General features: G+C 66.4%; 53 protein-coding genes, 1 other RNA gene and 2 pseudogenes. 25 read left to right on the top strand and 31 right to left on the bottom strand.

Features of this window, described 5'->3' with window-relative positions:
• Positions 1-56 precede the first annotated feature (56 nt).
• The gene (locus tag ACVCAG_RS09345) at positions 57-986 is read left to right on the top strand and encodes an EamA family transporter (protein ID WP_440087641.1); all 930 of its coding nucleotides are present in this window, start codon (positions 57-59) and stop codon (positions 984-986) included.
• Here ACVCAG_RS09345 and ACVCAG_RS09340 read toward each other — a convergent pair.
• The 5 genes from ACVCAG_RS09340 to ACVCAG_RS09320 all read right to left on the bottom strand — a co-directional run bounded on the left by ACVCAG_RS09340 (position 931) and on the right by ACVCAG_RS09320 (position 6,297).
• Positions 931-1,533 carry a TetR family transcriptional regulator C-terminal domain-containing protein gene (locus tag ACVCAG_RS09340; RefSeq protein WP_440087640.1) on the bottom strand — a complete coding sequence of 201 codons (603 nt, stop codon included), beginning with the start codon at positions 1,531-1,533 and terminating at the stop codon, positions 931-933. The genes ACVCAG_RS09345 and ACVCAG_RS09340 overlap by 56 nt on opposite strands.
• 315 nt (positions 1,534-1,848) lie before the next feature.
• Positions 1,849-2,094, bottom strand: coding sequence for a hypothetical protein (locus tag ACVCAG_RS09335; protein ID WP_447189724.1), 246 nt, complete (start codon positions 2,092-2,094; stop codon positions 1,849-1,851).
• Positions 2,095-2,295: 201 nt separating this feature from the next.
• Complete coding sequence (menC, locus tag ACVCAG_RS09330; protein ID WP_440087638.1) at positions 2,296-3,396, bottom strand: o-succinylbenzoate synthase; 1,101 nt, start codon at positions 3,394-3,396, stop codon at positions 2,296-2,298.
• 226 nt (positions 3,397-3,622) lie between these two features.
• Positions 3,623-4,654, bottom strand: a complete 1,032-nt coding sequence (locus ACVCAG_RS09325) for a membrane dipeptidase (RefSeq protein ID WP_440087637.1) — start codon at positions 4,652-4,654, stop codon at positions 3,623-3,625.
• 203 nt (positions 4,655-4,857) lie between these two features.
• Positions 4,858-6,297 carry a flavin-containing monooxygenase gene (locus ACVCAG_RS09320; RefSeq protein ID WP_447189723.1) on the bottom strand — a complete coding sequence of 480 codons (1,440 nt, stop codon included), beginning with the start codon at positions 6,295-6,297 and terminating at the stop codon, positions 4,858-4,860.
• Between the two features lie 234 nt (positions 6,298-6,531).
• Here ACVCAG_RS09320 and ACVCAG_RS09315 point away from each other — a divergent pair, with 234 nt between their 5' ends.
• The 4 genes from ACVCAG_RS09315 to rnpB all read left to right on the top strand — a co-directional run bounded on the left by ACVCAG_RS09315 (position 6,532) and on the right by rnpB (position 10,215).
• Positions 6,532-7,368 (top strand): Nif3-like dinuclear metal center hexameric protein, encoded by an 837-nt coding sequence (locus tag ACVCAG_RS09315; RefSeq protein ID WP_440087635.1) that lies wholly within the window; start codon positions 6,532-6,534, stop codon positions 7,366-7,368.
• On the top strand, positions 7,365-8,105 hold the full coding sequence (locus ACVCAG_RS09310) for a zinc ribbon domain-containing protein (protein WP_440087634.1): 741 nt from the start codon (positions 7,365-7,367) through the stop codon (positions 8,103-8,105). The genes ACVCAG_RS09315 and ACVCAG_RS09310 overlap by 4 nt, the downstream gene beginning before the upstream one ends.
• Before the next feature lie 14 nt (positions 8,106-8,119).
• Complete coding sequence (locus ACVCAG_RS09305) at positions 8,120-9,532, top strand: bifunctional RNase H/acid phosphatase (RefSeq protein ID WP_440087701.1); 1,413 nt, start codon at positions 8,120-8,122, stop codon at positions 9,530-9,532.
• Positions 9,533-9,819: 287 nt separating this feature from the next.
• Positions 9,820-10,215, top strand: an RNA gene (gene rnpB, locus ACVCAG_RS09300) — RNase P RNA component class A.
• 77 nt (positions 10,216-10,292) lie between these two features.
• Here the strand turns inward: rnpB and ACVCAG_RS09295 are convergent.
• The 7 genes from ACVCAG_RS09295 to ACVCAG_RS09265 all read right to left on the bottom strand — a co-directional run bounded on the left by ACVCAG_RS09295 (position 10,293) and on the right by ACVCAG_RS09265 (position 15,616).
• Positions 10,293-11,444, bottom strand: a complete 1,152-nt coding sequence (locus ACVCAG_RS09295) for a tyrosine-type recombinase/integrase (protein WP_440087633.1) — start codon at positions 11,442-11,444, stop codon at positions 10,293-10,295.
• Positions 11,441-11,617 (bottom strand): helix-turn-helix domain-containing protein, encoded by a 177-nt coding sequence (locus ACVCAG_RS09290; protein ID WP_386207936.1) that lies wholly within the window; start codon positions 11,615-11,617, stop codon positions 11,441-11,443. Before ACVCAG_RS09290 ends, ACVCAG_RS09295 begins: the two co-directional genes overlap by 4 nt.
• On the bottom strand, positions 11,614-12,993 hold the full coding sequence (locus tag ACVCAG_RS09285) for a replication initiator (protein WP_440087632.1): 1,380 nt from the start codon (positions 12,991-12,993) through the stop codon (positions 11,614-11,616). The genes ACVCAG_RS09290 and ACVCAG_RS09285 overlap by 4 nt, the downstream gene beginning before the upstream one ends.
• Before the next feature lie 98 nt (positions 12,994-13,091).
• Complete coding sequence (locus ACVCAG_RS09280) at positions 13,092-13,256, bottom strand: hypothetical protein (protein ID WP_440087631.1); 165 nt, start codon at positions 13,254-13,256, stop codon at positions 13,092-13,094.
• Positions 13,253-13,912 carry a DUF2637 domain-containing protein gene (locus ACVCAG_RS09275; RefSeq protein ID WP_440087630.1) on the bottom strand — a complete coding sequence of 220 codons (660 nt, stop codon included), beginning with the start codon at positions 13,910-13,912 and terminating at the stop codon, positions 13,253-13,255. The genes ACVCAG_RS09280 and ACVCAG_RS09275 overlap by 4 nt, the downstream gene beginning before the upstream one ends.
• Positions 13,913-13,947: 35 nt before the next feature.
• Positions 13,948-15,270: an FtsK/SpoIIIE domain-containing protein gene (locus tag ACVCAG_RS09270; protein WP_440087629.1), complete on the bottom strand. Its 1,323-nt coding sequence runs from the start codon at positions 15,268-15,270 to the stop codon at positions 13,948-13,950.
• On the bottom strand, positions 15,263-15,616 hold the full coding sequence (locus tag ACVCAG_RS09265; protein ID WP_362899569.1) for an SCO3933 family regulatory protein: 354 nt from the start codon (positions 15,614-15,616) through the stop codon (positions 15,263-15,265). The genes ACVCAG_RS09270 and ACVCAG_RS09265 overlap by 8 nt, the downstream gene beginning before the upstream one ends.
• A 162-nt stretch (positions 15,617-15,778) precedes the next feature.
• Here ACVCAG_RS09265 and ACVCAG_RS09260 point away from each other — a divergent pair, with 162 nt between their 5' ends.
• Positions 15,779-16,117: a GntR family transcriptional regulator gene (locus tag ACVCAG_RS09260; RefSeq protein ID WP_440087628.1), complete on the top strand. Its 339-nt coding sequence runs from the start codon at positions 15,779-15,781 to the stop codon at positions 16,115-16,117.
• Positions 16,118-16,125: 8 nt separating this feature from the next.
• Here the strand turns inward: ACVCAG_RS09260 and ACVCAG_RS09255 are convergent, their stop codons facing one another.
• Together ACVCAG_RS09255 and ACVCAG_RS09250 are read right to left on the bottom strand one after the other, a co-directional pair.
• A complete protein-coding gene (locus tag ACVCAG_RS09255; protein ID WP_440087627.1) occupies positions 16,126-16,302 on the bottom strand; it encodes a hypothetical protein in 177 nt (58 codons plus the stop codon).
• Positions 16,299-16,520 (bottom strand): hypothetical protein, encoded by a 222-nt coding sequence (locus ACVCAG_RS09250; RefSeq protein ID WP_440087626.1) that lies wholly within the window; start codon positions 16,518-16,520, stop codon positions 16,299-16,301. Before ACVCAG_RS09250 ends, ACVCAG_RS09255 begins: the two co-directional genes overlap by 4 nt.
• A 153-nt stretch (positions 16,521-16,673) precedes the next feature.
• Here ACVCAG_RS09250 and ACVCAG_RS09245 point away from each other — a divergent pair, with 153 nt between their 5' ends.
• Both ACVCAG_RS09245 and ACVCAG_RS09240 read left to right on the top strand, forming a co-directional pair.
• On the top strand, positions 16,674-17,414 hold the full coding sequence (locus tag ACVCAG_RS09245) for an XRE family transcriptional regulator (RefSeq protein ID WP_440087625.1): 741 nt from the start codon (positions 16,674-16,676) through the stop codon (positions 17,412-17,414).
• Between the two features lie 3 nt (positions 17,415-17,417).
• Positions 17,418-17,894 (top strand): NUDIX domain-containing protein, encoded by a 477-nt coding sequence (locus tag ACVCAG_RS09240; protein WP_440087624.1) that lies wholly within the window; start codon positions 17,418-17,420, stop codon positions 17,892-17,894.
• Here the strand turns inward: ACVCAG_RS09240 and ACVCAG_RS09235 are convergent.
• The 3 genes from ACVCAG_RS09235 to ACVCAG_RS09225 all read right to left on the bottom strand — a co-directional run bounded on the left by ACVCAG_RS09235 (position 17,862) and on the right by ACVCAG_RS09225 (position 19,321).
• Positions 17,862-18,428 (bottom strand): HD domain-containing protein, encoded by a 567-nt coding sequence (locus tag ACVCAG_RS09235; RefSeq protein WP_440087623.1) that lies wholly within the window; start codon positions 18,426-18,428, stop codon positions 17,862-17,864. The genes ACVCAG_RS09240 and ACVCAG_RS09235 overlap by 33 nt on opposite strands.
• Positions 18,429-18,495: 67 nt before the next feature.
• Entirely contained in the window at positions 18,496-18,972 is a 477-nt protein-coding gene (locus ACVCAG_RS09230) for a GntR family transcriptional regulator (protein WP_440087622.1), read from the bottom strand.
• Positions 18,973-18,976: 4 nt separating this feature from the next.
• On the bottom strand, positions 18,977-19,321 hold the full coding sequence (locus ACVCAG_RS09225) for a hypothetical protein (protein WP_440087621.1): 345 nt from the start codon (positions 19,319-19,321) through the stop codon (positions 18,977-18,979).
• A gap of 163 nt (positions 19,322-19,484) precedes the next feature.
• On the opposite strand from ACVCAG_RS09225, the gene ACVCAG_RS09220 reads away from it, so the two are divergent.
• A complete protein-coding gene (locus ACVCAG_RS09220; protein WP_440087620.1) occupies positions 19,485-20,219 on the top strand; it encodes an XRE family transcriptional regulator in 735 nt (244 codons plus the stop codon).
• 101 nt (positions 20,220-20,320) lie between these two features.
• On the opposite strand, the gene ACVCAG_RS09215 is transcribed toward ACVCAG_RS09220, so the two are convergent.
• The gene (locus ACVCAG_RS09215; protein ID WP_440087619.1) at positions 20,321-20,806 is read right to left on the bottom strand and encodes a YxiG-like protein; all 486 of its coding nucleotides are present in this window, start codon (positions 20,804-20,806) and stop codon (positions 20,321-20,323) included.
• A 595-nt stretch (positions 20,807-21,401) separates the two neighbouring features.
• Positions 21,402-22,625 (bottom strand): annotated as a pseudogene (locus tag ACVCAG_RS09210) (IS481 family transposase); the annotation flags it as partial.
• Positions 22,626-23,118: 493 nt separating this feature from the next.
• On the opposite strand from ACVCAG_RS09210, the gene ACVCAG_RS09205 reads away from it, so the two are divergent.
• The 6 genes from ACVCAG_RS09205 to ACVCAG_RS09180 all read left to right on the top strand — a co-directional run bounded on the left by ACVCAG_RS09205 (position 23,119) and on the right by ACVCAG_RS09180 (position 33,330).
• The gene (locus tag ACVCAG_RS09205; protein ID WP_440087618.1) at positions 23,119-23,556 is read left to right on the top strand and encodes a hypothetical protein; all 438 of its coding nucleotides are present in this window, start codon (positions 23,119-23,121) and stop codon (positions 23,554-23,556) included.
• A gap of 1 nt (position 23,557) precedes the next feature.
• Positions 23,558-26,683, top strand: a complete 3,126-nt coding sequence (fxsT, locus tag ACVCAG_RS09200) for an FxSxx-COOH system tetratricopeptide repeat protein (protein WP_440087617.1) — start codon at positions 23,558-23,560, stop codon at positions 26,681-26,683.
• A 99-nt stretch (positions 26,684-26,782) separates the two neighbouring features.
• Positions 26,783-27,439 (top strand): HAD hydrolase-like protein, encoded by a 657-nt coding sequence (locus ACVCAG_RS09195; RefSeq protein WP_440087616.1) that lies wholly within the window; start codon positions 26,783-26,785, stop codon positions 27,437-27,439.
• A gap of 1,387 nt (positions 27,440-28,826) precedes the next feature.
• Entirely contained in the window at positions 28,827-30,383 is a 1,557-nt protein-coding gene (locus ACVCAG_RS09190) for a pentapeptide repeat-containing protein (RefSeq protein ID WP_440087615.1), read from the top strand.
• 639 nt (positions 30,384-31,022) lie between these two features.
• Positions 31,023-32,345, top strand: coding sequence for a hypothetical protein (locus tag ACVCAG_RS09185; RefSeq protein WP_440087614.1), 1,323 nt, complete (start codon positions 31,023-31,025; stop codon positions 32,343-32,345).
• A 334-nt stretch (positions 32,346-32,679) separates the two neighbouring features.
• Positions 32,680-33,330 (top strand): HAD family hydrolase, encoded by a 651-nt coding sequence (locus ACVCAG_RS09180; protein ID WP_447189722.1) that lies wholly within the window; start codon positions 32,680-32,682, stop codon positions 33,328-33,330.
• 279 nt (positions 33,331-33,609) lie between these two features.
• On the opposite strand, the gene ACVCAG_RS09175 is transcribed toward ACVCAG_RS09180, so the two are convergent.
• From ACVCAG_RS09175 to ACVCAG_RS09165, 3 genes are all read right to left on the bottom strand, one after another.
• Positions 33,610-34,424, bottom strand: a protein-coding gene (locus ACVCAG_RS09175) for an IS5 family transposase (RefSeq protein WP_440087612.1) whose coding sequence is annotated in 2 segments (ribosomal slippage) — positions 33,610-34,070 and positions 34,070-34,424 — 816 coding nt in all. Because the reading frame shifts where the segments join, the coding sequence is not laid out codon by codon here.
• A 410-nt stretch (positions 34,425-34,834) separates the two neighbouring features.
• Positions 34,835-35,824 (bottom strand): transposase, encoded by a 990-nt coding sequence (locus tag ACVCAG_RS09170; RefSeq protein WP_440087611.1) that lies wholly within the window; start codon positions 35,822-35,824, stop codon positions 34,835-34,837.
• A 353-nt stretch (positions 35,825-36,177) separates the two neighbouring features.
• Positions 36,178-37,242, bottom strand: a complete 1,065-nt coding sequence (locus tag ACVCAG_RS09165; protein WP_440087610.1) for a patatin-like phospholipase family protein — start codon at positions 37,240-37,242, stop codon at positions 36,178-36,180.
• 261 nt (positions 37,243-37,503) lie between these two features.
• Here ACVCAG_RS09165 and ACVCAG_RS09160 point away from each other — a divergent pair, with 261 nt between their 5' ends.
• Positions 37,504-39,540 carry a DNA/RNA non-specific endonuclease gene (locus ACVCAG_RS09160; protein WP_447189721.1) on the top strand — a complete coding sequence of 679 codons (2,037 nt, stop codon included), beginning with the start codon at positions 37,504-37,506 and terminating at the stop codon, positions 39,538-39,540.
• A 569-nt stretch (positions 39,541-40,109) separates the two neighbouring features.
• On the opposite strand, the gene ACVCAG_RS09155 is transcribed toward ACVCAG_RS09160, so the two are convergent.
• Positions 40,110-41,000, bottom strand: coding sequence for a hypothetical protein (locus tag ACVCAG_RS09155; protein ID WP_440087608.1), 891 nt, complete (start codon positions 40,998-41,000; stop codon positions 40,110-40,112).
• Positions 41,001-41,917: 917 nt separating this feature from the next.
• Here ACVCAG_RS09155 and ACVCAG_RS09150 point away from each other — a divergent pair.
• Positions 41,918-42,283, top strand: coding sequence for a hypothetical protein (locus ACVCAG_RS09150; protein WP_440087607.1), 366 nt, complete (start codon positions 41,918-41,920; stop codon positions 42,281-42,283).
• 10 nt (positions 42,284-42,293) lie between these two features.
• Here the strand turns inward: ACVCAG_RS09150 and ACVCAG_RS09145 are convergent, their stop codons facing one another.
• Both ACVCAG_RS09145 and ACVCAG_RS09140 read right to left on the bottom strand, forming a co-directional pair.
• Positions 42,294-42,614, bottom strand: coding sequence for a transposase (locus ACVCAG_RS09145; protein WP_440087606.1), 321 nt, complete (start codon positions 42,612-42,614; stop codon positions 42,294-42,296).
• A 52-nt stretch (positions 42,615-42,666) separates the two neighbouring features.
• Positions 42,667-42,789 (bottom strand): annotated as a pseudogene (locus tag ACVCAG_RS09140) (IS3 family transposase); the annotation flags it as partial.
• A 436-nt stretch (positions 42,790-43,225) separates the two neighbouring features.
• Here ACVCAG_RS09140 and ACVCAG_RS09135 point away from each other — a divergent pair.
• Positions 43,226-44,017 carry a type I restriction enzyme HsdR N-terminal domain-containing protein gene (locus ACVCAG_RS09135; RefSeq protein ID WP_440087605.1) on the top strand — a complete coding sequence of 264 codons (792 nt, stop codon included), beginning with the start codon at positions 43,226-43,228 and terminating at the stop codon, positions 44,015-44,017.
• Positions 44,018-44,360: 343 nt separating this feature from the next.
• Here ACVCAG_RS09135 and ACVCAG_RS09130 read toward each other — a convergent pair whose 3' ends face one another.
• Entirely contained in the window at positions 44,361-45,326 is a 966-nt protein-coding gene (locus ACVCAG_RS09130; protein WP_440087604.1) for a GIY-YIG nuclease family protein, read from the bottom strand.
• 960 nt (positions 45,327-46,286) lie between these two features.
• On the opposite strand from ACVCAG_RS09130, the gene ACVCAG_RS09125 reads away from it, so the two are divergent.
• The 4 genes from ACVCAG_RS09125 (at position 46,287) to ACVCAG_RS09110 (ending at position 49,633) form a co-directional block, all read left to right on the top strand.
• A complete protein-coding gene (locus ACVCAG_RS09125) occupies positions 46,287-47,435 on the top strand; it encodes an IS701 family transposase (RefSeq protein ID WP_440087700.1) in 1,149 nt (382 codons plus the stop codon).
• A 444-nt stretch (positions 47,436-47,879) separates the two neighbouring features.
• Positions 47,880-48,089, top strand: a complete 210-nt coding sequence (locus tag ACVCAG_RS09120; protein WP_440087603.1) for a hypothetical protein — start codon at positions 47,880-47,882, stop codon at positions 48,087-48,089.
• Between the two features lie 60 nt (positions 48,090-48,149).
• A complete protein-coding gene (locus ACVCAG_RS09115) occupies positions 48,150-49,181 on the top strand; it encodes a DUF4041 domain-containing protein (RefSeq protein ID WP_440087602.1) in 1,032 nt (343 codons plus the stop codon).
• 245 nt (positions 49,182-49,426) lie between these two features.
• Entirely contained in the window at positions 49,427-49,633 is a 207-nt protein-coding gene (locus ACVCAG_RS09110; RefSeq protein WP_440087699.1) for an NUDIX domain-containing protein, read from the top strand.
• A 77-nt stretch (positions 49,634-49,710) separates the two neighbouring features.
• Here ACVCAG_RS09110 and ACVCAG_RS09105 read toward each other — a convergent pair whose 3' ends face one another.
• From ACVCAG_RS09105 to ACVCAG_RS09095, 3 genes are all read right to left on the bottom strand, one after another.
• The gene (locus ACVCAG_RS09105) at positions 49,711-50,697 is read right to left on the bottom strand and encodes a zinc-dependent alcohol dehydrogenase family protein (protein ID WP_440087601.1); all 987 of its coding nucleotides are present in this window, start codon (positions 50,695-50,697) and stop codon (positions 49,711-49,713) included.
• Between the two features lie 81 nt (positions 50,698-50,778).
• Positions 50,779-51,375 (bottom strand): TetR family transcriptional regulator, encoded by a 597-nt coding sequence (locus ACVCAG_RS09100; RefSeq protein ID WP_440087600.1) that lies wholly within the window; start codon positions 51,373-51,375, stop codon positions 50,779-50,781.
• Between the two features lie 543 nt (positions 51,376-51,918).
• Positions 51,919-52,878, bottom strand: a complete 960-nt coding sequence (locus ACVCAG_RS09095) for a hypothetical protein (protein ID WP_440087599.1) — start codon at positions 52,876-52,878, stop codon at positions 51,919-51,921.
• Between the two features lie 153 nt (positions 52,879-53,031).
• Here ACVCAG_RS09095 and ACVCAG_RS09090 point away from each other — a divergent pair, with 153 nt between their 5' ends.
• Positions 53,032-53,265 (top strand): hypothetical protein, encoded by a 234-nt coding sequence (locus ACVCAG_RS09090; protein WP_440087598.1) that lies wholly within the window; start codon positions 53,032-53,034, stop codon positions 53,263-53,265.
• Complete coding sequence (locus ACVCAG_RS09085) at positions 53,256-53,453, top strand: MmyB family transcriptional regulator (protein ID WP_440087597.1); 198 nt, start codon at positions 53,256-53,258, stop codon at positions 53,451-53,453. Before ACVCAG_RS09090 ends, ACVCAG_RS09085 begins: the two co-directional genes overlap by 10 nt.
• A 148-nt stretch (positions 53,454-53,601) precedes the next feature.
• Here the strand turns inward: ACVCAG_RS09085 and ACVCAG_RS09080 are convergent, their stop codons facing one another.
• Positions 53,602-54,081 carry a lamin tail domain-containing protein gene (locus ACVCAG_RS09080; protein ID WP_447189720.1) on the bottom strand — a complete coding sequence of 160 codons (480 nt, stop codon included), beginning with the start codon at positions 54,079-54,081 and terminating at the stop codon, positions 53,602-53,604.
• A 306-nt stretch (positions 54,082-54,387) separates the two neighbouring features.
• Positions 54,388-55,587 (bottom strand): MFS transporter, encoded by a 1,200-nt coding sequence (locus ACVCAG_RS09075; RefSeq protein WP_440087595.1) that lies wholly within the window; start codon positions 55,585-55,587, stop codon positions 54,388-54,390.
• A gap of 37 nt (positions 55,588-55,624) precedes the next feature.
• On the opposite strand from ACVCAG_RS09075, the gene ACVCAG_RS09070 reads away from it, so the two are divergent.
• Complete coding sequence (locus ACVCAG_RS09070) at positions 55,625-55,921, top strand: hypothetical protein (RefSeq protein ID WP_440087594.1); 297 nt, start codon at positions 55,625-55,627, stop codon at positions 55,919-55,921.
• Positions 55,922-56,239 lie beyond the last annotated feature (318 nt).

Genomic DNA, 56,239 nt, shown 5'->3' with positions numbered 1-56,239 from the left:
ACTCCCGATTCGATCGGTGACCTTCCGGTCGCTGCGGGTGATGGAACCCTTCGGGTATGGCAGTGGTAGCTCCCCGGCCCGTCCTGGGAATCGTGCTTCTGATCTTCGTCAGCGCCGCGTGGGGATCGGCTTTCCCGCTGATGAAGGACCTCATCGTCCGCATGCCCGTGGCGGACCTTCTCGCCGAGCGGTACGGCATCGCCACCCTCGTGCTGCTCGCTCTCCGCCCGAAAAGCCTGCGGGGGCTGTCGGAGAGCACCTGGCTGACCGGCATCCTGCTCGGCCTGCTGTTCGGCGTGGGCCAGACGGCCCAGGCGGTCTCACTGCACGATCTGCCCTCGTCGGTCTCGGGGTTCACGGTCGGCTCGTACGTGGTGATCACCCCGGTTCTCGGGCTGTTCCTGCTCGGGGCCAGGACCTCGGTCCGCGTCTGGGCGGCGGTGGCGCTGGCCATGGCCGCGATGACCGCGTTCACCCTGATGAGGGGGGCGGAGGGCGACATCGCCCTGCCCGCGCTGGCCGCCACCCTGCTGTCGGCGGTCCTGTACGCGGTCCACACGCTGGTGCTCGGCAACTCCGCCGAGGCGCGGCAGAACGCCTACGCGGTCACGGTGATCCAGCTCGGCACCATCGCCGTCATGACGGGGGTCCTCGCCGCGCCGGACGGCCTGACCCCGCCCGCGAGGCCGGGTGACTGGGCGATTCTCGGCCACCTGTCGATCGTGGCCTGCGCCCTGGGTTTCCTGGCCCGCTCCTGGGGTCAGGTCCACGTCTCGCCGGTCTCCGCCGCGGTGATCCTGTCGGCCCAGCCACTCTGGGTGACCGCACTCGCCGTGGCGCTGTACGGGGAGCCGCTCACCACGGGCGTATACCTCGGCGGGGGGCTGATCGCCCTCGCCATGCTCCTGGTCGTACTGCCCAAGGGGCTGTTCAGCTCAGTTCGGCGAGGGAGAGACCCAGTTCCGCCGCCGCGGCCGTCCGGATGAACTCGATCATCCGCGCCCGCGAGAGCACCCGCCGGTGTACCGTCACCTGCGTGGACAGGCCGTCGATGAGGGACATGACCCGCCAGGTCGCGCCCTCGGGGTCCGCGCAGGTGAAGATCCCCGCCTCCACGCCGTCGTCGATGATCGCGCGGAGGGCGCCCTTCCACCGCATGTCGATCCTGCGGGACATCTCCTCAAGCTCGGCGTTGCGCATCGACTCCGCCCAGGCGTCGATCCACAGGGCCCATGACTTGGACTTCCCGCTGGGCGGATAGAACCTGAGCAGAGCGCGCAGCCGGTCGAGCGGGGAGCCGCCCGACTCCTCCATCTTGACGAGCGCGTTCAGGTCGAGCTGGGCGGCGTAGGAGAAGGCCTGGGCGAACAGCTTCTCCTTGGTCTCGAAATGGTAGAAGAGCAGCGCCTGGCTGACACCGGCCGCCTGGGCGATGTCAGCGGTCCGCGTGTGACCGAACCCCTGAGCCGCGATGACATCGCAGGCGGTCCGGAGCAGATCTTCACGACGTAATCGCCCAAATCCCCTTGCCACAAGGGAACCCTAGCGGGTCACGGCGCGCCGGCAGGGGCAGGGGCGGGGGTCGGCGACCGCACTCGAGGTCCTGCGCCCGGAGGGGGATCGCCGTCCGGACCGGGGTGCAAGGGGATGCGCAGCACGAACCGGGCACCCCGCGTGCTGTCCTCCAGCCTCAGGAGGCCACCGTGCGTGCGGGCGATCTCCCCGGGGTACCGAGGGATGCGCACACCTCCCTGTCCTGCCTGACACTCGTCGCGGGAGGGGCGAAGTTCGCCATCCGGGGGGCGCCGACCAGGTTGGGGGTCGACGCGATGATCTCGTCCTTCGCGTTCAGCAGTTCAGCAGTTGCATGCCGTCGGTTTTTCCCGGCGGTACCACCGAAGGCAGTTGCCCACGCTTGGCCAGATGGACGCTCTGCAGCGCGGCGCCCGCCGCCTCCTCGGTCTTGAAACTGCCCGCCGGACCGTGAACGGAGAACGTCGCGATCGCGATGAGGGCGATTCCCGACACGACGGTCATGGAGACGGCGATCAGCGTCAGCCGGAGCCGTACGGACCACCTTCTCCCCGTGAACACGTCGCTCTCCAGCCATTCGACAAGGATATTAGGCAGATTAATTACCGTATCAAGATGATTAATCGCCAAGGAGCGACAAACATCCTTATACCTATGTAAATAGGTATTCATTCGAATGAATATGAACTTTCGTGGATGTCAGTGCTAGTGCAGTGCCAGTGCCACCCGCCGCCCCCGGCTCGTCTCCGCCGCCGTCCCGCCCTAGAGGGTGATCCATTCGGTGGAGGTGGTGACCTCCTCGAGGACGGCGGGGATGGGGTCGACGCCGATGCCGGGGGCGGCGGGGACGTCGAGGTGGCCGTCGTGGAGTTCGAAGGGCGGGGTGAGGTCGGTGGTGTAGTAGCGGCGGGAGGCGGAGGTGTCGCCGGGCAGGGTGAAGCCGGGCAGGGCGGCGAGGGCGAGGTTGGCGGCGCGGCCGATGCCGGTCTCGAGCATGCCGCCGCACCAGACGGCCAGGCCGTGGGCGCGGGCGAGGTCGTGGATGCGTCGTGCTTCGAGGTAGCCGCCGACGCGGCCGGGTTTGATGTTGATGATGGAGCAGGCGCCCAGGGTGATGGCGGCGGCGGCGTGGGTGGCCGATTCGATGGATTCGTCCAGGCAGATGGGGGTGGTGATCTTCTTGGCGAGGTGGGCGTGTTGCAGGAGGTCGTCGTGGGCGAGGGGTTGTTCGATGAGCAGCAGGTCCAGGGGGTCGAGTTTGGCCAGGTGGGGGGCGTCGGTGAGGGTGTAGGCGGCGTTGGCGTCGACTTGCAGGGCCAGGTCGGGGCCGAAGTGTTCGCGCACGGCGCGGGTGGGGGCGAGGTCCCAGCCGGGGGCGATTTTGAGTTTGACGCGCCGGTAGCCCTCGTGCAGGTACGCGGTGACGGCCTCGAGAAGTTCGGGAATGGTGGGCATGATGCCGATCGAGACGCCGGCGGGGACGCGGTCGGTGGCGGCGCCGAGATAGCCGGCCAGGGATTGGCCGCTGGTGCGCAGCTGGGCGTCCAGGACGGCGGTTTCCAGGGCGGCCTTGGCCATGCGGTGGCCTTTGAAAGGGTGCAGGGCGCGGTTCACGCCGTGGGCGTCGGTGTGGGTGGGCAGGGCGGGGATGAGGAAGCGGCGTAGCACGTCGGCGGCGGCGTCGACGTATTCGGGGGAGTAGAGGGGGTCGGACATGGCCACGCACTCGCCCCAGCCCTCGGCGTCAGGGGTGACGACGCGCACCAGGAGCACGTCGCGTTCGGTCTCGGTGCCGAAGGAGGTGCGAAACGGGGCGACCAGCGGCATCGCCACCCGCCGCAACTCGATACCGGTGATCCTCACGCTCTCTCTTTCCTTCGCCGTGCGATATCCCGCCACGGCGGGACCCGCCACGCCGGTCGCGGTGGTCGTAGGGGATTTCGCCTTCGGGGTGCGCCGCTCGGTGCCCGGGTCACCTGTCATTCGCCGTTCCGTCCCCCTCCGGGATGTGCCGCTCGGCGCCCGAGCCATCCGTACCGGCCGAGGTCGTCATCCGGTCCCCTCCGGTGGTGCCCCCCGCCGGGCTCGTTCAAGCGGGCCTGCCCAGCTGGGCGCGGAACAGCCGGTGCACGTTCCCTCCGATGATCTTCACGATCTCCTCGTCGGCGAAGCCGTGCTTGAGCAGGGCGTCGGTGACCAGGGGCAACCCGCTCGGACCCGACAGTCCCGGCAGGGCCGCGAGGGGATCGACGTCGTAGTCCATCTCGCAGCACGGGGGAGTCACGTCGTGCATGACCTCGCGGACGAAGTCGGGGCCGAGTCCCACGTGGTCGATGCCGCCGACGCTCGCGATGTGCGCGATGTGGTCCACCAGCCGGTCCACGGTGTACTCGGCCGGATCCTCCGAGAGGAAGGCCGCCAGGAAGTTGACGCACACCACGCCCCCGGTCGCGGTGACCGCGCGGATCTGGTCGTCGGTGAGGTTGCGGTGGTGGTCGCGCAGCGCGCGGGCCGAGGAGTGGGTGGCCATCACCGGCCGGGTCGCCAGCTCCAGCACGTGCTCCACCCCGGAGGCGCCCAGGTGGGAGACGTCGAAGATCATGCCGAGCCGTTCCATCTCCCGTACCGTCTCCACCCCCGCCGCGGTGAGCCTGCTGCCGGTGGCGTCCTCGCCGCTGCCGTCGGCCAGCGCCGTACGGCCCCAGTGCGCGATCGAGGCGACCCGGACGCCGAGCCGGTGCAGTGTCGGCACCAGCTCGACGGCGGCGTCCAGGCCCGGCATGCTCTCCAGCGCCAGGACCAGGGCGATCCTGCCCTCGGCGAGCGCCTCGTCGATCTGCGTCCCGTCCAGGCAGAGGCGTACGGCGTCGGCGTTCCCCTCGGCCAGCACGTGCGCGCACTCGATCATGCGAAGGGTCTGCCGGAGCGCGCCCTCGGGACGGTACTGGCCGTCGATGAAGACCGGCAGCACCTGGAGGTTCACCCCTCCCTCGCGCAGCTGGGGCAGCCAGCGATCGCGGAAGAAGGACGCCCACCGGTGCGGGGGCCTGGCGGTGACGGCCATCAGCAGGTCGTTGTGGGTATCGGCGACCACGGAGTCGCTGTGGAGGTCGGCGGACACGGGCGGGCCCTTCTGCGCGGACGGCTCTCGTTCGCCACGACCGTACCGGCACCCCGGCCCGTCGCGTGCTTCCGCGCCGCCTCGGCTCCCCCGGCTTCCGTATGAGGGTCCCCCGGCTTCCGTACGAGGGTCCCTTCTACGAGGGTGTGGACCCGCGCGCGTCTTTCCGGCGGAGGCGGGTCGGCTTTCCGGCGGGGGCGGGGTCAGCGCGCGAAGCGGAAGGCCTCCGGACGCGGGGCCCTGGTGATGCGGCGGTAGGTGGTCGCGGTGCCCGGCCAGTTGCCGGTCACCCGGCCGGACGCGTTCTTGTACCAGCTCGTGCAGCCCGCCTGCCAGACCATGCCCTCCATGGCCCGGTCGAGGCTCCGCCGCCAGGTGGCCATCGCCTCGGGCCGGACCTCCATCGGCCCGCGCGAGGCCAGGTACGGCAGGCAGCCCATGACGTACCGGACCTGGCATTCGATCATGAAGACGATCGAGTTGTGACCGAGGTTGGTGTTGGGGCCGTACAGCAGGAACAGGTTGGGGAAGTGCGGCACGGCGATGCCCAGGTACGCCTCCGCGCCGTCCTTCCACTCCTTGGCCAGCCGCCGTCCCCCGCGCCCGGTGACCTGGACGGGGGCCAGGAAGCCGGTGGTCTCGAAGCCGGTCGCGTAGACGATGACGTCGGCCTCGCGGAGTCCGGCGGTGGTCTCCACGCCGCCGGGGACGATCCGGGTGATCCCGTCGGTGACGACGTCCACGTCGGGGCGGGTCAGCGCGGGATAGAAACCGCTGTCGATGACGACCCGCTTGCAGCCGACCGGGTAGCGGGGGGTCAGCTTGGCCCGCAGCAGCGGGTCGGGAACCTGCTCACGCAGGTGCCCCAGGGCCCGCTTGCGCAGCAGGCCCGTGCTCCAGCCTCCGGCCAGGGCCGGGTAGAGGGTGTTCTCCGTGTACCGGTAGAGCCACTCGCGGTAGGCGCGCTGCAGGAACGGCGCGAGGCGGAAGGCCGTCCGCGCACGGGGGCCGAAGACGGCGTCCGGCTTGGGGATCACCCAGTTGGGGGTCCGCTGGAAGACGTTCAGGTGCCCGGCCACCTCGGCCACCCTCGGGATGAGCTGCGCCGCCGACGACCCGTTCCCGATCACGGCCACCCGCCTGCCCGCCAGGTCGACGGAGTGGTCCCAGCGCGCGGAGTGGAAGGCCGCTCCGTTGAATGACGACATTCCCGGAATGTCGGGTAATTGGGGCCGGTTCAGTTGTCCCACGGCCGACACCACCACGTCGAACAGTTCCTCCCCGGCCGTCGTACGGACCCGCCATTTGCCCAGCGACTCGTCGAAGGTGGCGGCGGTGACCGCGGTGTTCAGCCGGATCCTGGGGCGCAGGCCGTACTTGTCGGCGCATCCCTCCAGGTAGCGCAGGATCTCCGGCTGCTCGGGATAGCGGCGCGTCCAGCTGGAGTATCTCTCGAAGGAGAAGGAGTACAGGTGCGAGGGGATGTCACAGCCCGCCCCCGGATAGATGTTGTCGCGCCAGGTTCCCCCGACGTCGGCCCCCTTCTCGAAGATCGTGTACGAGCGGACGCCGGCCTTCTCCAGCCGGATGGCCATGCACAGCCCGCCGAATCCGGCACCGATGATCGCGACATTAGGCCTCATGCGCACGCCCTCCGGGTGTCAGTGTCCACTTACGCTAGGCGATCTACCCGCGCAGGGAAAGCCGCCGGGGAGGCCACTGTGGAAGCCGCCGGACGCCGGTGCGGGAACCGGTGCGGAGGTGGCTGTGAACGCCGGTGCGCAAGCCGCCGTGGAGGTCGCTGCGGAGGTCGCTGCGAACGCCGGTACGGAAGCCACCGTGACGAGCCCTCCGGGGAAGGCCGATAGTCTGCGCACGTGCCTACGCTTGCCGACATCGTCACAGAGCTGGAGTCCCGTTACGACCCGAGATGGGCGGAGTCGTGGGACGCGGTCGGGCTCGTCTGCGGAGATCCCTCCGCCGAGGTGCGCAGGATCCTGTTCGCGGTCGACCCGGTGGCCGTCGTCGCCGAGGAGGCCCTCGACTGGGGCGCCGACCTCGTCGTCACCCACCACCCCCTCTACCTGCGCGGCACCACGAGCGTCGCGGCCACCACCTTCAAGGGCCGGCTGGTCCACACGCTGATCAAGAACGACATCGGGCTCTTCACCGCCCACACCAACGCCGACGTCGCCGACCCCGGCGTCTCCGACGCGCTCGCCCGCGCCGTCGGCCTGACCGGCCCGCTCGTCCCCCTCAGTCCCGCCGCCGACGACCCCCGGCGCGGCCTGGGCCGCGTCGGCTCGTTGCCGGCCCCCGTCTCCCTCGCCGACTTCGCCCGGCTGGCCGCCCGCGGGCTCCCCGCCACGGCGGGCGGCCTGCGGGTCGCCGGAGACCCCGGCCGCCCCGTCCAGCGGATCGCGGTCAGCGGGGGATCGGGAGACTCCCTCCTCGGGACGGCCCGCGCCGCCGGGGTGGACGTCTTCCTCACCGCCGATCTGCGCCACCACCCGGCCAGCGAGTTCATGGAGGCCTCCGGCGGTCCCGCGCTGATCGACGCGGCCCACTGGGCCACCGAATGGCCCTGGCTCGCCGACGCGGCACACCATCTCGCGTCCGCGTCGGCCGCCAGGGGGATTACTGTTGAGACGCGCGTATCCGAGACGGTCACGGACGCCTGGAACACAACAGCAAAGTGCGAGGATTTCACGTGAAAGCAGCCCCTGCGGCCCAGAAGCGTCTGCTTGACCTGGCCGAACTCGACTCCGCCATCGACCGGCTGGCCCATCGCCGCCGCACCCTGCCCGAGCTGGCACAGATCGACGAGCTCTCCGGGCGCATCGCCCGCATCGCCACCCAGGTGATCGCCGCCGAGACCGAGTCCGGCGACCTCGCCCGCGAGCAGAGCAAGGCCGAGGCCGACGTCGACTCCGTCCGCACCCGTGCCGAGCGCGACCAGAAGCGCCTCGACTCCGGCCAGGTGTCCTCCCCCAAGGACCTGGCCAGCCTCCAGTCCGAGATCGTCTCCCTGAAGCGCAGGCAGGGCGATCTGGAAGAGGTCGTGCTGGAGATCATGGAGCGCCGCGAGGCGGCCGACGGGCAGGTCGCCAGGCTCGTGGCCGAGCGCGACGAGCTCGCGGGCACCCGCGGCACCGCCGAGGACCGCAGGGACGCGGCCTTCGCCGAGATCGACAAGGAGAGGGACGAGCTCCAGGGCAAGCGCGCCGGGGTCGCCGAGGACATCCCCGCCGACCTGCTCGCCCTCTACGGGAAGCTCAAGGAGCAGTTCGGGGTGGGCGCCGCGATGCTCCAGGGAGCCCGCTGCCTCGGCTGCCGCACGAGCCTGTCCATCGCCGAGATCAACCGCATCAAGGCCGCCTCCCACGACGAGGTCATCCGCTGCGAGGAGTGCCGCCGGATCCTCGTCCGTACCGCCGAGTCCGGTCTGTGAGCCCTGTGAGCTCCGTGACCTCGTACGTCATCGAGGCCGACGGCGGCTCGCGGGGCAACCCGGGCCCGGCGGGCTACGGCGCCGTCGTCAAGGACGCCGCCGACGGCCAGGTGCTGGTCGAGACAGCCGCGTCGATCGGCACCCAGACCAACAACGTCGCCGAGTACCGCGGGCTCATCGCGGGCCTGACCTCCCTCCTCTCTCTCGCCGGCGACGGCGCGAAGGTCGAGGTCAGGATGGACTCCAAGCTGGTCGTCGAGCAGATGGCCGGCCGCTGGAAGATCAAGAACGAGGGCCTGCGCCCGCTCGCCCTGGAGGCCGCGGCCCTCGCCAGGCGCCTCAAGGTGACCTGGCGCTGGATTCCCCGCGAGAAGAACAAGGACGCCGACCGCCTGGCCAACGAGGCCATGGACGCCGCCGCCAAGGGCCGCGCCTGGACCCTCTCCGGTTCCTCCGCCGCCGCGGAAGCGCCCGGCGGCCGGGTTTCCGGAAGCGGCGTCTCCGGAAGCCGAACCTCGGAAAGCGGCGTCTCCGCCGGCCGGGCCCCTGACAGTGGTGCTCTCGAGAGCGGCGCCTCAGGAAGAGCTGCTTCCAAAAGCGGTTCCCCCGCCGGCCGCACCGCTCCCGCCCGTCCCGCCGAGGACCTGCTGCTCTTCGACACCGGTGACCTCGGCAACGGCGCTCCCGACGCCGGCGACCTCGTGGCCGGTGACTCCGGCGGTGACGGGGACGGCGGCGGGACCACCACGCGCGAGCGAGCGGGCCTGGCCACCCCCACGGGTACGGGCACCGGCTGGCGTTCGCCCACCTCCGTCGCGACCTCGCTGTACCTGCTCCGGCACGGTGAGACGCCCCTCTCCGTCGAGCGCAGGTTCTCCGGGCTCGGCGACCCCGAGCTCACGCCCAACGGCGTCGCCCAGGCCGAAGCCGCCGCGGTGAAACTCGCCGGGAAGCCGTACGACATCCAGGTGATCGTCAGCTCGCCGCTCAGGCGCGCCCGCGCCACCGCGGAGATCATCGCGGCCAGGGTCGGGCTTGAGGTCCTCGTCGAGGAGGGGCTGCGGGAGACCGACTTCGGAGACTGGGAAGGCCACACGTTCACGGAGATCCAGCGCCGCTGGCCCGACGAACTCGCCGCGTGGCTGGCGGACCCGTCCGCCGCGCCGCCGGGTGGGGAGAGTTTCGGGGAGGCGGCGCGGCGGGTCCAGGCGACCGGGGACATGCTGATCGAGCGTTACGAGGGCAAGGCGGTCCTCGCCGTCTCCCACGTCACGCCGATCAAGATGCTGCTGCGGTTCGCGCTGCTCGCTCCCCTCGGTGCGCTGTACCGCATGCATCTCGACCTGTCAGCCCTGTCCCTGATCGAGTACTACGCCGACGGCCCGGCGGTGGTGAAGGCGTTCAATGACACCTCGCACCTGCGCTGAACCTGCGGTCTCACGTCCACGACAGACCTCGGCCATGGGGGCGGTGGAGCACCACTCGTTCTCCACCGCGTCCATGGCCGCGTCCATGGCCGCGCCCTCCACTGCGTCCTTCGCCGTGGCCGGAGTCCCCGCGGCGTGCGGAAGCGGTCGTCTCGCCGGTCGTCGGTGCTCTCATCGGTTCCTCCGGTGCTCGTCCGGTCCGTCTTGCTTGATCCATATTCCAGCGCGGACGACTTGCCGCTCGGTTGGAGTCCACTTGGGAGCCGTTAGGCTTGGAACACGGCGGACGAGCCGGCCGGGCGGCCGCGTCGGGTCTCTTCTGAGACCCGCCGAGGAAGGTCCGGGCTCCACAGGGCAGGGTGGTCGGTAACGCCGACCCGGGGTGACCCGCGGGAAAGTGCCACAGAGAACAGACCGCCTCGTCCCAGGACGAGGTAAGGGTGAAACGGTGGTGTAAGAGACCACCAGCGCCCACGGTGACGTGGGCGGCTCGGTAAACCCCACCTGGAGCAAGGTCAAGAAGGGGCGCTCTCCGGAGCGTCCCGCGCGCGACGCTTGAGGGCTGCCCGCCCGATGCCGCGCGGGTAGACCGCTTGAGGCCGCCGGCAACGTCGGCCCTAGATGGATGGTCGCCCCTTCACGCAAGTGAAGGACAAAACCCGGCCTACAGGCCGACTCGTCCGCCCTTTCCTCCTCTGACCTGCGGTGGAGCCTTTGCTGGGCAAGATCAAAGCAGCCGGAGGGCACAATGAGGGCACATTCACATGAGCCCGTCCGCCGCGGCGAAGGCATGGTCCAGGGCCGTGCGAGCCCGTTCGGACGCTTCGGGAACCAGATGCCCGTAGAGATCCACGGTCGTGGTGATGGACTCGTGCCCGAGCCACCGGGACACCTCGGAGATGGGCACGCCCTCGGCGAGTGCCGTACTGGCGAAGGTGTGCCGAAGATCGTGGAACGTCATGTCCGCCGGTACCCCTGCTAAGAAGATCGCGGGCTTCAGGATGTCGGCGTTGAAGTAGTCGCGGCGGATCAGGTTCCCGCGCGTCGTCCGGAAGAGCACGTCCTCAGGCTTGTGCCTGTCGATGAACTCGGCCAGCGCACGGGCGAGAACGGCCGGGATGGGAACGTCGCGGACAGAGGCTCTTGTCTTCGGCGGAGCCAGCGTCGGACGCCGATCGATCACCACGACCTGCTGGTCCACCGTCAGCATGCCCTCGGCGAAGTCGATCCGGTCGACGGCGAGACCGAGCGCTTCTCCTTGCCGGAGACCAGCCGCGGCGCCCAGGAGGATCAGCGGCGCGTAGTCGGGCCGCATGGCCTGGTAGAGCGCGAGCACCTCGGTGGGGGAGAGGAGCCGGATCGTGGTCTTATCCGGCTCCGGCAGGCGGATGTCGACGCAGGGGGAGCGGCGGATCATGCCATCTCGTACGGCTCCGCGCATGATGCTGGAGAAGATCACATAGATGGTCTCGACCGTGCGCGGGGCCAGGCCTTTCACGTGCAGGTCCTTCACCCACTTCTGCACCGAAGTAGGCCGTATCGAGATTAGGGGAACCAGGCCGAACACCGGGTTGATGTGGTTCTTCAGGTGCCCTTCGTAGGTCATCGAGGTTCCGGGCTTGTGCAGCCGAGAGGCCAGCCACGTCCCCGCGTACACCTGGAATCTGGTCTGGCCGAGCTTGGGATCAATCCACTCACCACGCGGTTCGTCGGCACGACGCGTCACGTCGAAGCGGTCGGCGTCAGCCTTCTTCTCGAAGTTGCGTTTGCGCTGCTCGCCCTTCTCGTCCCGGTAGCGAACCTGCCAGCGCACCCCCTGTCCGTGCTTGGCGGTCGGCACCCGCTTGTGCTCAGAGCACTTCGTCTCTGCGGGATCGGGGTGGGTCTTGTGCCACCGGTCGTAGACGGTCATGTCTGCTCCCGGACCCAGGCGCGTACGTCTTCGGGGAGGTAGCGCAGGTGCTTGCCGATTCGGCGGCCGGGCGGCCCGATCCTTCTGCAGCGCCATTGGTAGAGGGTTCCGGCCGGTACCCGGAGATAGGCGGCGACCTCATCCACCGTCCAGAGGTGATCGAGCGTCTTCATGGATGCCGTCCGGGATCGGCCAGAGGCACACCGGTCAACGCGGCGGCGAGGAGGGCGTCACCGAGCGACAGCCCCTTGCCCGCGTACTCCCAGTTGGTGATCACGAGGACGGCGTCCTCGTCGAAGAGGGGCAGGCGTCCGGTGGTGATCTCTTCGGTGCGGGCAAAGTCTCGGCGTTCGTCGCGGATGGAGCCGATGGTGATGGAGTAGTGGCGGGAGCGGGTGGAGAAGTGGCCGCGAAATCCCAGCATGTGGGCCCAATGAGGAAGACGGAGGTCGGCCAACTCGTCCAGGGCGCCTAGGCGCTGGCATTCGGCGATGAGGCGGCGAGGGTGGTCGCGGAGGTTGAAGGCGGCCAGATCGTCGAGGGGGTTGATGCGTCGGTCCAGGGTGCCGACACATTCGGCGGCTTTGGTGGCGTACTTGGCGATGTAGCCGGCCACGGCCTGGTCGGAGAGTTCGCCGTCCATGGTGATCTGGCGGACGTCGAGCTGTCGGCCCCAGCGCAGAGTGCGCGCGGGTTCGTCGCCTGCTGCGGGAACGGTCACGGTCACTGCTCGGACGGCGTGTTGTATGGCGTGCGTCAGCATCTCTGCCGTGGCCCAGGCTGGAGGTGGGGAAGCAGGACCTTCGGGGCCGTCGAGGCGGATGACGGCGTGGAAGTGGACGACTCCGCGCTTCTGGTACTCGGCGACTTTGGCGAAGGAGATCGTCAAGCGCTCGCGGAGCTCCCGCAGGGTCAGACCGGCAGTCTTGGCGACGCGTCGCCGCAGGGCGTCGGTGAAGCGCTGCCAGAGCTTCGGGGAGACGGCGTTGAACAGCACCGATCCCGTGTACTCGTAGCAGTCCGGGCACAGCGGCTCACCCAGACGTGGCTCATCGGCGCCGTGTCGGGTGGTGCAGGACATGACGCGTCCGTGCGGGCAGGTCTGCGCGTCGCGGCGAGCGTGGCAGGGCAGGGTCTTGCCGTTCTTCTCTCGCCGGGTGTGGACGACTCCGAATGACGGGGCGGTCAGGGTGATGAACAGGCACGGGTGTGCGGTGACCGAGGAAGGGACGCCCTTGCCGCCCACCAGGCCAGCGCGGATCAGCTGGTAGGTGTCGGCGCGGTAGACCTCGGCGCAGGCCGGGCAGCGGGAGGCGCGGCGGGTTTTGCACGGCAGGTGCAGGACATCCTCGGGTTCGGTGGCGGTGGTGTAGCGGTGCAGGAGCCGGCCGGTGGCGCGGTCGACGTGCAGGACGCGGCCCCGCATGTGGATGGGCTGGCGACAGCCGCCGGTGGCGCGGAGTCGGGCGGCCCAGCGGGGGTACGTCGGATCGTTCAGGCGGGTGATCATGCCTGCGATCGCGTGCGTGTCGGGGCGTGTTGTGGGCAAGATGGTCTCCTCCTTTCACTCGTTGGGTGAGGGGGGATGGCCTCCGACCTGGCAGGCGTCTTGGCGGATGTACGGCCAGGCCGGGGGCGCCGACGGTTTCAGCAGAAGCCGAGACCGTCGCAGGACTCGCAGGTGATGCCGTGGCTGTCGAGGCCGGTGGCGCCGCAGTCGCAGCACCGCCACCGCTTGGGCGTGATCAGCGCAAGCGGCTCCTGCTCGCCGTCGTGCGCGGTGGTGATGGTGCCTTCTCTCTCGTCTTTCATCGGGCGGCCTCGGAGGTGGTGCGCAGGGTGCGCAGTAGGTCGGAGGCGAGTTGGTTGGACACGCCCAGGCGTGCGCGCAGGGTGTCGCGGCTGATCGGCTTGCCCTGGGTGCTCTGGTACTCGGTGGCCACGCGGCGGGCGTAGTCGACGAGTTCCGAGGACGGGCCGTCCGCGGCTTGGTCCTGGTCGTCCTTGTCGTCCTCGGTGGCGGGGACGAGCGCGGGCACCGGGGCCGGCTCGGAGGACGGGGCCGGGGACGGCTTGGGACGGGGGCCGGAGGCGCGGCGTTCGAGCATGGAGACGGCGATCAGGAAGGCGCCCGCCGGGGTGGCGGCGGTGATCCAGCCCCAGGTGGAGGCTTCGGCTTGGTGGAGGTTGGCGGACAGGGACAGGACGATGCCGAGGATGAGGACGAGGGTGGGCCAGGAGGCCAGGCCGTCCCGGACGCGTCCGGTCTTCTTGTCGCGCTGGCGTTCGCGGGCGGCCATGACACAGGTGAGGTCGACGCACACGGCGACGGCCCAGGCCATCCAGCCGCTCTGTCCGTGTTCGGTGGCGGTGTCGCGGATGTGGGTGAACGAGCCGGCCCCGGCGATCGCGGCCAGGACGATCACCGGTCCGGAGTCGAGCAGGGCGGCGAGCAGGTTTCGCGTCATGGTTCCTCCCTTCAGAAGTCAGGGGGTATGGAAGGTCAGGCGGGGACGTCGACCGGTTGGGCGGCGGTGATGTCGTCCCAGGACGGGGTGAGGTGGGCGTAGGTCTTGGCGGCGTGTTCGGCGGTGTTCTCGGCGACGTAGAAGGAGCGCGCCCGATACCACTGGCCGTCTTGGGAGGCGACGATCGCGACGCCGGGGGTTTCGGCGGGGATCGCGCGGGCGGAGACCAGGGCGGCGGGGTCGAGGTCGCCGAGGGTCATGGTCGCGGTTTCGGGGTCGTTGACCCGGTGACAGATGCGTCCCGAGCACTGGGCGCGCAGTGCGGTGACGCCGGGGCCGAGGTCGGAGCCGATGCGCTGGCCGGAGCAGAACAGGTAGATCCCGAACGCGCGGCCGAGCTGTCCGATGCGCAGCAGCGCGGTGGAGGTCCTGGCGATGTCGTCCTTCTCGGACTTGTCGGCCATCAGATACAGCTCGGCCAGCTCGTCGACGAGCACCACGACCGGAACGGGGCGCACCGCCGGGGGGAGCTGCCAGATGTTGCGGGCGCCGGTCATCCGACACAGGCCCATCCGGTCGATCATCATGCCGATCAGGTCGGCCAGCAGCCGGGTGCACTCGGCGCGCTCGGTGGCCAGCGCGGACAGGCGTGCGGCGTAGGGGGTGAACTCCACGCCGCCTTTGAGGTCGAAGCCGACCAGGGCGACCGGTTGCGGGGCCAGGCCGACGAGCAGGGCGTTGGCGAGGTTGGACTTGCCGGACTGGGTGGCTCCGGCGTTGATCCAGTGCGGCACGGTACGGAAGTCGATCACCCAGGGTTTGCCGGTCTCCAGCCGTCCCACGGCGACTTTGAGCAGGTCGGTGGAGGGCGGTAGTCGGTCGACCTGGACGAGGGGGTCGCGGATGGTGGTGTTGATGACGAGGCGTCCGGGGCGGGGTGAGGAGACGCGGACGGCGTGCACACCCCAGGAGTGGGCGAGGCGTTCGGCGGCCTGGGCGTAGTCATCGGGGATCTGACCTTCCAGCAGGCGCAGGGTGGCACGCCAGCCGTGCCGGGTCGGCATGGGCAGCCACATCCAGGGTTTGGTGTCGACGGCGACCCGGCGAAAGCGGCGCCGTACCTTGACGGTGCCGGTGGAGACGAGGGCGCCGGGGGTGAGGGTGAAGGCCCAGCGCGCCCGCTTCTTCGTCAGCCCGCACCCGAGGGCGACCTTGCGCCAGGTGGCGCGGACGCTGAGGGCGGTGAGTGGGTAGGCGGCGACCAGCCAGAACGACCGGCGGTGAAAGCGCCGCCATGCCCACAGAGTGACCGCGATGCAGGCCAGGACGATGAGGGCGAGCCTCAGAGAGTCAGGCACCCTGCTCTCCTGCGGGGATGCCGGAGACGGGGACGATGGAGGTGGCCTTGTAGCTGATGCCCCATCGCGAGGCGCCGTTCTGCGGGATCTCCCACACGTAGCCGACCATCGCGGTCGGTACGACGTCCTGGCCGGGGGCGATCGGGGGTTGTCCGGAGGTTCCGACCTTGACCAGTTCGATCCGGCCCAACTCGTCCTCGGCGAGCAGGACGGATTCGTAGATCTTGTTGCCCTCCTTGTCGGTCTTGATCTTTCCGGTGTCCTGGTCGACCACGCGGGGACGGGCGGCCTTGACGCAGGTGAAGCGGAGTCGGTGGACATCGACGGGGATCGGGATGTTGCGCATGGATATACCTCCTTATTTGGCTAGGACAACATAGTCAGCCTAGTTGCCATGGGTGTCAATGGCGTGCCTTTGTGCTGAACCAGTAAGCTCGGTAGGCCAAGTTGGCCTAGTCGGGCCAGCTAAGACGGTGGATTAAAACAGGCAGGCGACAGAAGAGGGGCGATGGTCAAGAACACCGGACGACCCGGTTATCTGCAGATCGCCGACGACCTGCGCGAGCAGATCCGGCGCGGCACCTTGGAGCCCGGAAATCCGCTGCCGTCCACCACTCAGCTCGCGACGACGTACGAGGCGTCGCTGAGCGTGGTGAAACTCGCCGTCGGGGTGCTACGAAACGAAGGGCTGGTCATCGGCCAGCAGGGTAAGGGCGTCTTCGTCCGCGACGCCGCCGCCCCGGCCCTGCCGCCGGCCGCGGAGGAGTTGGCCGAGATGCGGGCCACGCTGCGGGATCTGTCGCAGCGCCTGGAACGGGTGGAGTCAAAGTTGGCCGAGCGCGAGTAGTTCGCCGCTCATCCGCGAACATGGCAGCCGGTGACCCGCCGCGCCAGGCCCGCCGCCCGGGTCGGGGGAACGCCCCCCAAGGACATCCGCCGATCCTCCTGGCGCATGCCGACCATGACGAGCACGTAGCCGACCAGTACGGCCATCCCGAGGACGAGGCCGATGATCAGCGGGATCGTGGTCACGTCCAGCTCACCCCAGCCTCGGCGAGGTTGCGCGGGCGGCCGGCCGGGCGCCTGCTCTGCCCGCGCCGCTTGCTCAACCGGCGCTTGGCCGCCTGCCCCTGACGCCGGATCCACCGGTCCCGGGCCAGGCACTTGCGGCAGGCGATCCGCCCCTCCTCCAGGGCCGCGCCGCACACGCAGGTGGGCGTCTCGTCGATCGGCCGAATGTCGTTGATCACTGTGTCTCTCCTCTCGATCGCTGCTGTTGCTGCCTTGCGATATCGAGAGTGCGGCAGAGAGGCGGGACGAGATCACTACAGGATGGGACATGTTCAGGACGTCCGGTCTACGATTGCCACGTCCCTGGACGTCCCTTCTTACGGGCAGGTGAGATGGCGAACGAGCGGTTGCGCACGGCATTGCTGGAGCGGGGAACGACGATCGCCGAGTTGGCCGAGGCCATCGAGGTGGACGCCAAGACCGTGGAGCGGTGGATCACCCAAAGCCGCACCCCCTACCGCAAGCACCGCTTCGCCGTCGCCAAGTACCTCGACGCCGAAGAGGCCTACCTCTGGCCCAACGCGCTGACGCCAAAACAGGCCGCCGCGGTCTCCGAGACCGAGATCGTCACCGTCTACCCGCACCGCTGGGCCGTACCCCGGGACGCCTGGGGACGTCTGTTCTCCGCCGCCAGAGAAGAGATCGGCGTGCTGGTCTACAGCGGCACCTTCATCTCCCAGGACACCGGCCTCATGCGCCTGTTCGCCGACAAGGCCAAGGCGGGCGTACGGGTGCGCATCCTGCTCGGCGACCCCGACTCACCCGAGGTCGCCCAGCGCGGCGCCGACGAGGGCATCGGCGACGGTATGGCCGCGCAGATCAGGATGTCGCTGGTGCTGTACCGGCCGTTGCGCCAGGTCGAAGGCGTGGAGATCCGGCTGCATCGCACGGTGCTGTACAACTCCATCTACCGCGGCGACGACCAGCTTCTGGCCAACACCCACCTGTACGGCATGCCCGCCGGAGACGCACCCGTCCTGCACCTGCGCAAGGTGGTGGGCGGCGGCATGGTGTCGACCTACCTCGACAGCTTCGAAGCCGTCTGGGCCGGAGCCACGCCGGTAGAGTCCTGACCCATGGCCCGCCGGATCGACTTCTACGACGACCCCTCCGCGCCCGCACCCAACAGCCTCGTTCCCTCGGTCAACGTCGTCGTCACCAACGACGCCGGGGACATCCTGATGATCCACCGCACCGACAACGACAACTGGGCCGTCCCCGGCGGAGCCATCGACCTCGGCGAATCCCTCCCGGCCGCGGCCATCCGCGAGACGTTGGAAGAGACCGGCATCACGTGCGAGATCACCGGCATCGTTGGCACCTACACCGACCCCAAACACGTCATCCTCTACACCAGCGACGGCGAAGCCCGACAGGAGTTCTCCATCGTGCTCACCGGCCGCCCGATCTCCGGCGAACCAACGCCGAGCGACGAGTCCCGCGAAGTGCGATGGGTACCGCGCGAGAAGGTCGACTCACTGACCATGGACCGTTCGATGCGCCTGCGGATCGGCCACTATCTAGCCGGCACCACCGGACCGTACATCGGCTAGCGCGACCTGAACCGCCCATACCGCCGAGGTGATGCACGGCGTCGCGTTGGTGATCGATCTGCTCACCAGATGCTCGGGACCGTACCGGGAATGGATCTCCGCCAACCGCACATCGACCTCCAGGGGAAGCCCGTCCGGGCTGGTGGTCATGTCGCAGTAGGTCAGTGCCTCCACCAGCTCCGGACGCTCCTGGTCGAACTCCTCGTTCAGCACATCCAGCAGGCCGCGTTCGGTGGCCTCATAGACCGCGCACGAGTGATGCGCCACCAGCCGGACGAGCTTGTCATCGGCCTGGTGCACCTCGCGCAGGTAACGGGCACCGTCGAGCGGATGGAACCCGGTGTCGACCAGCGGCGGCGCGTACCCGATGTCATGCAACCAGGCCGAAGCGGTCAGCAGGTCGGACTCCTGACCGAGGATCGGCGCCAGCGACTCGGCACGCGCGGCCACCCCTTGCGTGTGCGCCCACCGGCGCGGCAACGGCTGCTCCAGCAGCTCTTTGGCCAGGTCACGTGCCCACTCAGCTTGTCCCATGCGGTTCACGATAGACGCCGTCCCCCGAGGCGAATCCAGTACGCGAGCCGAGACGTCCCAGGACGTCTCAGTCCGGGAGAGGACGGACAAACCGGCCCTTGCCATGCGCGGTCACGATCAGCCCCTCGCGCTCCAGCTCACCAAGGGCATGGCGCACCGTGTTGCGCGAAGCCACATATTGCCGCCGGAGCACGTTCTCACTCGGCAACACCGCCCCAACGGCCAGAACGCCCCCGCGGATCTGCGCCCGCAGATCCCTCGCGATCACCTGATACCGATACTCCGCCGCGCCAACCTGCTGCCTCTCCTCCTTCACCACGCGCCCCTTGCCGGGCATCGTGACGATCAACCCCTCACTCTCCAGGACGGCCAGGCCGCGACGGACGGTCGTGCGGGCCACGTGAAACTCCTCGACAAGGGCCGCCTCGGAGGGCAGAGCGCCGCCGACCGGATACTCGCCGGAGGTGATCTTTTCGCGAAGCCGGTCGGCGATCTGGGGATAGACCAGCCCGCCGGTCAGCCACCTGCTCGTCTCAGAGATCATCGACTCAGGTACGGTACGCGTCGGCGATCTTGCTCAGATCCACGGTCAGCGGCTCCTGCTCACCCTGGCGCCAGCCTTCCCGGGCCGCGGTGGAGATCCGCTTGGCCGCACTCGCCAGGCGAAGTGAGGAGGTCCGCTCGTCCAGCTGGTCGCCCCAGTAGAACCAGTGGAACGCCGTCTGGACATAGACCCGCCGGGTCCGGAAATGCCGGTCGACGACCTCCAGGCAGGGCTGTCCGGTGTTGTCGACGATCAGAACGGTAGTGATCTCCAGCGAGGACAGCTGCTCGCGCAGCAGGGTCAGCAACTCCTGCTGGTGGGCGCGCTGTCTTTCTCGTGCGGTGGTCATGGATGTGCTCCTGTCAGCGTGAAGGGCGTAGTCCCTTGGGTGGGAGCCCGTGCCGACGAGCTTCGTCTTCCGGGGTTGGAGATCGACACCGCAACTTAGGGACGTCTAGGGACGTCTTATGTTAACGTCGCAGGCACTGACCGTGCCACGGGAGGTGCTACCCATGAACGAGAACCTGCGCCACGCCCTCATCCGCGCGCGGCTCCAACCCCTCGACGTCGCCACCCACCTGACCGTCGACCCCAAAACCGTCACCCGCTGGCTGGCCGGCCGCATCCCCCACCCCCGCCACCGCCTGGCCGTCGCCGACCTTCTCGAAGTCGACGAGAGCGACCTGTGGCCCGATGCCATCCGCCACCGTTCAGGGCTCACCAGTGAATTGAAGGCTGTCTATCCCCATCGGTGGGCGGTACCGGCGGACACTTGGCGCACGTTCTTTGCGTCCGCCACCACCAACATCGACATCCTCGTGTACAGCGGTCTGTTCCTCGCCGAAGACTCCGGGCTCCTGCGCATCCTTGCCGACCGAGCACAAGCCGGGGTAGGCGTACGCATCCTGCTCGGCGACCCCGACAGCCCGCACGTGACAACCCGCGGCACCGAGGAAGGCATCGGCGGTGACGTCATGGCCAGCAGGGTCAGAAACGCCCACGCCCTCTACCGGCCACTCCAGAACGTCAAGGGAATCGAGCTCCGGCTACACCGCACGGTGCTCTACAACTCCATCTACCGCGCCGACAACGAACTCCTGATCAACCTGCACGCCTACGGCACCCGAGCCCCCGAAGCGCCCGTCATCTACCTGACCCATACCGAAGCCAACAGCACCGCAGCGACGTACCTGACCAGCTTCGAACACGTCTGGACCAGCGCCGAACCCGCAGGCCGGAAGCTCTGACCGTCAGCCTGTTCAAGATGTCAGGGCTCAGGACCCGTGCGACAGATCCGGCTCGGGAGGTGGGTGACACTCCGGCTAGATGATCTGTTGCTCTCTGATGCCTATTGAATCGGAAAGTTGTGGTTTGGTCCCTGCCATTCGGGCGGGAGTTCTTCGATCTGCAGGTCGGAGAAGATCAGGGTCAGATCATGGGCGTTGGCCTGGATTCGGACCTCGTGGAAGTCGATACCAAGGGCTGTGGCCCAGTGTCGGGCGGTCGGTGAGTCGGTGATGAGCGTGGCCCCGGGGTAGAGATCCTGCCAGTTGACGCCCCAGACGTATCCGTCGAGGTCGACGCCGGTTTCGTAGGTGATGAGCCGGTCATCGAGGGACGCGCGCCACGTGTCGGCCGAGACGGTGGTGGTGCAGGTGGCTTGCACGCAGTGGCGGAACAGGTAGCGCAGCGTCGCCGGTGCGATCCCGCTTCGCGGGTCGGTAGTTACGTGGATCACGAGCTGGTAGTCGCGCATGTAGTTCGTGAAGCCATGGTTGAGCAGCGCCTGGTCGAAGACGTCGTCCAGGGCTTGTTGCAGCTTCGCCGGATCCATGCACGCAGTTCTACCCGACGGCGTGATCTTTCGGTCAGTGCTGGGGTTTGCGGACTTTGAACCGGGCGATCGGTTTGGTGGTGGTGCGGGCGACCTCGGCGATGACCTGGCCGGCGCAGGTGATGCGGAAGGTGGCGTCGGCTGCTTCGACGGTCACGGTCGCTGCGGCGTGGCCGATGCCGACGCCGATGCGCTGTCCGGCGATGGCGATCCAGCCGCGGCTGCTGACCCGCCGCTGCACCCGCATCGGTTCGGTGGCCGGTTGGGGTGTGGGCCCGGCGGGGCGGGCATCGCGCAGCCGGGCCGCCTGATCGCCGGTGAGCGGGTTGGGCAAGCTGCGCAGCAGCGTGGCCCCGTCACTCAGGTGCAACACGGCGCCCTCCAGACGGATGGTCAGCCGCCGTCCGGCGAACGGGGAGCCGACCGGGTATTGCCGGCCGCCGAGGGAGACCGAACCGGAGGCGTTGACGGTCTGCTCCACCTCGACCGCACCGTTGGCACCGGGGTGGGCCGGTGCGGCGGCCGGTTGGAGGCGGGTGCCGCCCTCGGCGATCAGCTGCCGCAGATGCTGGACGGTGAGCCGGGACGGCACCTTCTTGATCCGGGCCCCGGCGATCAGCAATTCGACGATGCCGGCGTCGGCTCGCAGGGTGAGCGTCAGACCGGCGCGGTGGGTGCCCAGCCAGAACTGCTGCCCGCAGACGGTCAGGTTGCCCGAGGCCGGCACGACCCGCGTGAACTCCACCGCCAGATCCACCGGATCGATTCCGTTCACCGGCATCACCGGCGTTGCTATCTCGACCGGCACCGGTGCCAGCGCCGCCGGCTCAGCGACGGTCTCAGGTTTCGTCTCAGGTTCGGAAAGTGCTCCTGCGGCGCGCAGGTCCGCCGGCAGGCGCAGCGGCAGCCGCTCGTCGCAGCGGGGCCGGAACCGGTCGGCGGGGCGGGCCATGTCCAGCCCCTGGTGTGGGCGGTGGGTGTTGTAGTCGGCGACGAAGGCGTCCAGGACCTGCTGGGCGTGCTCGATGCTGTCGAACGGGCCGTGGTCGTCGAGCAGTTCGCGGCGCGGGGTCTGGTGGAAGCGTTCGACCTTGCCGGTGGTGGTGGGTGAGTGCGGGCGGGTCAGGCGGTGGGTGATGCCGTTCTCGCGACAGATCCGGTCGAACAAGACCTCTCCGCCGCGGCCGAAGCGGGCGGTGAACTGCTTGCCGTTGTCGGTCAGCAGCTCATCGGGGACGCCGTGGCGCTCCAATGCGTCGGCCAGGGCCAGGCACACGGCCCGGCCGGTGGGCCGGGTCACCACGGTGGCGGACACGCAGTAGCGGGAGTGGTCGCCGACCCCGGTGACGATCTTGCATTCGGTGCCGTCGGCCAGCATGATCCCGCCGACGATGTCCATCTGCCACAGCTGCATCGGCTCAGATCGCTGCCAGCGCGTGTAATCCTCGCGCCGCCGCCCCCGAGGAGTGAGCTGCACCAGGCCGTGACGCACCAGCACCCGATGCACCGTCGCCCGGGACGGCACCGGGCCGGGGCAGGTGCGGCGGATCAGCTCCCACACCAGCCGGCGAGCACCCCAGCGGGGATGGTTACGCCGCAGCTCACAGATCAACGCCTCCACCGCGGCCGGAGTTCGAGCCGGGGAGGTGTGCGGGCGAGATGAGCGGTTCGACAGCCCGCCCAGACCCTGATCGCGATAGCGGCCCAGCCACCGATGCACCGTTTGACGCGAGACTCCGAACCGCCGGGCGACTTCGGTGACGCTCGCTCCAGATGACACCTGCAACACGGCTTGATACCGCTGCTCGACCACGCTCAACTCCGCCAGCACTCGGCGAAGTGTCATACACGTCCTGAGCACGATCTGTCACGCAGATCATAAGACCTGACACAGCCCGCTCAAGATCGAAAGAAACTTATCTGTTCGTCTTTAAAGGCGATCCGCCTACGGCGTCTCGCCGCGCGTAGGCGGTCGCTGGCCGCGCTGCGGCTCTTCGGCCGGTCGCGGCCAGCGCCACCCACGCGCTTTCGATAACCAGGCGACAGAACTTGCGAGACGAGGAAGCTCTTTGCCGATGTCGTCGTGGTGGCGGCCGTGACGATCGCTCACTTCGGCGCTGGCCGTAGCCAGTTGGGGCGATCGGCTGCCGCAGCTCTCCTTCGTCGAGCCTTGCCACTGGATAACGCAGAGTGGATCGAAGTTGACGCTTTGCCAGTGTTGGTTGCGGTTTGGTGATTAGAGTCGTTCATGGCGAGGGATGCCACGAGCATGCCGTCAGGGGTCGTCATGAAGTATGGGGAGGACTGAAAGCATGAGCGGGGATCTGGTGACCCTGGCCCAGGAGGTGTCGCCGTACGTCACGGCGGCGGTCGGCGCCTATGGCGGTGCGGTGCTGGCCAGGGCCAATGAAGAGGCTGCCGATGCCACGGTCGGATGGGGACGTGCGCTGCTGCAACGCATCTTCGGCGTGACCTCCGAGCAGGAGGTGCCTGAGGCGGTGGCGGAGCTGGCCGCCGATCCGGACAACGAGGATCTTCAAGCGGTCTTACGGGTCCAGATCAAAAAATTCCTGACGGCTGATCCGGAGCTGGCCGCTCAGGTGCGGGCCATGCTGGAGCAGGCTGATGTCGCCACCGGCCGCACCGTCACCACCACGGTTACCGCATCGGGAAAGGGAGCGATAGCAGCCGGGCGCGACATCACCGGCTCGGTCACCACAGGCGATCAGTCCCCTATCACTCCTGCTTGATATGCCGCAGACCCCACCGGAAGCGGTGGTCACCGCATCAGGTGCGAAGGCAGTGGCCGCAGGAGGCGATATCGGCCAGGCCACTACAGGGGATCACTCGCCGATCTATGCGCCCCGTCTGGAGCCGGGCAGTCTGCTTCCCGCCCGGCAAGTCCATGTTCGGCCCCACGAGCCGGTGCGCCACATGGAGGCGCCACGAGCCTGGCAGTTCGTCGGCCGCGGGCAGGAGTTGGAACAACTGCGGGAGATGCTGACCGGTGAGGGGGCGCCGGTGGTGGTGCGCCAGGTGCTGTACGGCATGGGCGGGGTGGGCAAGTCCGAGCTGGTCCGCCAGTACGCCCACCTCTACCAGGATCGCTACCCGGTGGCGTGGTGGATCACCGCTGACTCCCCACGCAACTTGCACCAGGGCCTAGCTGCTTTAGCTGCGGTGCTTCACCCGCCGGTCGGTCTGGTCGGTGACGTCGAGCAAGCCGCCACCTGGGCGCTGGACTGGCTCCAGGCCCATCCCGGCTGGCTGGTGGTGCTAGACAACGTCGAAGATCCCGACGACATCCGCCCGCACCTGAACCGGCTATCAGCCGGCCACCTGGTGATCACCACCCGGCGAGATGTCTACTGGCAGGGCCTGACCCCCCTGGCGCTGCCCGTACTGGACAGGGTGCCGGCACTGAAGTTGATGCGCGCCATCATCGAGCAGTCCCAGCCGCTCAGCCCCGACCAGGGGGCCGACTTGGAGACCATCGCGGCCGAGCTGGGGTATCTGCCGCTGGCGCTGGAGCAGGCAGCGGCCTACATGCACCAGCAACACTGCAGCCCTACCCGCTACCTGCGGCAACTGCGCGAGGAACCCGCGCAGATACACGCGCGATTCCCGCACGGCGGCGAGGCCGAGCGAATCATGGCCCGGTTGTGGCACCACCACTTGACAGCACTACAAGACCACGACCAACGCACCGGCCTGGCCACCGAACACCTCCTGCGGGTGCTGGCCTGCTACGCCCCCGATGACATTCCTCGCCTCCTGCTCGGAGTCCTCCCGCCCGGCGATCACCAGGATGAGGCAACAAAAAACGGCGAGGACGGGTGGGATGAGGCGTTAGGAGTACTGGCTTCCTATAGCATGATCGCCCGGTCCGGAGTGGACGAGGCTGAGACGATCAGCATGCACCGGCTGTTCCAGTCCGTGATCCGCCATGGCCTTGACTACGACGATCCTCGCCAGCACGTCGCGCGCAGCACCGCCCTGATCTGGATGGGGCAGGCGCTACCGCCCGATCCGGACTCTAACGTTAGCGGCTGGCCGTTATGGCGCGATCTGATGCCCCACATCGACGCTTTGGTCTCCTGCAACCGGCACGGAGACGAACCTGTCGAACTCAGCCTCATCCTCAACCAGGCCACCCTCTTCACCCGAGTGCAAGGTCAGCATCAACGAGCCCATGATCTCGCCCAGCGGGCGTTGGCCATCGCTGAGGCCGCCTACGGCCCCGATCACCCCATCGTCGCCACCTTGCTGGGTAACCTCGCGGTCAATTTCCGTGCGCTGGGGCAACCGGGTGAGGCGGTGCTGTTGGAGCAGCGGGCGTTGGCCATCGCTGAGGCCGCCTACGGCCCCGATCACCCCATCGTCGCCACCTTGCTGGGTAACCTCGCGGGCAGTTTTCGTGCGCTGGGGCAACCGGGTGAGGCGGTGCTGTTGGAGCAGCGGGCGTTGGCCATCGCTGAGGCTGCCCACGGCCCCGATCACCCCACCGTCGCCACCTTGCTGGGTAACCTCGCGGGCAGCTTCTGTGATTTGGGGCGGCCGGGTGAGGCGGTGCCGTTGGAGCAGCGGGCGCTGGCCATCACCGAGGCTGCCCACGGCCCCGACCACCCCGACGTCGCCATCCGGTTGAGTAACCTCGCGCTCAGCTTCCGTAATTTGGGGCGGCCGGGTGAGGCGGTGCCGTTGTTTGAGCGGGCGCTGGCCATCACCGAGGCCACCTACGGCCCCGACCACCCCAGCGTCGCCATCGGGCTGGGTAACCTCGCGCTCAGCTTCTATGATTTGGGGCGGCCGGGTGAGGCGGTGCCGTTGGAGCAGCGGGCGCTGGCCATCACCGAGGCCACCTACGGCCCTGATCACCCCGACGTCGCCATCCGGTTGGGTAACCTCGCGGCTAGCTTTCGTGCGCTGGGGCGGCCGGGTGAGGCGGTGCCGTTGTTTGAGCGGGCGCTGGCCATCACCGAGGCCACCTACGGCCCTGATCACCCCGACGTCGCCATCCGGTTGGGTAACCTCGCGGGCAGCTTCCATGCTCTGGGGCGGCCGGGTGAGGCGGTGCCGTTGTTTGAGCGGGCGCTGGCCATCACCGAGGCCGCCCACGGCCCCGACCACCCCGACGTCGCCATCGGGCTGGGTAACCTCGCGGGCAGCTTCCGTGCGCTGGGGCGGCCGGGTGAGGCGGTGCTGTTGGAGCAGCGGGCGCTGGCCATCACCGAGGCCACCTACGGCCCCGACCACCCCAGCGTCGCCATCTGGTTGGGTAACCTCGCGGTCAGCTTCCGTGTTCTGGGGCGGCCGGGTGAGGCGGTGCCGTTGTTTGAGCGGGCGCTGGCCATCACTGAAGCTGCCTACGGCCCCGACCACCCCGACGTCGCCATCGGGATGGGTAACCTCGCGGGCAGCTTCCGTGTTCTGGGGCGGCCGGGTGAGGCGGTGCCGTTGGAGCAGCGGGCGCTGGCCATCACCGAGGCCGCCTACGGCCCCGACCACCCCGACGTCGCCATCTGGTTGGGTAACCTCGCGGTCAGCTTCCATGCGCTGGGGCGGCCGGGTGAGGCGGTGCCGTTGTTTGAGCGGGCGCTGGCCATCACCGAGGCCACCTACGGCCCCGACCACCCCGACGTCGCCATCGGGCTGGGTAACCTCGCGGTCAGTTTCCGCGCGCTGGGGCGGCCGGGTGAGGCGGTGCTGTTGTTTGAGCGGGCGGTGGCCATCACTGAAGCTGCCTACGGCCCTGATCACCCCGACGTCGCCGCCCTACGAGGTGCTCTGTCCTACACAATGAACGCTTCATGCCATTGTGGGTCAGGTAAGAAACTCAAAAGATGCCACGGAACCGCCTCTAAGTCCGTTACCTAAGAGCGGTCGAGGAAGTCCAAAACCGACCTCGTCGACGACCTCAGGGCGGTCCAGTACACATCGGCCGCCGGTTGAGAAGACGGTTCGCCCGTAGGGTTGGTGATTGTGCAACGGCTTGCGCTCTTCGATCTGGACAACACGCTCGTGAACCTGGACGAGGCGTTTCAAACGTGGGCCGCAGAGTTCGCCGACGAGTACGGCCTCGGACACGAGGCGGTCGACTGGCTACTCGCTCTCGATCAGGCAGGTTATCCGCATCGTGAGGTCTTCTTCGCTAAAGTCCGTGAGCGCTTCATCCTCACCGAGTCGGTCGAGAAGCTGTGGGGCCGCTACCGCAAGCGCATGCCGTACCTGGTGCGCTGTCGGCCAGAGGTGATGGACGGCCTGGCTCGACTGCGTGCGTCAGGGTGGAAGGTGGCCATCGTCACCAACGGGACGGCGGACAACCAGCTTGGCAAGATTCAGTGGACGGGACTGGCCGAGGCCGTCGATGCCTACGCGCTGTCCGGGCTCGAAGGTATTCGCAAGCCCGATGTCGGCCTGTTCGAGATCGCTACCCGGCGGTGCGGCATGACTCTTGCCGATGGGGGATGGATGGTTGGGGACCACCTGGTCGCCGACATCGGTGGAGGACGAGCCGCCGGTCTCCGGACGGTCTGGATCGACCGAGGGACCTGGCCAGACCAGGAGCACGAGGCGGACCACGTCGTCACGGACGTGCTGCAGGCGATGGAGATCTTGCACGCGGTTCGGTGACCAATTCGGAAGTGGGAGAGACATAAACGTCGATCTTGCTAACGCGGGTGCTAACAACAGGTCTGGACGGACCTGGACGACCGTGGACTGAGGGACCTCATGAGCCCCGCCTGAGCAGGCTCGGAAGACAGCTGTGAACGATCCTGGACGATCGTGTTCTAACTCGTAATGAAGTGTTCGGCTGAGGCCGTGACGATCGCTGGCTTCGGCACTCGCTTGGATATTTTTATTTAGTAACCACCGTAGCAGTCTGTGCTAAAGGGCTTAAGAGGGAGATCTATCCGCGGTCTAAGATAACGGCCATTGTTGCCGCCAGGGCTGAACCCGTTGCGCCCAAGCAGGATAGAGTGGCCACCGCATCCTTGGGTGTGGCCCAAAGTCCTCGGTTTATCCTGCGCCACCGTTCTCTCCCTAGCCGGCGAGCAAAATTTTGCCGCTTGTGCTCACGGACCTGATTGCAACCGAATAGAAGGCCTTGAGCATTATTTCTGCACGGACCTTGACGGCCTTCGGCTCCACATGTCCGAGGAACTCTAAAAAGAAAATAGATGATCGCCAGTAACGATCCCGCGATCAGAAAGGGGGCGATCTTTCCTCTGTCGTCTACGATCCACCAAGCGCCGACAAGAGCTAAAAGCACGCCGTAGCCCCAGTATTTTTCTATGAAACTCTTTTTTCCTCTCGCCACATGCGCAACATATCGATAGTTGTTGCTTTCAGCTAGAGGTTTTTTTCGCTTTGAATAACGAAAATATGTATTGACAGGTTGTGCGTCTTAAGGTAGGGAAGGATTGAGTCGTTGTGATTACTGCTGTCCTTATTAGCAAAATCCGGGAACCTTTAAGGGTTGATGCTCGTTGGCCTGCATGGATCCGTCCGTTGGTCGATCGGGCAGGCCGTCGGTTCAATTCCGGCCGGGATCGCAGCGTGGATCGTCCTTGTGGCGATGCTGGCTGTAGTCCGTTATGTACTTGATCGGTCCTCGGGCAGTCCGAGCGGAGAGGGGAGTAGCTCTATGCGAAGTGCATCAGGGGAAGTTTTCTGGTCAATCAGTTGCAATCTCGCGGGAGGCGTCCTCCTGCCCGCCGATGAGCGGACGGATCCACTTGACGACAACAGTGACGACAACATCGGCCACCACAGGCATACGTCAGCAGCCGTCCACGGCCTTCTGACCTCGTGCCGGTCGGGTGCAGCAGGGTGATCGCTCCGCCTGAAAAGCGGACGGTCGCTCTTGCCTGCGATAACAGAACAGCCAGCTGTCAGCGGACAGACACTTTATGGGCCTTGCCCTGGAGATGCTAGCGTTCGAGCGTTGATTAAGTGGCGATGGACCGGCCCGGGGATGCTTGACGTGAGTTAGGGGCTTTTCGAGGTGCCGGTGGCCATGCGCGTATTCGGCAACCGCCGACCGGGCACGGCGGCCGGTCACGATTGGTCATCGCTGATGGCCACCGCGACGTGGAGGCCGCACGAACCGATCAACCTGGAGGGCATGAGGTGGTGGCCAGGTTTCCCCCGGTTCGTGCTCACGGTGCTTAGTGTGGTCTTAGTCGCGGTGCTGGCCTGGGTGCTGGGCCCGGGGGCGGCGTGGGTGCTGGAGCACATCGATGGTGTGACCGGGCTGCGGGGCAAGGAACTGGCCGAGGCGCTGGATGCGGTTCGCAACCGCGTCTTGTCCATTGGGACCGGGCTGCTGGCTGCTGCGGCGATCTACTACACCGCTGCCAACGCCGCCTCGGCCCGGCGCAGCGCTCAGGCCGCCCATGATGGTGTGGAAGCGGCCCGCCGTTCAGCCGACCTCAACGAGCAGGCACAACTGCGTATCTTCGAGCTCACCGAGCAAGGCCAGCGGCGTACCCACGAGCTGACCGAACGCGGCCAACTCACCGACCGCTTCACCGCCGCGGTCGCCCAACTCGGCGATCCCTCCCCGGCCGTCCAGCTCGGTGGGGTCCACGCTCTAGCTGGGCTGGCTGACGATGCACCCACCCGCGAGCTGCGCCAGACGATGATCGACGTTCTGTGCGCCTACCTGCGCATACCTTACGTCTCTGACCCCGGCGACCATGGCGACGGTGACCCAGCTGAACGTCTGGTCTTCGCTGGCCTGCGCGAGGTACGACACACCATCATCCGCGTCATTACCACCCACCTGCGCAAGGAGTCCGCCGCCTCCTGGCAGGGCCACGACTTCGACTTCACCGGAGTCGTCTTCGACGGCGGCGACTTCAGCGGCGCGGTGTTCTCCGGCAGCACGGTCACCTTCCAGCGCGCGGTGTTCTCTAGCAGCGCGGTCTACTTCAGCGACACGGTCTACTCCGACGGCGCGGTGTACTTCAGCGACACGGTATTCTCCGGCAGCGCGGTCTACTTCAACGGCGCGGTGTTCTCCGGCGGCACAGTCACCTTCGACGGCGCGAAGTTCTCCGGCGGCACAGTTTGCTTCGACGAGGCACGGTTTTCCGACGGCATGGTCGGATTCAATCGTGCGAAGTTCTCCGGCGGCACGATTGCCTTTGACGGCGCGAAGTTCTCCGGCGGCAGAGTCGCCTTCAACGGCGCGAAGTTCTCCGATGACACGGTCACCTTCGATCATGCAGAGTTCTCCGGTGGAGGGATCGACTTCGGTGAGGCGACGTTCTCCGGCGGCACAATCACCTTCGACGATGCGACGTTCTCCGGCGGCACGATCTACTTCGACTACGTAAGGTTCTGCGGAAGCAAGATCCACTTCAGCGTCGCACTGTTCTCTGGCAGCACGGTTGGCTTCGATGGCGCCCGGTTCTCCGGTGGGACGATCGTTTTCGACGAAGCGAAGTTCTCTGGTGGCACGCTCGACTTCCGCAAAGTGTGCGATTGGTCATATCCGCCAGAGTTGCCAGCCCGGGTGCCAGTCTGTGTGCTGCTTCCCCATCGGCCCGGTACCGCAACGCTTCTATGACACTTCGAGCACCCTAGAGCTGCGGATCATGGTCTTGGCCGCCACACCGGCTCACCTCGTCGTCACGTGCGGACACAGTTCACGCTGCTGACAGCCCCCAGCTGAGGTTCCCCTCCGCAGGACGGACACCTGGGCCTGCGACGTTCCGTGCGAGAACATCTCCGCCGCGCGTAGCCGCACCGCCTCACGTCGTGCTCTGTCTCGGGCGGTCAGTCCACCGCCTTCGGGATACCTCATAACTCCGTCATACCGAACACAAAGTCATCAAAGGGTCATGAATCACCCTCGATGATCTAACTCCCAGGCTTCAATCTCGGTAATAAGTTGCCCGCGATCTCCCCGTGTGTCGAAATATGACGTATGCAAAGTGCTCAGGAGGAGCTTAGGGAGTACCTACGGGGACGCCATCGCGTCGTCTCGGGCTTGCCGGCATGGATGGCCGGAACGGATCGAATCCATATCCTCCTCCAGGAGGCGGCACGCAAGCGGCACAAGGAGGCACTGCGTCTTAGGGATCCGCATGTCACGGAGAACTCGGCACTGTGGACGAGGACTTTCAAACGATTGATTCGCTGGAACACCGAATTCCCACTCGGTAATGGATCTTGTTCTCGCAAGGACGCCGCTCAGGCTGTGGACATGGCTGAGTCGTTCGACGTGATCGAACGACTTGAAACAACCCTCAGCGTCGGCGGATTCTCGGTCACCAAGTCGTCGGGCGGTTTCAGCCTAGCCATCACGCAGGATCCGTCCATCGAAGTGGCTGATATGTATCTGGAACTGCTGACGATTCCGCGGAACAGTTCGAACCACCGCGTTCCAGAGATCGACCGGTGGGTCCTAAGCCTTACTTCCGCGAAGCCCGTGAGGGGGATTCCTCTCACAGTCAGGAGGGCGGCAACCCGATGGGCCCTAAAAGAGGTCGAAGCCTACCGAAAGGCCTTACCGGAAGGGAAACTTCCGTCTGGCTTTTCTCTGGGAGGTCGGCTCAACATGGGAGTGGTTGTTCAGCACTGGGCGAGTCTGGTTGGCATGTGCCATGTGTTGGACGTCTGCGCTGCGCTCACCGGTCATACCGGTCCCACGCTAGCGTGGCTTCCTAGAGACGAGATCGCCGCCAAGTTAGTGGAGACTGTTGAGGACGGGGCGGATCTTGACGTAGCTCAGGAGATGGTCGATCTACTTACATTCCGTCCGGGTGTTAGCCCGCTGGCGGCTCCGTTGATTCCCTGCGAGGACAAGCTCATTATTTGCCCAGCTCTCATCAACCCGATCGGGATTGAGCGATTGTTGCTACGAGCCGTCGCCGCCAACCCTTCCCGCTTCGGCAAGGTAGGTAAACAGCTCGGCAAGCGGGCCAATGAGTGGGGGGAACTGGTTCGCGAGATTCCCGACGTGCAGGTGGCGGAGGGAGTTAAGGTCAAAAGGCCGAACGGTAGTACCGCTGGTGATCTAGACCTGGTGGCCATCGATCCTTCGGCGGGCGTAGGTCTGTGTGTGGAGGTCAAGTGGCCTATTGACGCACATACTCTGAAGGAATCCATGAAAACCTCCGAGATCATCCTGAGTGCTGCCCGCCAGCTTGATGGTCTCCGATCAGGACTCTTGGCTTCGGAGGTGGCACCAGTTCTTCCAGCGGGGTGGCCTGATTTCAAGCAGATCACTTGGTTCTGGGCCGTGGGGACACCGCAGCAGCTATATGCAGGGAAGCTGCCAGTGCCGGACATGCACATGACGTCTCTCCGCTACCTCAAGCAGTTGCCCAGGGCTGAAACGCTTAAGCAGCTCATAGACGCGGTGACGCGGCCATGCTGGCCGCAGCGGAATACCCACTTCACCCTAAGCTCCCTACGTACCCAGATAGGGAGGGTACGCGTCACACAGGAAGTGATCGAGTGCGGAGGACTGCTTCGCTGGAGACCACAGTATCCGGAGGATCTAAACAGGACGGAACGTCGTTGACGCTGGCAGTGAACACACTGGAGATCCGGGGCATATCAGGTAGTTCCCTCACTTCGGGACATGTACGGAATGATTAAGAGCAGAGTGATTACGTTGCTTGTTGTATCGGCACGTCAGAGCGGTGATCCTGACGGAATAGCGATCGCTCTCCTGAATGGCCTCCTCCACCAGGGGGAGATTGGAGACTAAAGCAATGCTCTTTGGAGCTGCCGCGGGGCTTCCGGTCCTCGGGCCTTGCGGCCTGCGGTACGGGTCCCCTTGCCACCGGATGACCTCGTGATCTCGCCGGCCAAGCACACTCGGAGCGAGGAATGCCCCGGGTATGGTGGCAGCCGTGCAGAAGCTCGCGCTCTTCGACCTGGACAACACGCTCGTCAACCTAGATGAGGCGTTTCAGGTATGGGCCGGAAAGTTCGCCGAGGAACACGACTTAGATCGCGAGGCGGTTGATTGGCTGATCGCTCTCGATCGAGCCAGCTACCCGCACCGTGAGGTCTTCTTCAGCAAGGTCCGGGACCGTTTCGCCTTGGCCGAGCCGGTCGACGAACTGTGGAGCCGCTACCGCCAGCGCATGCCGTACCTCGTCCACTGTCGACCCGAGGTGATGGACGGGCTGTCTCAACTCCGCGCGTCGGGGCGGAAGGTGGCGATCGTCACCAACGGCACCGCGGACAACCAGCTCGGCAAGATCCAGCGGACAGGACTGGCCGAGGCCGTCGACGCCTATGCGCTCTCAGGACTCGAAGGCATCCGTAAGCCCGACATCGGTCTGTTCGAGGTCGCGGCCCGGCGCTGTGGCATAACCCTCGAAGACGGGGGATGGATGGTCGGTGACAACCTCGTTGCCGACATCGGCGGGGGACAGGCGGCCGGGCTACGTACGATCTGGATCGACCGAGGTACTTGGGCCGACCACGATCACAGCGCGGATCATGTCGCTACCGACGTGCTTAAGGCCATGGAGATCCTGCACAGTCAGCCATGATTGAGCGGCCGTGCCGCAGCCCGACGAGGAGTGCTGTACAGCAGGCCCGTACAGCAACACTGCCTTACACGAGCACACGCTACCGACCCGTATCTACCATCTGACCAGGGCATGAGGCTGCCGACCTGGGACATGCCGTTGACTCGTAATGAAGTGCTCAGTGGCAGCCAGACTGAAATCGCTTATGAGGCCTGCAGGGGGTTCAACGAGAACCCAGACGAACTACACATGGCAGCTCCCTGCGAACAGTGCGGACGCGCGATTTGCCGCTTAAAGCTGCTAACGCAACGAGTTGAGGCGTCGCCAGCAGATGAGTGCGCAGGCAAGCCTGAGGAAGGCCTCGTGGACGTCGGCGCGGGCCTCCCAGCGGATGCGCAGACGGCGGAAGGCGTGCAACAGGGCGAACGTCTGTTCCACGACCCAGCGGTGTTTGCCCAGGCCAGAGCCGTGTCCAGTGCCCCGGCGAGCGATCAGCGGACGTATCTGCAGCTCACGGACCAGATCGCGGTACTTGTCATGGTCATGGTCCCGGTCGGCGAGAACGACGTCGGGACGCTGCCGTGGACGGCCACGCTTGCCACGGACCTTCGGGATCACCTCCAGGAGCGGGCGAAGCTGGGTGACATCGTTGCGGTTGCCTCCGGTGAGGATGACGGTGAGCGGGATGCCGGTGGCGTCGGTGATCAGGTGGTGCTTGCTGCCGGCCCGTCCTCGATCGACCGGGGACGGACCGGTCTGCGCCCCCCTTTTAACGCCCTGATCTGCGAAGAATCCACCGCGGCCCGGGAGAGGTCGAGAGCATCGGCGGCGCGCAGCCGGGCCAGGAGCACCTCGTGCAGGCGCTGCCAGACACCTGCCTTGTGCCACTCGTTCAGTCGCCGCCAGCACGTCATGCCCGAGCCGTAACCCAGCTCCTGCGGCAGGTGTTCCCAGGCGATGCCGGTGTGCAGCACGAACAACACGCCCTGCAGAGCCAGACGGTCATCGAGCCGTTTACGCCCCGGCCAGCGGGTCCGACGCCGGTGTTTCGGCAGCAACGGCTCGATGACCGCCCACAACTCGTCGCTGACCTCCCACGGCTTCGGCCGCGCCACCTGCCACCCCTACCGTCACTACAGCGAGAGATCAAAGCACAGTCGAACTCATTCTGTTAGGCGCTCTTAGCTTCGCTTTTAACCCGGTGTTGGATGTCAGGCCGTCCGGTTGGTCGTTTTGATGGCCGGGTGACGGGGAGCAGGTCCGCGGATGGTGTCGCGTGGGCGGCCCGGGGAGTGCCCGCAGGGTTGTGGTGGGCTGGCGGGGGTGCCTACTACCGCGTGAACGGAGCGAAATGCGCGTCGCACGCGTCCGGGCGTTAATCGGTGGGCGGGTAGCGGTTTTTCCCAAGGCAGGCGCAGGTCGGTGACGAGGCCGCGGGCCAGGCGTAGCTGGGTGTAGGCGGCGATGATGAGCCAGGTCCACCGGTCGGCCTGTTCGGGGGTGCGAGGCCGGGGCAGCGTCCAGTTCAGGGTCTGCTTGCAAAAGCGGAAGGTGTGCTCGAGGTCGAACCGCCGCACATAGAGCGCCACAGCAGATCCAGGTCCACAGGGCAACCGGTGGGGCCGTGCCACCACAGCCACAAAGTGGCGGGCTTGCGGGTGCGGCCGGGGAGCGCGGTGACGGTGAGCCGAACCACGGTGCCGGCCACGATCGGGCGCGGACCACGGCTGCCGTGCCCGTCATGCTGCTGGGTTTTGGCGTGCAGCCCGCTCCAGGCATGCACGGTCACGGTGCCGTACTGCGCATCTGTGGTGGTGAGAGCGGCCGTCGGGATCGGCCACGTGCCCGGGTCGGCGCAGGTGAACTTCCTGCCGTGTCGGCGCGGTCGGCCACGGGCGCCCACCTCGGCGGGCGGCGGATCGGCGTAGAAGCAGCGGTCGGAACGGATCCGCACCAGCAGCTGCGTCGGCGCGTCCTTTAGGGCAAGGGCCAGCCGGACCGGGTCGTAGCCGCCGTCGAAGACGAACAACGGGAGCCGCCCGCTGGGGTCGGGCAGGTGCGGCAGCAGGTGGAGGATCTGGGTGGCCGCGGCATCGTTGATGTTCGTGCCCGGCAGCAGGCGCACCACATCCAGCGGAGCAGTCCAGGAGTTGGTCGTCAGCTCCAGGGCGGCCAGCCAGGAGAATGCCCACCCGGCGATGATCGGTTTGTCCGCCGAGTGTCGGGTGGGGTGGTAGTAGAACCCGCAGTCAGGTGAGCATTCGGCGTCGCTACGCGCCCAGCAGCTGACGTCGATGGCGAACACCGCAGGTCGCTGAGCCAACTGCCTGGCCGGCAGATCCCGCAGGGCGTCGGTGTTGATCTGCCCTTTGGCCAGCGCGGCATACCCGCTGCCGTGTCCGCGCCGGTGCAGGGGATCCAGCGACAGGTACGGCAACGAGGCCACCGGCCCGGCGGCCAGCACGGCATCGGCGAGCTCGAACAGCGCGTCCGAGCGACGGGTGAAGCAGCTCATCAGCTCCTGCCGAAACGTCGTCAGGCGGGCCAGCCCTTGGCGAGATGGGCTGGGTAAGAGCACACTCGAAACGACGGCCACCACACACCTCCGGGCACTTGGTCGTACTCGGAGCATCGCGCGGTGGCCGTTCTACGTCGAGAACCACCCATCACCGGGTTAAAAGCGAAGCTTAGAGGACTACCGGGCCTTGTTCACGCGCTCGGTTCCGGCAGCCGCCGACCCCGGGTACAACAGCGCCGGGTCGGCCTGGTCAACCGGCACGACGACGCGGCGCTGCCCGTAGTCCATGCCCAGCGCGGCCGTGAACTGGTCGAACCAGACTCGGTCGGTTTCGTTTCCCGCAGACGCTCTCAGACCCGGCTGACAGCGGCCCGGTGCCGGTACCTGTCCAGGTATTCGGCGAAGGACCATGTCGTCAGGAATTCCTCGGCGGCCTGCTTTCCGTTGTCGAACAGCGTCCGCCTGCCAGCGGGATCGAGGCTGAAGTCGATGGCGTCGACTCCGCCGGTGTTGACGAAGATCGTGCGGTCCCGTACGGCGGGCTCGCCCAGCGCGTAAAGGTCGTGAGCGTTGATCATCGTTTTGATCAACGCCATCGCGAGCCCGAACGGGCTGCGGATCGGGCGAGATTCCGCGTGCCATGGCTCGGACGGGGGACCGGAGAGTTTGATTCCGAACGTGGGCCATCGGGGTCGTGTGCCGTCCTGCCGGTCGAAGACCGTGATGGGGAAGTTGGAGAGCAGCCCCCCGTCCACGAGCATCGCCGAGCGCCCGCCGGGACCTGAGAGCTGGACGGGAGAGAACACGAAGGGGATCGCTGCGGAGGCGCGAACGGCGTCGGCGACCAGTTGCTCATCCGCGTCGAGTCCGTAGTGGTGGTAGTCCCAGGGCAGTCGTACCATGCGCCGGTTGGTCACGTCCGACACGATCACCACGAGCTTGTAGGCGCGCTGGGAAGGCAGGTCGCTGCCCGGGTCGTCCAGGCGGAGGTCGGCGAAAGTCCGCACACCGCATTGTTCGAGCTTGTCACTGATCCACTTGTGTAGATGGTCCCCGCGATACAGGCTGAGCTTGGTGATCATGGAAAGTCCGCGGCCCAACGAGCTAAACCACGGGCTGTCACAAAAAGCGCTGAAATCGGTCTCCTGTGTCAGTCTCACGGCCTCACGGATCGGCAGCCCTGCCGCTATGAGTGATCCGACCACCGCGCCTGCGGAAGTGCCCGCCACTCGGCCCGGACTACCGAACCGGTATCCATGCGCGTCCAGTGAGGACAGCGCCCCTACCAAGCCGAGCCCTTTGACTCCTCCGCCCTCGAGGACCACGTCTGCTATGGATTCGCCGCTCATGATCTCATCTCCCCCGATGAATCCTTCCGGCTCTTCGTTCCAGCTTAGAAACAGGATGAAAAGCACAGGATCGAAGCAGGGCAGGGTCCGGCTAAATCGGAGTGATGTTAAAAAGTGTGTGATAAGCCGCTAGATCTGGTTTGACCTGGGGATAGTCGGTGGCCTGTTTTTCGGTTCGGCGCACACCGCCACAGCCAACCGATCCGGTTCGGGGAGACTTACGTGATCCCAGCCGGGGAATAACGCCCCCGTCGGCAAAGTGACGGCGGTCGACCGAGGACGGGCGGAATGGGGTGGGGCATGGGTTCGGAAGGACCGTCCGCCGGGGTGCAGGAGGATGTGGCAGCGCGGGTGGCCGACAGGAGCCAGCAGCGTCGGCGGAAGATCGCCATACTTGCCGAGCCGGGCGGCATCGCCCGGGCTGATGAGCCGGTGAGGGTGGCCACTCGCATCGATCGGCTCAGCCACCACTACCGCGACATCCGCCCGATTGACCCTGCGGCGATCACCGCTGCCGAACCGGCGGCCGTGGCAGCGGCGGCGGCGGTGCTGGAGCGGATCATCCAAACCAACGACCTGCTGCCTGTCAGCTACTTGGAAGGCGGGGCGGCGGCGGCGCGGGCGGTCGGGCGGGTGGTCGTCCGTGACGCGCGCGGGCGGCTGGGTGGCTACGGCACCGGATCGCTGGTCTCCCCGCACCTGCTGCTCACCAACCACCACGTGCTCACCGACGCCACTACGGCCGGCCGCAGCGGCGTGGAGTTCGACTATCAAGACGGTATCGACGGACGGCCACTCCCGCTGCAGGGCTTCTCCCTGGATCCGGACCGGTTCTTCGTCGCCGACCAAGAGCTGGACTTCGCGCTGGTGGCGGTGAAGGCCGACCCTGGCGAGCTGGCCCGGTTCGGGTTCAACCGGTTGGTGGCTACCGAGGGCAAGGCCATCGTCGGTGACTTCGTCACGATCGTCCAGCATCCGGGCGGGGAGAAGAAACAAGTCGCGCTGCGGGAGAACCGGATCGTCGACGTCTTGGAGTTGTTCCTGCACTACCAGACCGACACCGAGCCCGGCTCCTCCGGCTCCCCGGTCTTCAACGATCAGTGGGAGATCGTGGCCCTGCACCACGCCGGCGTGCCCGCCGCCAGCCACGACGGGCTTGGCGGCGTCATCAACGAAGGGGTACGGGTCAGTCGGCTGCTGGCCTTCTTGCGTTGCCAGTCGTTGCCGCCGGACCAGCAGGCTTTGGTCGGCCGGATGTTCACCGAACGCATCAGCCTCTCGCCCGCCCCACCGGCTTCGTCCGCTTCGGTCGGTGGGCCGCTCACCCGCCCCGCCCAGCCCGTAAAGCAGGTAGAGGCAGCAGGGCGGGCGGCCGCCGGGCAGGTGCCGCTGACGCTGACGCTGACCGTCCCCTTCGACATCCGGCTGCGCGGCGAACCGGTCGACGCCACCGACCCGGCCACAGCGGCGGCGCCAGAGGCGATCCAGATCGACCCGGACTACGCCGGCCGCCGCGGCTATGACCCGGACTTTCTGCCAGGTGGGCATCGGGTACCACTACCCGCCCTGCACCCCGATCTTGTCCCGCTGGCGGCGCTCAACCGGCACGTCGACGGGCAGGCGAGCGATGGGCGGGCGCACGTGCTGAACTATCACCATTTCAGCGTGGTGATGAACCGGCAGCGGCGGCTGGCCTTCTTCACCGCGGTCAACATCGACGGCGCAACCAGTCGGCGCATCCGCCGCGACCCCGACCGGTGGATCTTTGACCCCCGCCTCTCTGAGAGTGAGCAGGCCGGAGAAGCGGTTTACCGCGACAACCCCCTGGACCGCGGCCACCTGGTGCGCCGCCTGGATCCAGCGTGGGGGGCTGACCACGCGGTAGCCAAAGCTGGCAACGACGACACCTTCCACTTCACCAACTGCACCCCGCAGCACAAAGACTTCAACCAGAACCAGACCACCTGGGCCGGGCTGGAGGACTACATCCTGGATGCCGCCGACACCTGCGACCTGAAAGCCACCGTCTTCACCGGCCCGGTCTTGGCGGCCGACGACGACCCCTACCGCGGCATCCACCTGCCCCGCCAGTATTGGAAAGTCGTGGCGATGGCTAAGCAGAACGGCGAGCTGTCGGCCACCGGCTATCTGCTCAGCCAAGACCACCTCCTCAATGGCCTGGAAGCCGCTCCCGCGGAGTTCTCCTACGGCGCCTACAAGACCTACCAAGTACCGATCCGGCGCATCGAAGACCTCACCCGGCTGTCATTCGACACCCTCGCCGACGCCGACCCGCTGGCCCGTAGGGAAGCGGCGGTCACCACAGCCCAGGAGATCACCCACCCCCGCCAACTCACTCTCTGACAACCGTCGAATCGCCGGAACCAACCCCGGCCCTCAAAATCCTGCAGGCCGAATATCGTCAACCAGCGTTGATGCGGAGCACCTGGACGAGGTCAGCAACGTCCTCGGCCCAGTTCGCCGAATAGGCGACAGTTGATTACGCGAGGTCGCCAGAGTGACACCCTTATAAGGCGTCCTCTTCCCGAAGGTGGCTCCAGCCCCAAAGTAGATCGATCGGGCAGATCAGTGGGATCCGAGAAGCTAGTGCTCTCGAAAGCAAAGATGCTGCTGATTTCCGGCAAACGCGCAATTCCGCTTTGAAGCCCCCAGTTCAGCACCTTCCGAGAACAAGACCTCATCGCTACATGGCGGCTGGGATCACGTTCGGGAGAAGGACGCCCTGTCAGGTCGACCCAGCCAGTGGCAGGAGCTGGCGAACAGGCTCAACGCGATCGCATCTACCTGATGGCGCGAATCTTACCAACACCCCAGGTTCGGCAGATTGACGTGCTTGTGAAGGTCGCGAATCAACCTGCAGTAGGCGATTAGGCTCAAGGGGGCAGCATCTCCGGGGCCGTTCGCCAGCGGGATCAGCGAGCTCGAAACTCCACGCGAACGCCGGGCCCCTCTTCTAATAGATAGACCGGATCACGACGCCGTTTCCAGCCGTCCGGGAGCAGGAAATATCGCTTATGGGAATACAGTAGCAGCAACATGCCCGTGTAGCGATACCGAAAACGTCCGCCCGTCGGAAGCAGGGAATACGTGACGCCTGGGCCGGTCAGATCCAGCGACTTGTCACTGAACACGTCCACGCGGGTCCGCAAGTCGCGACGCGTCTCCAATGCCGTCTGCCATCCAAGCTTCGGCGCGTACGAGGCAACTGCCCAGAACGCCATGAGGAAGAGGAAGGCGATCAGGATCGCCCGCCCTGTCGTAGCGCCGCTTCGCGCCCAAACCCACGAAGGCATCGCGCAGCCAACCAGTATCACCCCGACTGCCAGCAAAATCGGAAGAAACTGGACGTTTTTGGTGTAATTAGTCACATAAAGAAAATAGCCGGTGCAGAACGCGAGGAGCCCGACAGTAATAGCGCAAATCCTAATGGCCTTAATAATCACCTCGCGCCCCGCCAGAAATGGGGCCAGGATCGCACTGTGCACGAAAAGCGCGATCAATGCGATCACGCCTGTGGTGATCAGCACCTTAAAGGTCAATCTGACGCTGCGTAGAACATATTCCGTGGCGGAAATTTCGGCGAGATCTCCGGTTATGCCGAAGTATCCCAGGGTCGCCTTCGTGCGGACCCATCCGAAATAGAAGAGAAGCGCGGCCAGTACGGTGCTCTGCGCCGCAACTGTGCCGAGGTAGCGAAACGCGATACTGAAACCGATTCGGGAGTCCGGAACATTACCTGACCTACCGGAGCTGTCCTCGGCTTCCCCTGCTGCATCGACCGTATCTCGCTTCGAATCGGACATGCTTCGGGCCTTTCGGTTCTCGCCACGCATCCTTCGCCGTCACTGAATAATGCTGTTCCCGGCCAGGCGGAGCCGCCAGATCATGAATTCTCCAGCCCCGGCGGCGCAGGCGAGTGGGGCTTCTCTGGATCCGGATTCGACGGCTCAGGCTCCTTTGGATCCGGATTCGTCGGCTCGGGCTCCTCTGGATCCGGATTCCTCGGCGGATCCGGATTCTGCGGCGCGGGCTCCTCTAGGTCCGGATTACCAGGACGGTGGTCCAAATCGCTGTCCTCACCGTTCCCGCAGGCGCCAACAGCGAAAACGCCGATCGCGACAACGAGAAGAATTCGAAACAGCACACCAGGAAGCCCAGTCAGAAAACTGTAGAGCGACCTGCCTGTCTTCCTTCCCGCCCTAGGTGCGAATCGCTGACAAAGAGCGCCATCAGGCATCCAGAGGGATGACGCGCATGCCTTCCGGCACCGAAAACCGCCGAAGCGGTGACTGGCCGTCCGCGACAAGCCCCGATCGAACTCCGTCATGGGCCTTCCTCCGCTGCCGACCACCGACTTGGATCACGTTAGATCGTAGTCGCACGGACGGGATTTGCGGCGCGCTGGTGTTTCAATTTATTGTTTGCGGAAATCAAAATCCTGTTTAAGTGACATCGGGCATCCGCCGGCGTCGATGTACACCGTTCCGTTCCTCCCAACGAGGCGGAACACCGCCAGGCGCCCGCGAAAGACCGCTGGCTGAAAAGCGGACGGTCATGCTGCCGGAATCTTTCCAGCACCGAGTCCGCAACACCAGCCTGACTCTTGAACCAGTTGTAAGGCCCAACCTTTGGACGGGAAAGCTAAGTAGGTGTTTGAGGGGTGATCGAAGACTTCAGCGGCTCCAGGGCGGCCAGTGAGTGGTGCTGACATCCTTGCCTGATGCTCCTGCCTACGGCCTACACACGGACCCAGCGACTTGAATGCGTCCGGATCGAGGACTCCTCCAACTCGCACCGTTGGACCAGCGTTCCCGGAACGATCGTCGGCACTTGGCGCGACTCGGACGCCATCGAGCTTCTCGACCTGGTCGCCAGCTTGCCGGCAGGCGAGAGGATGCGCTGTTTCCGACCCGGCTACGGGATCCGAGCCCACGACGCGGATCACCTTCTGTTCGAGATCGCCTTCTGCTTCGAATGCAACAACGCGCTGTTTTTCTCACCCCCCAGCGGCCAGCGCGATCTCGTCGGGTTCAAGGCAGACAGCCGACCCGCGCAAGAGCTACTGAGTCGGCTCCGCGCCTTCTGAGGACGGAGGGTCATCGGCCTGAGCGGAGCTGTTCGAGTGGCCGTGGTCCGGGCCGCTGAGCGGGACACCCCCGGATGATCCGCCGTAGCAGCGTACCGATCGCCGCCCACCTGATCATCGCCTCGCTGATCGGTGGCCGACGCTCGTAGTCACGCACCAGTCGCCGATGCATCATCAACCACGCTAGCGCCCGCTCGACCACCCACCGCTTGGCATGCACCCGAAAACCCCGCTGGTCGGCGGGCTTGGCAACGATGTGCACGACGATGCCCAGCACCTCGCGCGCCCAGACCACCAGCCGCCCGGCAAAGCCCTGATCAGCGAACACCACCCGGCAGGAACCGCTTAAACACGGGGGTTTCCCCTGAATGTGGACACCGATCTCAGGCGGCAGCCTTCAGGTTATCTGCCGTCTTCTCGTAGTCGATCGGGCTCATTTGGTCGAGACGGGAGTGCCGTCTGACCGTGTTGTAGCGGGTGATCCAGCGAAACACCGCCAGGCGGGCGGTGCGTCCTCAAGCGGCACCTGTCAGACGTCGTCTATCGCACCATGATCACCGACGTTGAAGCCCGACTCGCCACCCCGCCACAAGCTGCCGATGCAGCCGCTTGACATAGGAGCGTCAGAAGGTCGTATGGGTTAGAGAGGACTTAGCTCATTAAAGTCGGCGTTGCCGATTGAATCCTCAGCGATCGCTACTAGGTAGGACCAAATATGCTTTTTCGACGCTCCGTAATCTCGGACTAGCGTAGACGGGGCGCGCGCGTTAGGTATGAATTATGCATAAATGTCTATTTTAGGTGTCTTGAGAAGTTGTTCATGTTTAGGGGTTTCCTGTGTAGCGGAATGAGTCGTTTGTGTATCGATTGAAAATTACAGGATGAGTTGATCTATCTTGGATGAATAACCTGCTTGTCCCTACTAGATCCGCAGGTGAGCGCATGAGTGAGCAGTCGGCACAGGTGATCGTCGGAGAAGAGCAGGTCTCCAACCCCCCCGGTACCGCGAAAAAGACCGACAGCTCCGGCGGCAAGAAGCCTCCCGCTGCGCGGGCAGTTCCCAAATGGGAGACCGACGCACGAGACCGAGTCCGAACGGCCGTGCGCCGCTACTCCAAGCCGCTGGCCGATCTGGTGGCCCGTGATGCCAACGAAGGAGACACGCGGCTTCTGATCACAGACTTCCTGTGCGAAGGGCTGGGCTACGACAAGTACGAGGACCTCACCACTGAGTACCAGGTCAAGGGTGAGTTCGCTGATTATGGCATCCGCATCGACAAGCAGTTGGTCGCCTTCATCGAGGTGAAGCGGTGCAGCCAGAAGCTCAACACCAAGCACCTGCGCCAAGTACAGATGTACGCCGTCAACGAGGGCGTCGAGTGGATGATCCTGTCCAACGGACAAGTCTGGCAGGCATACCACATGACCGCTGGCCTTCCCGTGGTCATCGATCTTGCCCTTGAGGTCGACCTTCTTGGAGACGCCAGCTTGGCAACCAAGGTTGATGGGCTCTTCTACCTGACCAAGGAGTCGTTCAAGCGCCGGTTGATGGATGACCTGTGGAGGGCCCGCGCCGCGACGTCGCCGAAGTCCTTGGCGCAGGTGCTTCTGTCGGAAGTGGTGGTCGATGCGGTGCGCAAGGAGCTTCGACGCCAGACGAGCTACAACGCCGACTCCGCTGAGGTTCACCGCGCTTTGCGTGACGAGGTGCTGCGAGCGGAGATCTTGTCCTAACCGCAGGCGCCTCGAATGAGCGTCCCGAATGGCTTGGCCGGTTTGGGACGCTCCATCGTCTGTCGGCTGTTCAGGTGACAGCAGCGCTGACAGCAACGTCCCCGTACATGGACTCACCTCGGCGACCGTCCACCACCCTCTGACTACGGCCTCCGCTACCTGACCAGGGTGATTGGTCCGCCTGAAAAACGGGCGGAGGTATTGCCGTGCTACCTCATCGCGGGCTTTAATGGCTCTCCCAATCGGAGCCTACGTGGCATTGGATGAGGTGCCGTATGTGAACGGCGCCTATGAATCTGGCAGTACCGGAAGCCGGGGCAGCGGCCTCCGGTACTCGTGCCATCTACCTGCTCCGTTTGAGAACGTTGAACGCGAGGATCTCTATGAACGCCTCTACCCGTTCCACATTGATGTCGTCCAGTGACGCCGTCTCCGTATAACCGCGGTGCTGCATCTCGCCCCGTTCGAACGCATAGGGGATACCGAGCCGGCGAAACCAGGCCAGAACTTCACGCTCGATCTCACGGGCGTCCTGTGTGACGTCCGCTTCCCATCGGCCGACTACCTGCCACCCCAGTGAGGTGTGCTGCCGTAGCCGCTCATTGATGTTAGCGATGCCGACCTTCAACGCGCGATGCCCATTGTGGACTACCAGGTAGAGGTAGCCCGATTTGGTTAGATCAATCCCGCGTACGGCGCATTTGGTGCATCCGCCGCTTCCCGCACGAATGTTGTGCAGCATGGGCATGACAGTCGAACCACATCCCATACAGCGGGCCTTCCAGGGCCTCATGCTGCCAGGGTAATCGACCAAGGCTTCGAGTCCCGCATCATGCATCATTGCCGTAGCCTCGGCCTCAGTGAACCGAAGTGCGGTGGCGATGTTTTTTGAGCGACATTTCCAGCACTGATGGCCGCGAGCCTTCACGTGCGAGTAGGTCGGACGTCCCAGGTGGCCAGTTCGCATGCAGCGCGAGAGCCATGGGTCCTGAGATCCGGGGTAGTCTACGAGCGGCTCCAGGTCGGCTTGGAGCATCACATATCGAGCGGACTCAGGCGTCACGACCACGCCTAGGCAGTTCTTGCAGCCGCCTCGATCCTTCTGAACGTGCGACAGCTTCTTTGGAAAGACGTTGCCACATTGGAGGCAGCGGCTCTTCCACGGAATGCCCGCGCCGGGGTAGTCCTCCAATGGCTCCCAGTTCCAGGCGCGCATCACCTCGACGGCTTCGGCAGCATCTCTCCTTAGTCCCTCCGCGATGCGCCGCGAGCGGCAAACACCGCGGCAAACACCGCTGCCCTTGTTCACGACATCGTTGTAGCGAGGGGAGCTTTCTCCACCACAGCGCAAGCAGCGGCAGAGCCATGGCAACTGGGTGCCAGGGAACGGGACCAGAGGCTGTGCTCCTCTCCCCAACATCCGTGCGATTGCATCAGCTTCGGACACTCTGCGAGGCAACTGGGTCCTCCTTTCTGCGTCATGGAGTTAAGCCATTGGCTGGCGGCTAGGGGACAGTTCCAGCAACTGATGAGATCCTCTTCCATGGATTCATGGAATTAAAGCACTTTTTATAACTAATGAGTATCATCTAGTGGTCGTCGCGGCGAGGATCTGTCCCCTCTTGGGTCGTCTTCGGCGGTTTATCCGAGAGTGCAGCCGACGCTTGACTTTCCCTGGCGGTTCTGAGCTACGGGTGCGGAGGGGAGAGTTCGGCTCGAGCGAGTTCCAGTCGGTGAGCAGAGCCGGGGTGGTGCGGTGTCCATCCTTCGCTGATTGCTCAATGGATGCACTGCACAACGAGGGCGGGGCGAACGCTCGTCGATTCTTCGAGGAGCCAGTTGTCGGGGCGGGCGTAGGGGAGTGCGACGAGGAGGACGCTGCCCGGCTTCTCCGTAAGTTCGACGGCGAAGGTCATGTGGGTTCAGCCGTAAGTGGGCCTGTGGCGGACGCGCCAGCGGTACGCCTCATCACTTACGGCGATGAGGCGAGAATCCTTCCGGGGAAGCGTCACTGAACACCTCATGATCATGGTCTGTTCCGTGACTGTTCCGTGGGAGCATCGAAAACAACGGCAACCGATGGAAGGTGTCGGAAAGCGTATGGCCTGGTCAATGGCCAGATCCAGGGGCTATCGCAGGTCGCCCATGAATGCATCGGAGAACACCCAGATCTACGAGGGCGGGGATCAGCAAAGGTGTCGACGAAGGGCAGTTCTTAATACGACAACGACAGGTTGTGATCTGAGATCGGGTAGTGGACGATCTGAGCATGCTGGCGGAGACGGTGGCTGGGTGGTCGGCGGGGTTCACGGCGTTCGTCGGCCGGTTCGCGGGTCGGTTCCCGCGGGTGGAGGCGCGTCGGCAGATGCGCTCTTATGTGCGCGGCTTGCTGGGTGAGAGTGAGCGTAAGAACGGTTGGACCTTGGCTGAGGCGGCCGGGCAGGCAGGCCCGGAGCGGATGCAACGGCTGTTGAACTTCTACGCCTGGGACGCCGACGGGCTGCGCGATGACGTGCGTCGGAGCGTGGTGGAGGTCCTCGGGGACGCCCATGGCGGGGTGCTGGTGGTCGATGAGACCGGCTTCCTGAAGAAGGGCGTGCGCTCGGCCGGGGTGGCCCGCCAGTACTCCGGCACCGCGGGCCGGATCGACAGCTGCCAGATCGGCGTGTTCCTCGCTTATGCCTCGACGCGTGGGCGGGCGTTGATCGACCGGGAGCTGTATCTGCCCCGGGAGTGGGCTGATGACCGGCCTCGATGCAGGCAGGCTGGGATCGGTGACGAGGTCGCCTTCGCCACCAAGCCGGCGCTGGCCCGCACGATGATCGAGCGCGCGGTGGCGGCGGGCGTGCCGTTCGGCTGGGTGACCGCCGATGAGGTCTACGGCTGCGACAGCAAGTTCCGGCTGTGGCTGGAGCACGCCGGGATCGCGTATGTGGTCGCGGTGCCCAAGAGCACGATGGCGGTGTCGATGCAGCTGACCAAGGTTCGTGTGCACCGCTTGGTCGCCGAGCTCCCGGAGGCGGCCTGGCAGCGGCTCAGCTGCGGTGACGGGGTGCGCGGGCCGCGCGTGTTCGCGTGGGCGGCCGTGGAGATCCGGCCGCTGCGCGATCCGCAATATGGGTACTGGTTGCTGGCCCGCCGGTCCGTCAGTGATCCTGCTGATATCGCTTACTACCTGTGCTTCGGTCCGGCCGGGACAGGTCTGGCCGAGCTGGTACGGGTGGCCGGGAGCCGGTGGGCGATCGAGGAGTGCTTTCAGACGGCCAAGAACGAGGTTGGTCTCGATCACTACCAGGTGCGTTCGTATTGGGCCTGGTACCGGCACATCACGTTGGCGATGACCGCGGCGGCGTTCTTGGTGATCATCCGCGATGGCCTGCAAAAGGGGGGCCTGCGGCCGGTGGCGGAGCCGGTGTGATGCCGTGGACGGTCCAGGAGGTGCGGCGGCTGTTCAACCGCATCGCCGCCCCGGCCGCGCACTCGGTCGGTCATGTCCTTGCCTGGGTGGCCTGGCGCCGGTTCAGTCAAGCACGGGCTCGGGCCAGTCACCATAAGCGAAGACGCTTATAACTACCTGTCGTTGTCGTATTAACGAGTCGGTCAGATTGTCAGCTCCTGCCTGCTCGTGGTGAGCATCCCTGTGAATCGTTGAGGTTGTTGTAAACCAGTGAGCCGAGGCAGCTGTCTTCTTGTGGCATGTGTCGCGACAGGGCACGTGGTCGAGGAGGGCGTGACGATGGAGTACCGGTTCAATTCGCCTCCTGGATGGCCGGTTCCTCCTGTGGGTTGGCGGCCTCCGGAGGGGTGGCAGCCGAATCCGTCGTGGCCTCCGGCGCCGCCCGGCTGGGAGTTCTGGGTTCCTGTGCAGCTGTCGCCTCCGCCTTCTGCGCCTCCGGTTCAGTCGCAGCCCGTTCCCGTTCCCGCGGTACCGGAGCGCGGTGGGGGACTGTTCGGGGGTAAGAAGAAGCTGGAGGCGGAGAACGCCGAGTTGCGCGCGTGGGTCGAGCGGCTGGGTGGCATGGACGCCATGCGCGTCTCCGCGATGATCGAGGCGCTACATGCCGAGCACTAGGGACTGCAGACGGCCATCGCGGATGCCACGCGGCGGCTGCGCGAGGTCGAGCGGCTGATCGTGCAGACCGAGGAGACCGTGTTGTTGCAGGAGGCCGGTGTCTACGAGTACCGGCACCCGCTGAGTGACGCAGTGGCCTATAAGGAGCGATTGGCGCAGGTCAAGGCACGCATCAAGGAGTTGTCCAAGGACGGCAAGGCGGTGCTGGGCTCCACCAGCTGGCAGGTCAACGGGTCGGCGGCCGAGGGACGCCGGATGGTACGTGACTTCTCCAAGCTGATGTTGCGTGCCTACAACGCCGAGGCCGACAACTGTGTGCGCACGATGCGCCCGTACAAGCTGCAGTCGGCTGTCGACCGCTTGGAGAAGGCGGTGGAGATGATCGTCAAGCTCGGTAAGACGATGAGCATCCACGTCAGCGGTGACTATCACCGGCTGCGGGTCTACGAGTTGGAGTTGACCGCCGACTACCTGGCCAAGCAGGAGGAGGAGAAGGAGCGCACCCGTGCCCAGCGGGAGCAGCAGCGCGAGGAGGAGGCCGCGCGGCGGGAGTTCGAGCGGGAGAAAGCCAGGCTCCGCAAGGAGGAGTCCCACTACCGTTCCGCTCTGTCGAAGTTGCTGGCCAAGGGGGATGAGGCTGGGGCGGAGGAGCTCAAGGCGAAGTTGGAGGAGATCGGCGCGGCGGTCAGCGACGTCGAGGCGCGTGAGGCCAACGTCCGGGCCGGCTACGTGTATGTGATCTCCAACATTGGCGCGTTCGGCGAGGACGTCGTCAAGATCGGCATGACTCGCCGCCTGGAGCCCGAGGACCGTGTCCGGGAGCTGGGTGATGCCTCAGTGCCGTTCAAGTTCGACACGCACGCGCTGATCTTCAGTGACGACGCGGTCGGGCTTGAGGGGCGGCTGCACGCCGCGTTGAACGATCGGCGCGTCAACAAGGTCAACCTCCGCCGCGAGTTCTTCCACGCTACGCCCGCCGATGTGAGGGACCTGTTGCAGAAGATCGCGGGTCAGCACCTTCTGGAGTACCGGGACACTCCCGAGGCCCTGGAGTGGCATCAGTCGGTTCACGCCAAGGCGGTAGCAGGCTGAGCTGAATCGCGCGCCTGGTCGGCGTGCCCCGAGGGCACATTGGGGGCACATGGCGTTGGAAGGCGGCGGAGAATAATGTCAAAGAACGGCAGTGTTCCCGCAGGTCAGACGGCAGGTCGCTGATCGGCGTGCAGGTCACGAGCAGGCCGGATTAGAACCCGGCCTACAGGCCGACTCGTCCGCCCTGCCCTCCTCTGACCTGCGGTGAGCCGTGATCGGGAAAGGTCAAAGCGGTTGGGGGGCGCATCGTCCCTTCGGTCAACGTCGTCGTCGCCAACGACGCCGGGGACATCTCGATGATCTACCGTACCGACGACTGGGCCGTTCCCGGCAGCGCCCTCGACCTCGGCGAGTCTCTCCCGGCCGCGGCCGTCCGGGAGACGCTGGAGGAGACCGGCATCACGTGCGAGATCACCGGTGCCGGGTCGGACTTCCGGCCACCCCCTGGGTGATCTTCTTGTGAGAGCCCGACGCTCACGGCGCTCTTCCATGCCCCGATGACACGCTCTCAAGGAAACCGAAGCCGGGCTCACTCCTCGATGTCGATGACCATCTTGCCCCTGGCGGTGCCGCTCTCCACCGCGGCGTGTGCGTCGGGGACGGTGGCGAGGGTGAAGTGCCGGGCGTCGAGCAGGGGCTTCAACGCCCCCGAGTCGGCAAGGGAAGCCGCTTCGCGAAGGATCTCCCCGTGATGCTCTCGTCCGCGGCCGGTCAGCATCGGCAGCAGGGTGAAGACGCCGGAGTAGGTGGCGCCCCGGAACGACAGGGGCGCGAGGCTGTGGGTCCCCCAGCCCAGAGCGCTGAGAACATGGCCGGTGTAGGTGCGTACCGCGGTGAACGAGGCGTCGAGGGTCGCTCCGCCGACGGTGTCGTAGACGATGTCGAAGCCCTCGCCATCGGTGTGCCGGGCGACGTACTCGTCCACCGATGTGGTGGTGTAGTCGATCGCGGTGGCGCCGAGGCCTTCGATGCTCTTCAGGCTCTGAGGCGATCCGGTCGCGTAGACCTCGGCGCCGCGAGCGCGGGCGAGCTGGACGGCCACGTGTCCGATGCCGCCGGCACCGCCGTGGATCAGTACCTTCTGGCCCGCGCGCACCTGCGCCCGGTCCACCAGGCCTTCCCACGCGGTGATGACGACGAGCGGCAGCGCCGCGGCCTCCCGCATGCTCAGGGACCGTGGCTTGTGTGCGAGCAGCCTGGCGTCCACGGCGACGTACTCCGCGAGCGAGCCCTGGAGGTCGCCCACCCCGCCGATCAACCCGTACACCTCGTCCCCGGGGGTGAAGCCGATGACCTCCGCGCCGGTCTCCTCCACCACACCGGCCATGTCCATGCCGAGCACGGCCGGCAGGCGGCTCTTGGCGTGGCCGGCCTTCCCGGCCCGGATCTTGGTGTCCAGCGGGTTGACCCCGCTCGCCTTGACCTTCACCAGCACCTGGCCCGAGCCGGGGACAGGTTTGTCGATCTCGCTCAGGACCAGGGGGGTGTCGAACCGCTCCAGTACTACCGCGCGCATGGTGCCGCCTCGTTTCGTGTGTTGTCGATGAGCTGATGGAGTGTGATCGGGCCGGGGGTGCGGTTCAGGCCCGAAGGCATGTCATTGATCCGCGCCCGCGTGGCGGCTGGTGTGGGCGGCGACGAGCCGGACGGCCATGTCCTTCGCGTCGTCCACGACCGTGCGGTCCTGGAGGAGCCGGCCGGACGCGAGAGCGCCGTCGATGAGGAGTCCGATGTGGCGGGCGAGCGCCCGCGGGTCGTCGGCTCCGGCCTTCGAGCCGAGCTCGGTCAGCCAGCCCTGGCGGCGTCGCACGTGCTGGACGGTGATCGCTCGTGCTTCCGAGCCCAGCGGGGCTTCGACGCCGGCGCTGACGAACGGGCAGCCGAAGAAGCCGTGTCTGTCGAAGGCGTCCTGGAGCGCGTCGAAGAGTCCCACGAGCTGGTCGCCGGGCGCGTCACCGGCGCGCTCCGCGGCGGCTTGCAGCTGCGCCGTCCAGGAGTCGTCGGTCCTGCGCAGATAGGCCGCGACGAGGTCGTCCTTCGTGCGGAAGTGCACGTACAGCGTGGACTTCGCGACACCCGATTCGGCGATGACCTGATCGATGCCGACTCCTCGCAGCCCGTGGGCGTAGAACAGGTCGGCCGCCGTGGTGAGGATCTTCTCTACCGTGTTCGTCTTTCTCGTCTTCGTCACCATGATTCGCCTCCTTAATCGAACAGACTAGTACGTTCGATTAAGGAGGCGAATCCGGGGGCCTTCTCGCGGCGCTCCCGCGTCCGGTCCTTCGCCGCTGACGCCGTCCGAGCCCGCTCACGCCGCGACGCGCCGCAGCGGGGGCCGCCCTCCACCGTTCACGGGAAGAGCCGGGCGGAACCGAGGGGACGGACGCCCCACCGCCTGCCGGCCTGGTGATCCGTTTACAGGCCGGCCCGAGAAGGCGAACGTCGCATGACGCCGATAGCTGCTGGATTCGCGCCGGCGCGGCCTTTACGGCACGCACGGCCGGGGTGATGCAGGACGTCGCGTTGGTGATCGACCGGCTCACCGGATGCTCGGAGCCGTACCGGGAACGGATCTTTGCCGGCCGGACATCGACCTCCGGAGGGAGGCCGTCCGGGCTGGTGGTCATGTCGCGGCGGGTCAGCGCCTCCACCGGCTCCGGACCAGATGAGTAGGTCCCCGGAGCCGCAGTTCGTGCGGATCCCGCCGTCCGAGACCGGCCGCCGACCGCGCCGGGCCTCAGGACGGAAGGATCAGCTCGCGGGCCTCGTCGTCGGTGGGATGCCGGGCGCTGAGCACGGCGTCCCGGAGGACCTCCCGGGGTACGGCATCGGAGGACTGGACGCTGACCAGGACGCCGCCATCCTGCCGGACGTACCCCTGGAGCCCGCACGGGCATCCCCATCTCGGCTTCGGGATCCGACCGGTGAGATACCAGAGCCCGGGGCGCTCCAGGACACACCGAGGATGCTCGTCGAACCCGAAAGGCGGACGGAGGAACGTCTTCGCGCACTTCGCCGTGGCGGGCTCGCCGTACGCGGCGGTGAGCACGATGGTGTGGTCCTGCCAGACCTTGACCACTGTTTGGTCCACCGGTTCGAAGAACGCGCTCACCCCCGAGGTGTCGCGAGTGACCCGGTAACCCGGGATGTGCGCGACGTAAAGCAGGTCGCGCACCGGATCAAGACGGGCGGCGAAGGTCTCTGCCCTCGCCTTCGCCTCCTTGTCGGCACGCTGTTCCCCGACGGCGTGCACTCCGGTGACCACCAGCGCCGTGGTCACCGCGACAGAACCGAAGGCGATCCCGCGCCGGGAGAGCATTCCCGCGGCCAGCGCGAACGGCAGGCCGCCGACCAGGAGCGCCAGCGGTTGCCGACCGAGGGACAGGGACAGCTCGGAGTCGGCCCAAGCGCCGCCGAACCAGCCCACCGTCCCTGCGAGAAATACGAGCACCGACCAGGAGAGCCGGCCCGCCGCCCGACGCGACGTCAGTGCGGACCCCTGGGGAACGACCCAGGCGACCACGCACAGCGCACCCACCATGAGAACGACGGGGAGAACCAGCAGGAAGGGGGAACCGCCGAAAAGGATCATCGTGCCGGTCCGCAACAGCGACGGGCTCAGCAGGGAGCCGACCAGCCAGGCCGCGGCGATCTGGCCGAGTGGCGCTTTCCATCCGGTGCTCACCTCGCCGGCCATCCCCACGACCTTTCGGTGTTCAGGCCCGATTTGCGTATCAGCATAAGAGGCCATGGCCCGAGATGATCGCGAAGCCGCTGTCCGGGCCGCGCTCCCTGGCGTGTCCGCACACCGCTGACATCCTCGGTCAGCGGTGCAGCCACGCCGGGAGGCGTGCCCGCTCCCGGCCGCGGTCGCGGGCACCCGGATGCGGACGATGAGCTCGTCCGGGGCGAGCACGTGTTCGCGGGCCGGGTCGTCACCGGGTTCGACGTGGAGTCCGGCGAGCGGCACGCTGCGTTCCCCACGGGGTCCGACGACGTCCACCACGGCGCCGAACGCGAGGACTTCCGGACCCTGTGGGCGGCCCACGACGTCAAGAGAAATCGCACGGCAGCATGCGGATGATGCACCCGCCGGCGGGTGAGCCGACACTCCGCCACGAGACCTTCACGCTCCCCGGCGATCAGGACCAGGCACTGGAGACCTACCACGCCGAGCCCGGTTCGACGTCGGAGGAGACACTGCGCCTGCCGGCGAGCCGGGGTGCGGACGCCTCCAGGGACCGGTCGGCCGCCGCGCGGGACCGAGCCTGACCTCGGTCCTTTCACCGCACCCCACCAGGGATCACTTCGGTCTCACCGTCCTCGTCGCCGAACCCCTCGACCACGACCCGCCCACCCCCGGGGGCGGACACGACGAAGCCCCCGCTCCGAAGAACGAGGGCGTCGTCGCGCTGTACGACTACAGGCAGCTGATCCACTCGACCCGGGAGCTGTTGTACGAGCAGGAGTCGACGAGCTTGCCGGACGGGTTGTGGACGTATCCCGTGTCCGAGGTCTGGTTCCAGATGTACGCGAACGTCCCTCCGGCGCGCCCCCAGTAACGGTTCTTGGCGTCGTCCCTGCCCTTGCCCGTCCGCACGGTGACGGTCTTTCCGGCGCCGAGGGTGAACGCGCCGAACCGGTAGATGTGATCCGATCGGTTTGTTTTGTCGCGAAGCGTCCATCCGCTGAGGTTGACGGCCCTCCTGGTGGTGTTCTTGATCTGCGCCCATTCGCCGTTCAGGCTGCTGTTCGCTCCGAAGTCCGGCGACCCCGGAGAGTTGTAGTAGATCTTCACGATCTGGATCGTCGGCAGCGCGGCGGCCTGCGCCGGCGCGACGGGGACGAGCGCCACGGCTAAGGCGGCAGCGGACAGGGCCAAGGGAATGGAACGCACCATTGAATCCTCAAGCTGGAAGAAGCGGGCAGTGATGAGACGGCCGGCCCAGGCGAGCGGTTGGCCGGTAAACACCGTTTTGTTGGGGGTTCTGGCGCTCCACGAGGACAGTCCTGGTGCCACACGAGGGCAGTCCTGCGCTCCACGAGGGCAGAGGGCCAGGCCTCCGCTGGAGGCACCGTCATGTTCACGGCGTCACGCGGGTGCCGGTCCCACCAAGGTGGAACGCGAGGTGTCCCAGACGGGACAGGCGAATGGTGCGGGTGTCCGTTCTCAGCCAGGCGTTCCATCTGGAAGATCTGAAGATGATCACTGCGAATGCGGCAACCGCGTGGAGGTGACGACCGCGGCGATGGCACCCACGGAGAGTGCGGCGGCGAAGCCGATCATCGTGGGATGCAGTCCGAGGTGCTTCGAGACGACGCTGAAGGCGATCGAGGGCAGGCCCATGCCCAGGTAGGCGATGACGAAGAACACGGCCAGCACTCCCGCGCGGGACGTGGGCCGGGCGGCACCGGCACTCTGGCCGACCGATGCCTTGAACAGCAGTCCCGCACCCGCTCCCGCGATCGAGGCCGCGGTGAGGTAGAGCCACAGAGTGGGGTGGAAGAGTGCTACCGCCGTCAGCGTGAGTCCGGCGGGGAAGAGCACCACCCCGCTCACCAGCATCCGCCCGGGCGACAGGTGTCTGAGGGCGATCTGCGCGACGGCGGAGGCGGCGAAGACCGAGAACGGCGCCAGCCCGGCGACCAGGGGCGAGGAGATGCCCAGGACGTCGTGGACGACGACGGCCCCCAGCGAGGAGAAGAAGCCCATCACGGCGAACGAGAAGAAGCCGGTGCTCGCGGCCGCCGCGAATCGCCTGCCGCCACCGGGTCGCAGGGCGAAACGGGCAGGGACCTCGGAGGCGGCGCCGCGGTCGATGGTCTCGGGGCTGTGGAGCACCAGGACCACCAGCACCAGCGCCGCCGCGGCGAACAGCGCGAACGGGGTGACCAGCGGCGACGGCGCCCATTGGGCGAGCACGCCGGCGGCCAGCGGCCCGAGCGCCAGTCCTCCCAGGTTGGCCACGGCCGCGACGAGTCCGGGCGTCGCCGACCCGGGCTGTTCCGGGTGCGCCCGCTGGTAGAGATCACTGAGGTAGGCCGTCGCGGTCGAGGCCATGAGCCCCACGGCCAGTCCGGTCAGGACCCGGCCGGTGAGCAGGCCCGCGACCGAGGGCCACAGCACCAGGACCAGTGATGCCGCCACCAGGGTCAGCAACGCCGGAACGACGACGCGTCGGCGACCCAGACGGTCCGACAGATGCCCGAAGAGGAGGAAACCCGCTGCCGCACCCACGACCATCGCCGCGAAGGCGATGGTGACGACGGTGGAGCCGAAATCGTCACGCTCGGCGAACAGCGGCCACAGCGGGGTCGGAAGGGTGCCGAAGGCCATCAGCACGGTGAACGCGACCGCGACGAACCAGAAGCCCCGGGCGTGCGCGGCCCGCGTGGCACGTTCCACGACCCGTGGGCGTTCTTGGACGGCCGTGAGGGGCGTCATGGACATGGATCTCCGCTCGGGTGGACTGAACCAGGCGGCCGCCTTCGTGAACGGCCGCACCCTTGGCTCAACTGCGGAAGCCGTTCCGGACATTTCCACTTCGACGCAACTGAATCAGATCACCTCGGAGAGGGACGTCACGCTGGAGCGCCTGAGCCGGGAACCGTTCATCGAGACCGATCCGTCCTGGACCACCCGGATGCGAATCGATTCGGCATTCGCCGCCGGGCCGAACCGGCGGATCACCTGTCAGGCGGCGCGTACGCCTGTACGGAAAGCCTCTCGGACAGGCTGACAACACGATCTTCTTGTGGACGGCGTGAATGATCCGAAATTGTGGGCTCCGCCGCAGGAATCACCCCCCGGCGTCCCGCACCTGGAGGAGTGCCGGCGTCGCCGACCGTTCGAACCCCGGGCCGCACAGACACAAGGAGAACACCATGAGAACGCTCGACAAGATCCTCAGCACGGCGGCCGCAGCGACGGTGCTCGGCGGGGCGGTGCTCGCCTCCGCGGCGCCCGCCTCGGCGGCGGGCCGTAACGGCGTGTGCGAGAGCGGTGAGTTCTGCTACTACTTCAACAGCAACAACCAGGGGTCGGTCTCCGACTTCAC

This window comes from Streptosporangium sp. G12, assembly GCF_052983175.1.
This window is presented reverse-complemented; position numbering and strand designations above follow the sequence as displayed.

Coding starts and splice junctions, on each gene's coding strand:
- ACVCAG_RS09345 (WP_440087641.1), top strand. CDS start 57: ATGGCAGTGGTAGCTCCCCGGCCCGTCCTGGGAATCGTGCTTCTGATC.
- ACVCAG_RS09320 (WP_447189723.1), bottom strand. CDS start 6,297: ATGAGGCCTAATGTCGCGATCATCGGTGCCGGATTCGGCGGGCTGTGC.
- ACVCAG_RS09295 (WP_440087633.1), bottom strand. CDS start 11,444: ATGACCGTCTACGACCGGTGGCACAAGACCCACCCCGATCCCGCAGAG.
- ACVCAG_RS09290 (WP_386207936.1), bottom strand. CDS start 11,617: ATGAAGACGCTCGATCACCTCTGGACGGTGGATGAGGTCGCCGCCTAT.
- ACVCAG_RS09280 (WP_440087631.1), bottom strand. CDS start 13,256: ATGAAAGACGAGAGAGAAGGCACCATCACCACCGCGCACGACGGCGAG.
- ACVCAG_RS09275 (WP_440087630.1), bottom strand. CDS start 13,912: ATGACGCGAAACCTGCTCGCCGCCCTGCTCGACTCCGGACCGGTGATC.
- ACVCAG_RS09265 (WP_362899569.1), bottom strand. CDS start 15,616: ATGCGCAACATCCCGATCCCCGTCGATGTCCACCGACTCCGCTTCACC.
- ACVCAG_RS09260 (WP_440087628.1), top strand. CDS start 15,779: ATGGTCAAGAACACCGGACGACCCGGTTATCTGCAGATCGCCGACGAC.
- ACVCAG_RS09245 (WP_440087625.1), top strand. CDS start 16,674: ATGGCGAACGAGCGGTTGCGCACGGCATTGCTGGAGCGGGGAACGACG.
- ACVCAG_RS09240 (WP_440087624.1), top strand. CDS start 17,418: ATGGCCCGCCGGATCGACTTCTACGACGACCCCTCCGCGCCCGCACCC.
- ACVCAG_RS09235 (WP_440087623.1), bottom strand. CDS start 18,428: ATGGGACAAGCTGAGTGGGCACGTGACCTGGCCAAAGAGCTGCTGGAG.
- ACVCAG_RS09230 (WP_440087622.1), bottom strand. CDS start 18,972: ATGATCTCTGAGACGAGCAGGTGGCTGACCGGCGGGCTGGTCTATCCC.
- ACVCAG_RS09225 (WP_440087621.1), bottom strand. CDS start 19,321: ATGACCACCGCACGAGAAAGACAGCGCGCCCACCAGCAGGAGTTGCTG.
- ACVCAG_RS09220 (WP_440087620.1), top strand. CDS start 19,485: ATGAACGAGAACCTGCGCCACGCCCTCATCCGCGCGCGGCTCCAACCC.
- ACVCAG_RS09215 (WP_440087619.1), bottom strand. CDS start 20,806: ATGGATCCGGCGAAGCTGCAACAAGCCCTGGACGACGTCTTCGACCAG.
- ACVCAG_RS09205 (WP_440087618.1), top strand. CDS start 23,119: ATGAGCGGGGATCTGGTGACCCTGGCCCAGGAGGTGTCGCCGTACGTC.
- fxsT (WP_440087617.1), top strand. CDS start 23,558: ATGCCGCAGACCCCACCGGAAGCGGTGGTCACCGCATCAGGTGCGAAG.
- ACVCAG_RS09190 (WP_440087615.1), top strand. CDS start 28,827: ATGCGCGTATTCGGCAACCGCCGACCGGGCACGGCGGCCGGTCACGAT.
- ACVCAG_RS09185 (WP_440087614.1), top strand. CDS start 31,023: ATGGCTGAGTCGTTCGACGTGATCGAACGACTTGAAACAACCCTCAGC.
- ACVCAG_RS09170 (WP_440087611.1), bottom strand. CDS start 35,824: ATGAGCTGCTTCACCCGTCGCTCGGACGCGCTGTTCGAGCTCGCCGAT.
- ACVCAG_RS09155 (WP_440087608.1), bottom strand. CDS start 41,000: ATGTCCGATTCGAAGCGAGATACGGTCGATGCAGCAGGGGAAGCCGAG.
- ACVCAG_RS09150 (WP_440087607.1), top strand. CDS start 41,918: ATGCTCCTGCCTACGGCCTACACACGGACCCAGCGACTTGAATGCGTC.
- ACVCAG_RS09135 (WP_440087605.1), top strand. CDS start 43,226: ATGAGTGAGCAGTCGGCACAGGTGATCGTCGGAGAAGAGCAGGTCTCC.
- ACVCAG_RS09125 (WP_440087700.1), top strand. CDS start 46,287: ATGCTGGCGGAGACGGTGGCTGGGTGGTCGGCGGGGTTCACGGCGTTC.
- ACVCAG_RS09105 (WP_440087601.1), bottom strand. CDS start 50,697: ATGCGCGCGGTAGTACTGGAGCGGTTCGACACCCCCCTGGTCCTGAGC.
- ACVCAG_RS09100 (WP_440087600.1), bottom strand. CDS start 51,375: ATGGTGACGAAGACGAGAAAGACGAACACGGTAGAGAAGATCCTCACC.
- ACVCAG_RS09095 (WP_440087599.1), bottom strand. CDS start 52,878: ATGGCCGGCGAGGTGAGCACCGGATGGAAAGCGCCACTCGGCCAGATC.
- ACVCAG_RS09085 (WP_440087597.1), top strand. CDS start 53,256: ATGCGGATGATGCACCCGCCGGCGGGTGAGCCGACACTCCGCCACGAG.
- ACVCAG_RS09080 (WP_447189720.1), bottom strand. CDS start 54,081: ATGGTGCGTTCCATTCCCTTGGCCCTGTCCGCTGCCGCCTTAGCCGTG.
- ACVCAG_RS09070 (WP_440087594.1), top strand. CDS start 55,625: ATGGACATGGATCTCCGCTCGGGTGGACTGAACCAGGCGGCCGCCTTC.